This is a genomic window from Pseudomonas fluorescens (assembly GCF_001648775.1).
GTDB classification, from domain to species: Bacteria; Pseudomonadota; Gammaproteobacteria; order Pseudomonadales; family Pseudomonadaceae; genus Aquipseudomonas; species Aquipseudomonas fluorescens_M.
On sequence record NZ_LVEJ01000022.1, the window covers coordinates 1 to 57,671 of the forward strand.

The window sequence follows — 57,671 nt, forward strand, 5'->3', positions numbered from 1 at the left end:
AAACCGGAGGCGATGCCCCCGGATCGATCCCGGAGCGAAGGAACCCCGAGCCCCAGCGAGCGGGCCGCACGTAGGAGCAAGCGTTTTTTTGCTTACTTTTTTTAGGCGTTTGTAAAAAAAGTGAGTCGCCGTCAGGGCGAAACCCTAAGCAGCCGTTACCGCAGCAACGGATATGTACCCAAAAAAGCCCCTACATATACCGAGATAGACACTCCCACAGGAAAAACGATATTTCCGAAACTCCCCAAATCCCCGCTACCCTCAAAAAACCACCACCTCCAATTTCCCCGGGGACTCCATGCCAAGACCCACCCTGAAACCGCTCTTGATCTCCCTCGCCCTAACAGCCATAGCCCCGTTAGCAAACGCCGCCACCACCCTGGTCTACTGCTCCGAAGCCAGCCCCGCCGGCTTCGACCCCAGCCAATACACCAGCGGCACCGACTTCGACGCCTCCGCCGAAACCGTCTTCAACCGCCTCACCCAATTCCAGCGCGGCGGCACCGACATCGAACCCGGCCTGGCAACAAAATGGGACATCTCCCCGGATGGCCTGCAATACACCTTCCACCTGCGCCAAGGCGTAAAATTCCACACCACGGAATATTTCACCCCGACGCGAGACTTCAACGCCGACGACGTCCTCTTCACCTTCCAGCGTCTACTCGACCCGGACAACGCCTTCCGCAAGGCCTACCCCGCCGAATCCCCGTACTTCACCGACATGGGCCTCAACACCACGATCAAATCGGTAGAAAAACTCGACGAGCAAACCGTGCGCTTCAACCTCAACAACGTCGACGCCGCGTTCGTGCAAAACCTCGCCATGAGCTTTGCCTCGGTGCAATCGGCCGAATACGCTGCGCAACTGTTGAAGGAAGGCAAAGCCGCCGACCTCAACCAGAAACCCGTCGGCACCGGCCCGTTCGTGTTCAAGCGCTACCAGAAGGATTCACAAATCCGCTACGCCGCCAACACGGCCTACTGGAAACCCGAAGACGTCAAAATCGATAACCTGATTTTTTCGATCACCCCGGACGCCGCCGTGCGCCTGCAAAAGCTCAAGGCCGGTGAATGTCAGGTCAGCGGCTACCCGCGCCCGGCCGACATCGAAGTGATGGAAAAAGACCCGAACCTGCGCGTGCTCAAGCAGGCCGGTTTCAACCTCGGTTTCCTCGCCTACAACACCACCCACGCCCCTCTCGACCAGCTCAAGGTTCGACAGGCGCTGGACATGGCCATCGACAAACCGGCGATCATCAAAGCCGTCTACCAAAGCGCCGGCCAGTTGGCGCAAAACGCTTTGCCGCCGGCGCAATGGTCGTATGACCCGAATATCAAGGACGCTCCCTACGACCCGGTCAAAGCTCGGGTGCTACTGAAAGAAGCAGGGGTTGCGCCGGGTACAACCATCAACCTTTGGGCGATGACAGTGCAACGCGCTTCAAACCCGAATGCGCGAATGTCGGCGCAGATGATCCAGCAGGATTGGGACAAGATCGGCATCAAGGCCAACATCGTCAGCTACGAATGGGGCGAGTACATCAAACGCGCCAAAAATGGCGAACACGACGCCATGATCTATGGTTGGACAGGTGACAACGGTGACCCGGATAACTGGCTTGGCGTGCTCTACAGCTGCGCGGCGGTAAAAGGCAGCAATTACGCCAAATGGTGCGATCCGGCTTACGACAAACTGGTGCAACAGGCCAAGTTATCCACGGATAAAGAGCAACGGGTAAAACTGTATCAACAGGCGCAACTGATCCTTAAACAGCAGGTGCCGATCACACCGATCGCCAACTCCACGGTGTTCCAGCCGCTGCGCAAGGAAGTCACTGACTTCCGGATCAGCCCGTTCGGTCTAACCCCCTTCTATGGTGTGGGTATAAATAAGTAACACCGAGCCCCAAGGCGGCGCGCACAACGTGACCAATGCACCGTTTTGGGGCTCCATTTGCACCGTAAAAACCACCCGCAAACGGTCAAATGCGTCAGAAGTTATACAGATGCGACATTAAGGTACGTTCGTGCCACGCTTTGAGGCCGGCAGTCACTCTGGATCTTGCAATGGGTATGGCCCCTGCATAAGTATCCGCAGGCACGACTCACGAGGTCGTACCTCACAACTAAAAAATGACAACAAATCATGAGGCCAACATGCTTAAACACGCGGTCATTCCGTTTTTAGTCGGCGCAGGCTTGTTAGCCTCCGCACCTTTCGCATCCGCTGCGACTAACCTGGTGTTCTGCTCCGAAGGCAGCCCGGCCGGTTTCGATCCAGGCCAGTACACCACCGGAACCGACTTCGACGCCTCAGCCGAAACCATGTTCAACCGTCTGACCCAGTTCGAGCGCGGCGGTACCGCCGTGATTCCTGGTCTGGCGACCAAGTGGGACATTTCCGATGATGGCCTGACTTACACCTTCCACCTGCGTGAAGGCGTCAAGTTCCATACCACCCCGTATTTCAAGCCGACTCGTGAGTTCAACGCCGACGACGTGCTGTTCACCTTCAATCGCATGATTAACAAGGATGACCCGTTCCGTAAGGCGTACCCGACCGAATTCCCGTACTTCACCGACATGGGGATGGACACCAACATCACCAAGATCGATAAAGTCGACGACCACACCGTCAAGTTCACTCTGAAAGAAGTCGACGCTGCGTTCATCCAGAACATGGCCATGAGCTTCGCCTCGGTACAGTCCGCCGAGTACGCTGCCCAACTGCTCAAGGAAGGCAAAGCTGCCGACATCAACCAGAAGCCGATCGGCACTGGTCCGTTCGTGTTCAAGAGCTACCAGAAAGACTCCAACATCCGCTACACCGGGAACAAGGACTACTGGAAGCCTGAAGACGTGAAGATCGACAACCTGATCTTCGCCATCACCACCGACCCGTCGGTACGTATTCAGAAGCTGAAAAAGAACGAGTGCCAGGTCACCCTGTTCCCGCGTCCGGCCGACCTGAAAGCGCTGAAAGAAGACAAATCCCTCAAGATGCCTGACCAGGCTGGTTTCAACCTGGGTTACATCGCCTACAACGTGATGGACAAGGTCAAGGGCAGCAACGAGGCCAACCCACTGGCAGACCTGCGCGTACGTCAGGCGCTGGACATGGCCGTGAACAAGCCACAGATCATCGACTCGGTTTACCAGGGCGCAGGCCAACTGGCCGTCAATGCCATGCCGCCGACCCAGTGGTCTTACGACACCACCATCAAGGACGCCAAGTACGATCCTGAGAAAGCCAAACAGCTGCTCAAGGAAGCCGGCGTCAAGGAAGGTACCGAGATCGTGCTGTGGGCGATGCCGGTGCAGCGTCCTTACAACCCGAACGCCAAACTGATGGCTGAAATGCTCCAGTCCGACTGGGCCAAAATCGGCTTGAAAGTGAAGATCACCAGCTACGAGTGGGGCGAGTACATCAAGCGCTCCAAAGGTGGCGAGAACCAGGCCATGATCATTGGCTGGAGCGGTGACAATGGTGATCCGGACAACTGGCTGAACGTGCTGTTCGGCTGCGACTCGCTCAGCGGCAACAACTTCTCCAAGTGGTGCGACAAGAAGTTCGACGGCCTCGTTAAAGAAGCCAAGCGCACAACCGACCAAGGTAAGCGCACCGAACTGTACAAAGAGGCACAACACGTCCTCAAAGATGCAGTCCCGATGACACCTATCGCTCACTCGACGGTGTATCAACCCATGCGCGCCAACGTGCAGGATTTCAAGATCAGCCCATTCGGCTTGAACTCCTTCTACGGCGTCAGCGTCAGCAAATAAGGCACTGCAACGGCGACGTTTTTAACGTCGCCGTTGTTTTACCTGCCGGGAAGTTAGGAAATTGCCTACAGCCAATTCCACTGCGGATTACCGCGGGGGTATAGGACGTGTCGCCTTTTCCTACGAGCTTTAAGGCATTTACGCATTTACTGCCAGGACCGCGGCCCCTACCGTCGGGTACTGACCAGTTTCTGCGTGGGCCACCGGTTTGCCGTACGTACTGGATTGAGCTCGATGCGCTCAAAACGTCCCAGGATGGGACGACGGCGCATCGAACAACACTAAAAAAGAGGGAGCGTCATGCGCCATACCTTGATTTTTTCCGCATTGCTGGGCGCCGGCCTGTTGGCCGCTTCGTCCGCGAGTTTCGCCGCCAGCAAAAGTCTGGTGTTCTGCTCTGAAGGCAGCCCGGCGGGCTTTGACACCGCGCAGTACACGACAGCGACCGATAACGACGCCGCCGAGCCGATCTACAACCGTCTGGTCGAGTTCGAAAAAGGCGCGACCAATGTCGTACCCGGTCTGGCCACCAAGTGGGACATTTCCGAGGATGGTCTCAAGTACACCTTTCACCTGCGTGAAGGCGTGAAATTTCATACAACGCCGTACTTCAAGCCAACTCGCGATTTCAACGCCGACGACGTGCTGTTCACGTTTAATCGCATGCTCGATGCACAGCAACCTTTCCGTAAGGCTTATCCAACCGAGTTCCCGTATTTCAACGGGATGAGCCTGAACAAGAACATCGCCAAGGTCGAGAAAACCGGGCCGCTGACCGTGGAATTCACGCTCAACAGCGTCGACGCCGCGTTCATTCAGAACATCGCCATGAGCTTCGCCTCCATTCTCTCCGCCGAATACGCCGACAAATTGCTGGCCGAAGGCAAACCGAGCGACATCAACCAGAAACCGATCGGCACCGGGCCGTTCGTGTTCAAGAGTTATCAGAAAGACTCGAATATTCGTTACACCGGTAATAAACATTACTGGGACCCGAGCCGGGTCAAACTCGACAACCTGATCTTCGCGATCAACACCGACGCCTCGGTACGCGTGCAGAAGCTCAAGGCTGGCGAATGCCAGATCACCCTGCACCCGCGTCCGGCCGATGTTGAAGCGTTGAAGGCCGACCCGAAACTGCAACTGATTTCCAAGCCGGGTTTCAACCTCGGCTATATCGCCTACAACGTGCGCCACAAGCCCTTCGACCAGCTCGAAGTGCGTCAGGCGCTGGACATGGCGGTGAATAAACAAGGGATTCTCAACGCTGTTTATCAAGGCGCCGGCCAACTGGCCGTCAACGCCATGCCGCCGACCCAGTGGTCCTACGATGACAGCATCAAGGACGCCGCCTATAACCCGGAAAAAGCCAAAGAGTTGCTCAAGGCTGCCGGCGTCAAAGAGGGCACCGAGATCACCCTGTGGGCGATGCCGGTGCAGCGTCCGTACAACCCCAACGCCAAACTGATGGCCGAAATGCTCCAGGCTGACTGGGCCAAGATCGGTCTGAAAGTGAAGATCGTCAGCTACGAATGGGGCGAGTACATCAAGCGCACCAAGAATGGCGAGCACGACATCAGCCTGATCGGCTGGACCGGTGACAACGGGGATCCGGACAACTGGCTCGGCACGCTGTACAGCTGCGATGCCATCGGCGGCAACAACTACTCGATGTGGTGCGACCCGGCTTACGACAAGCTGATCAAAGAGGCCAAGGTCGTCACCGACCGTGACCAGCGCACCGTGCTCTACAAACAGGCTCAGCAATTACTTAAACAGCAGGTGCCGATCACGCCTGTCGCCCACTCGACGGTCAACCAGCCGTTAAGCGCGAGGATCGAAGGGTTCAAAGTCAGCCCGTTCGGTCGCAACGTGTTCTCGGGTGTCGGTATCGATTAAACCAGACGATTAGCCGCAACGCTGGGGGGCGCTGTCTAGCCCCTCACGCAAGCGCTTTGCCGAAATTCGCCAATCCGGCATTTTGCAAACGTTTGCGATGTGTGAATGAGTTCTAAACCAATAACCGGCATACCAAAAAAAGCCGGCATAAAAAGAAAGTAAAGGAGCTTCACCCATGAAACTGAGCAGCACCGCGATACTGGCCCTGGCCATCAGCAGCATCACCGCCACGGCGTACGCAGAACCTGCAAGTCAGGAGTTCGTCCCTACCACGTTGGCCGGCAGTAGCGCCCAAAGCGAGGCCAAAGGCTTTATCGATGGACAAAGCCTGGGCGGCACAACCCGTAACTGGTACGCCAATGAACTGAAGCGTCGTGACGACACTTTCAGCTACGTGAAAAACAGCGACAAGAACACCTCGCCAGTGGTCAAGACCGCGACCCCGCGTCGGATCAACTGGGTGCAAGGCACCATCGTCAACTACACCTCGGGCTTCACCCAAGGCACCGTTGGCGTCAGCACTGAAGTCGCCGCTTACAACGCCATCGTTCTGGACCGTGACCGCAAGGACATCGCCGGCGGTTCCAACCGTACCCTGGCGCACTCCGATGGCGACGCTGTCGACCAGTGGAGCAAACTGGGTCTGGCCAACGTCAAGCTGCGTGTTTCCAACACCACGTTGACTGCCGGTCGTCAGAACTTCAGCACGCCGATCGTCGACGTCATCGGCAACCGTCCGCTGCCTTCGAGCTTTGAGGGTATTACCCTGCACAGCGAAGAGCTCAACAACATTTCGTTTGACCTGGGTGGCTTCGACCGCGTTTCGCCACGTACCGAGCAGAGCCTGTCGAAATTCCGCACCGAGTACTCGGCCACTGGCGTTGAGACCGACAAGGTTTACATCGCTGGCGTCAACTACCAGCCGTTCAAAAGTCTGAAAACCAGCCTGTACGGCTCCAACGTCGAAGACTTCTGGAACCAGTACTACTTCGGCGCCACTCACGAACTGGGTGACAGCCAGGTCCTGAGCCTGACCACCGGTCTGAACTACTACAAGACCGTCGACGAAGGCAAAAAGCTGATGGGCGAGATCGACAACGATACTTACTCGTTGTCGCTGGGTCTGGCGCACCAGGCTCACAGCCTGACCTTCTCGTACCAGGAAGTGAATGGCGACACTTACTTCGACTACCTGCATGAAACCAACGGCATCTACCTGGCCAACTCCCTGCTGTCGGACTTCAACGGCCCGAACGAGAAGTCCTTTCAGATCGCCTACGGCATCAACATGGCCGAATACGGCGTACCCGGTCTGAAGTTCAACATCTACCAGGCGCGCGGCTGGGGCATCGACGGTACTCACTACCGTGGCACCGCCTACACCGATCCGGGCGCCAAGCGTGGCGACCTGAGCCTGATGGACGGCGAAACCCACTACGAATACGGCATCGGTGCGTCGTACGCCGTGCAGAGCGGCCCGCTCAAGGCCACCGCGATTCGCGCGACGTACACCACCCACCGCGCCAGCGAGCACCAGGCTGACGGCAACATCAACGAGTTCCGTCTCGTGACCACGATTCCATTCAACATTCTGTAAAAACGCCAACCGACGGCTGACTCATGATGAGTCGGCCGTTCGGTTTTTTGTCTTCAACCGATTGCAGAGGGTTATCGATGAAAATGCTTCCCCTACGTGCGGCCGTTGCGGCTGCGTTGTTGAGCGCCGCTCTCGGCGTCTCGGCCAAACCCTTGGTGGTCTGCACCGAAGCCAGTCCGGAAGGCTTCGATATGGTTCAGTACACAACTGCAGTCACGGCGGATGCTGTGGCCGAAACCATCTTCAACCGCCTGGTGGACTTCAAGCCTGGCACCACGGAAATCGTTCCGGCCCTGGCAGACACCTGGGAAATCAGCGAAGACGGCCTGACCTACACGTTCCACCTGCGTAAAGGCGTCAAGTTTCACACCACCGAATACTTCAAGCCGACCCGCGACATGAACGCCGACGACGTGGTCTGGAGCTTCCAGCGTCAGCTGGACCCGAATCACCCGTGGCACAAACTGTCGAGCGTGGGCTTCCCGTACTTTGAAAGCATGGGCTTCAAAGAACTGCTCAAAAGCGTCGAAAAAGTCGACGACCAAACGGTCAAGTTCACCCTGACCCGCCGCGAAGCGCCATTCCTGGCCGACGTCGCGATGCCGTTCACCGCCATCTACTCCGCCGAGTACGCTGATCAGTTGCTCAAGGCCAACAAGACCGGCGACCTGAACAACAAGCCGGTCGGCACCGGCCCGTTCATCTTCCAGCGCTATGCCAAAGACGCCCAGGTACGCTTCAAGGCCAACCCGGAATATTTCCGTGGCAAGCCGCCGGCCGACGCACTGATTCTGGCGATCGCCACCGACAACAACGTGCGCCTGCAGAAGCTCAAGGCCAACGAGTGCCAGATCGCGCTGTATCCGAAACCGGATGACATCCCGAGCATCAAGAAAGACGACAAGCTCAAGGTCGAAGAGCTGAACGCGATGACCGTTTCGTACATCGCCATGAACACCCAGCACAAATACATGAGCGACGTGCGCGTGCGTAAAGCGATCGACATCGCTTTCGACAAAGCGGCTTACGTCAACGCACTGTTTGGCCCGGGCAATGCGACCGTCGCGGTCAACCCGTACCCGGACACGCTGCTGGGCTACAACCACGAGCTGAAAAACCCGCCACGCGACCTCGACAAGGCCCGCGCCCTGCTCAAGGAAGCCGGGGTTCCGGAAGGCACCGTGTTTACCCTGTTTACCCGTAACGGCGGCGGCCCGACCAACCCGAACCCGATGCTCGGCGCACAGATGATGCAGGCTGACCTGGCGAAAGTCGGGATCAAGATCGACATCCGCGTGATGGAATGGGGCGAAATGCTCAAGCGCGCCAAGGCTGGCGAGCACGACATGGTTTCGGCCGGATGGGCGGGCGACAACGGCGACCCGGATAATTTCCTGACGCCTATGCTCAGTTGCGAGGCAGCAAAAAATGGCGAGAACTACGCTCGCTGGTGCAACGAGAAATTCCAGACGCTACTGGATGAAGCACGGGCTAAAGTAGATCCGGCCGAACGCGCAAAGCTCTACGAACAGGCGCAAGTGCTGTTTAATCAGGACCAGCCATGGATCAGCATGGCCCACACCAGGATGTTTACCGCAATGCGCAACAACGTAGAGGGCTATCACATCAGCCCTCTCACCACTAATAACTTCGCCACCACCCAGGTGAAGTAGATAAGAAACTCCCGGCGTCCCTGACCCCAGGGACGCCGGGCACGCCTAACCGGCTGATGAGGTACCACACAAGATGTTTAGTTTTATTGCCCGCCGACTGGGGTTGTTGATCCCCACGTTTTTCGGCATCACCTTGCTGACTTTCGCGTTGATTCGCATGATTCCGGGCGACCCCGTGGAAGTGATGATGGGCGAACGTCGGGTCGACCCCGAAATGCACGCTCAGGCAATGGAACGCCTAGGTCTGAACAAGCCGCTGTACGCCCAGTATCTGGACTACATCGGCAAACTGGCCCACGGCGATCTCGGCGAATCCCTGCGTACGCGTGAAAGCGTATGGACCGAGTTCACCTCTCTCTTCCCGGCGACCCTGGAACTGTCCATGGCCGCCCTGTTGTTCGCCGGCATTCTCGGGCTTCTGGCCGGGGTAATTGCGGCACTCAAGCGAGGATCCCTGTTCGACCACGGGGTGATGGGCATCTCCCTGGCGGGGTATTCGATGCCGATCTTCTGGTGGGGCCTGATCCTCATCATGTTCTTCTCGGTGAGCCTGGGCTGGACCCCTGTTTCCGGACGCATCGACCTGCTTTACGACATCGAGCCGCGCACCGGTTTCATGCTGATCGACACGCTGCTGGCCGATGACGTCGGTGCGTTCTTCGATGCCCTGCATCACCTGATCCTGCCGGCCATCGTGCTCGGCACCATTCCGCTGGCGGTGATCGCGCGGATGACCCGCTCGTCGATGCTCGAAGTGCTGCGCGAAGACTACATCCGCACCGCCAAGGCCAAAGGCCTGTCGCCGTCGCGCGTGGTATTCGTCCACGGCCTGCGTAACGCACTGATTCCGGTACTCACCGTGGTCGGTCTGCAAGTCGGCACCCTGCTGGCCGGTGCGGTCCTGACCGAAACCATTTTCTCCTGGCCCGGCATCGGTAAATGGCTGATCGAAGCCATCGGCGCCCGGGACTACCCGGTTGTGCAAAACGGCATCCTGTTAATCGCCTGCCTGGTGATTCTGGTCAACTTCGTAGTGGACATCCTCTACGGCTTTGCCAACCCACGCATCCGTCATCAGCGCTGAGGTCAATAACCATGAGCACTCCAACATCCTCAGTAGCCACCGCCGCCAACGCGGATCAAAGCCTGCTGTACCCGTCACCGTACAAAGAATTCTGGCAAGCCTTCTCCAAGAACAAAGGTGCGGTTGCCGGCCTGCTGTTCATGTTGCTGGTGATCTTCTGCGCACTGTTCGCGCCGTGGGTCGCGCCGCACAACCCGAGCGAGCAATACCGCGACTTCCTGCTGACGCCACCGGCGTGGCTCGAAGGCGGGCAGATGCAGTTCCTGCTCGGTACCGATGAACTGGGTCGTGACCTGTTGTCGCGTCTGATCCAGGGCTCGCGCCTGTCGCTGCTGATCGGCTTGTCGTCGGTGGTGATGTCGCTGATTCCGGGGATCCTGCTGGGTCTGTTCGCCGGTTTCTTCCCGAAGATGATCGGCCCGACCATCATGCGTCTGATGGACATCATGCTGGCCCTGCCGTCGCTGCTGCTGGCAGTGGCGATCGTCGCCATCCTCGGCCCTGGCCTGATCAACACCGTGATCGCCATTGCTGTGGTGTCCCTGCCGTCCTATGTGCGTCTGACCCGTGCCGCGGTGATGGGCGAACTGAACCGCGACTACGTGACCGCCGCGCGCCTGGCCGGTGCCGGCCTGCCACGTCTGATGTTCATCACCGTGCTGCCGAACTGCATGGCGCCGCTGATCGTTCAAGCGACCTTGAGCTTCTCCTCGGCGATTCTCGATGCCGCTGCGTTGGGCTTCCTCGGTCTTGGCGTACAACCGCCAACCCCTGAGTGGGGCACCATGCTGGCCTCGGCCCGCGACTACATCGAACGCGCCTGGTGGGTGGTGAGCCTGCCTGGTTTGACCATTTTGCTCAGCGTGCTGGCAATCAACTTGATGGGCGACGGCCTGCGCGATGCGCTCGACCCGAAACTCAAGAACGCCGCCTGAGGAGATTCCCATGTCACTGCTAGAAATCAAGAATCTCAACGTTCGCTTCGGCGACAAGACCGCGACCCCGGTGGTCGACGGCCTCGACCTGAAAGTCGACAAAGGCGAAGTACTGGCCATCGTCGGCGAGTCGGGTTCGGGTAAATCCGTGACCATGATGGCGTTGATGGGCCTGATCGAGCACCCCGGCATTGTCACCGCCGACTCGCTCAGCTTTGACGGCAAAGACATGCTCAAGCTGAGCAACCGTCAGCGTCGGCAGATCGTCGGCAAAGACTTGTCGATGGTGTTCCAGGACCCGATGACCGCGCTGAACCCGAGTTACACCGTCGGTTTCCAGATCGAAGAAGTGCTGCGCCTGCACCTGAAAATGTCCGGCAAGCAAGCGCGCAAACGTGCGATCGAACTGCTGGAAAAAGTTGAAATCCCCGGCGCTGCCAGCCGTATGGACGCCTACCCGCACCAACTCTCCGGCGGTATGAGCCAGCGTGTTGCGATCGCCATGGCGATTGCCGGCGAGCCGAAACTGCTGATCGCCGACGAACCGACCACTGCTCTGGACGTAACGATTCAGGCACAGATCATGGATCTACTGCTGGCGTTGCAGAAAGAACAGAACATGGGCCTGGTGCTGATCACCCATGACCTCGCGGTCGTGGCAGAAACCGCTCAGCGCGTCTGCGTGATGTACGCCGGCCAAGCCGTTGAAGTCGGTCAGGTGCCGCAACTGTTCGACATCCCGGCGCACCCGTACAGCGAAGCGCTGCTCAAGGCGATTCCCGAGCACAGCCTCGGCGCCGCACGTCTGTCGACCCTGCCGGGCATCGTCCCGGGCCGTTACGACCGTCCGCAGGGCTGCCTGCTGTCGCCGCGCTGCCCGTACGTGCAGGACAGCTGCCGCGCGCAGCGTCCAGGCCTTGATCCGAAAGCCCACAGCCTCGCCCGCTGCTTCTTCCCGCTGAACCAGGAGGTGGCGTAATGGCCGTCGTACTTACCGCCCGCGACCTGACCCGTCACTATGAAGTCTCCCGTGGCCTGTTCAAGGGCCACGCGACCGTGCGCGCACTCAATGGCGTGTCGTTCGAACTGGAAGCCGGCAAGACCCTCGCCGTTGTAGGCGAGTCGGGCTGCGGCAAATCCACCCTCGCCCGCGCTTTGACGCTGATTGAAGATCCGTCGTCCGGATCCTTGAAAATCGCCGGCCAGGAAGTCGCCGGTGCCGACAAGGCCCAGCGCAAGCAACTGCGCAAAGACGTGCAGATGGTGTTTCAGAGCCCGTACGCGTCGTTGAACCCACGGCAGAAAGTCGGTGACCAGCTCGGCGAGCCGCTGCTGATCAACACCAACCTCTCCGCCGCCGAGCGTCGCGAGAAGGTCCAGGCGATGATGAAGCAGGTCGGTTTGCGCCCTGAGCACTACCAGCGCTATCCGCACATGTTCTCCGGCGGTCAGCGTCAGCGTATCGCCCTGGCCCGGGCCATGATGCTGCAACCGAAAGTGCTGGTGGCGGATGAACCGACTTCGGCGCTCGACGTGTCGATTCAGGCGCAGGTGCTCAACCTGTTCATGGATCTGCAGCAGGAGTTCAACACCGCGTACGTGTTCATCTCGCACAACCTCGCGGTGGTGCAACACGTGGCCGATGACGTGATGGTGATGTACCTCGGTCGCCCGGTGGAACTGGGCCCGAAAAACGACATCTACGAACGCCCGCTGCACCCCTACACCCAGGCGCTGCTGTCGGCGACCCCGACCATTCACCCGGACCCGAACAAACCGAAAATCAAGATCGTCGGCGAACTGCCGAACCCGCTGAACCCGCCGTCTGGCTGTGCTTTCCACAAGCGCTGCCCGTACGCGACAGAGCGCTGCAGCACCGAAGAGCCGCTGTTGCGCCAGCTCGACAGTCGGCAGGTGGCTTGCCACTACGCCGAGCAGTTCCTCGACGGCGCGGCGTAAGCAAATCTGGAGAGCGATACAAAAAACTGTGGGAGCGAGCTTGCTCGCGAAGGCGCCGGATCATTCAACATAGATGTCGCCTGATACACCGCTTTCGCGAGCAAGCTCGCTCCCACAGGGATCGCATTTCAAACAGAGTGACGTGTTAACCAAACCCCTTCCGCCTCGATTGCGCATCAGTCGAGGCAGAAGGGGTTTTCTTTTGCCGGTGATTTACGTTTGGCTGTCGCCGTCGTCATCGTCGGTATCCGGCTCGTCAGTGGTCGAGTCATCATCGTCCTTGCTGCCGCCCTGGTCCTGATCGCCCGGCTCGGACTCGGACTTGGCCAGCATCAAGCCGCTGTGCCCGACCTGTCCGTTGAACGCTTGAGAATCGTGATCCTCGCACTCGGCCCAGGCCGTCGCGGTACCGAGGGACAGCATGACCATCACTTTCAACAGCAATAAAACCCGTAGCAACCTGCTTTTCATAGCCGACTCCATCCATTTTCAGGTGAGACATTCGTGCCTGACTGGCGCTGTGTGAAATCTAGTTCCGATCAGCCGGGCTCACCAGTTAGGACGCTAACGAGCACGTAGAAATGCCCTTCACAGACAGACCGGTTTCGAATAACAGCTATCGCTGGATCAGCTAAGCGGGCGGGTCGCTTGCCACGTCAAGGGAATCGACATCAGCACCAGGACAGTGCTGGCCAGCCACACGCTGTGGCCACCGAAGTTGCCATACAACTGACCGCTGAGGACCGGCGACAACAGCGCACTGGCACTCCAGCTCATGAAAAACAGCCCAAAGTACTGACCGCTTTTGCCGCCCTGAGCAAAACGCATGGCCAGCACATTCAGCGGCGGCATGAAAAAGGCCTCGCCCAAGGTCCAGATCAGCGTCGACAGGCAGACGTAAAACAGCCCGGAACCGAACGGCAGCATGCCCAACCCGCAAGCCAGCAATACACTGCCGAGCAGCATTTGCCGACGCATTCCCCAGCGCTCGCCCCAATGCGACAGCGGAATCTGCAGCGCGATCACCAACAACGCATTAAGCCCGAACTGCCAACCAATGGCCTCGGTGCTCAACTGATAGTAATCACGCAGATAGTTGCCCAGCGTGCTGTAGACCGTGTCGAAGGCGATGCCGAGCACGGCCGTCGCCGCCAGCAACCAGAGGAACGGTTTGTCGCGATACGGCACCCCGGAACCCGCGTCATCCGTGGACTGTTCTTCATTGATCAGCACCGGTCGACGCCACGTAGTGCGGACAAACCACAGCAAGGCCAGCAAGGTCATTGCCGCACTGCCGAAAAATACCCAGCGAAAATCAGCCTGCGCCAACACCCCGCCCGCCACACCGGCGGCGGCCATGCCAAGGTTGCGCGCCACCCGGCTCAAGGCCTGCGCACGCGAACGTTGAGCGACTTCGCAATATTCCATGATCAGCCGCTGATGCAGGGTGCGAATGGCGCCATCGACGGTTCCGCTGAGCAATAGCAATGCCGCCAGCAACGGCACCTGCGTGACCAGCCCCAGCAGCAACAGCACCCACACCGAAACAAAGAACAACGCCGCCGTCAGCCGCGCCGTGCGCACATGATCACTGAGCCAGCCACCGAGCATCGAACCTATCAGCAAACCCGCGCCATACGCCGACAGCAACCAGCCAACGGTCTCGATCGCCAGGCCCAGCTCCTGACGCAGATACAGCGCCATGAACAGCTTGACCATGCTGCTCAGACGATTGATGAACAACAGTGCTGCGAGCACCCAGGCCATCACGCCGAAATAACTGCCGAGGCGCAGCAGGTGAGTCAGTCGACTCGTCATTCCATTGACCTCTCAAAGCGACGTGCGGGGAGCTGGAACACTAACGGTCAGCAGGCAGGTTGTCGCGTTCAAGAACATCAAAACCACAAAAAACCGAGTCGTCCTACAGCCATTGCGCGGACGAAACCAGAAACCGACTTGAGATCAAAAGCCCCTCACCCTAGCCCTCTCCCAGAGGGAGAGGGGACTGACCGAGGTGTTTGGGAGAGCTACGCCGACGTGCGATACCGAGCCGAACTCAGATTCTGAAACAGATCAAAAGCCCCTCACCCTAGCCCTCTCCCGGAGGGAGAGGGGACTGACCGAGGTGTTTGGGAGAGCTACGCCGACGTGAAATACCAAGTCGAACTCAGACTCTGAAACAGATCAAAAGCCCCTCACCCTAGCCCTCTCCCGGAGGGAGAGGGGACTGATCGCGGTGTTTGGGAGAGCTACGCCGACGTGAAATACCAAGTCGAACTCAGACTCTGAAACAGATCAAAAGCCCCTCCCTAGCCCTCTCCCGGAGGGAGAGGGGACTGATCGCGGTGTTTGGGAGAGCTACGCCGACGTGCGATACCGCGGTGAACTCAGGTTTTGAAAAGCACACAAATCGGCTCCCTCTCCCTCGGGAGAGGGCTGGGCGGGCGGCGTTCCAATGAGGGGCAAATCCACTACAAAACTAAAGTCCAACACACGCTCTTCACCACTCAATAGGCCGAGTGTCAGCTCGCCTGCTTTTGATCTTGGAGCCCGTCGGCAGGCTGAGTGGAGGGATTGATCCGGGGGGTGGGAGCGCAGCGACCGTTCGACGAAGTCGAACACATCGAGAGGAGGTGCAGCGAAGCAAACCGGAGACGATGCCCCCGGATCGATCCCGGAGCGAAGGAACCCCGAGCCCCAGCGAGTGGGCCGAACGTCAGGGCGCAGACCTTTGGTTCCTTTGGGGCGTTTGCCAAAGGGACTCGCTGTAAGAGCGAAACCGCCAGCGGCAACACCCGAAGCAACGGATAGTCACCCAAAACCCAAGAACCTGGTCGGCTCACAGGCCGCCAAGACCAAAGCAAAAAGCCCCCGATGCTTTCACATCGAGGGCTTCGGACAAACCAGTTCAGAACTTAATGATGCTCACGCGTCGCACGGAATTTCACATCCGGCCAACGCTCTTCCATCAACGCCAGGTTGACCCGCGTCGGCGCAAGGTAAGTCAGGTGACCACCGCCATCGACCGCCAGGTTCTCCACAGCCTTGTTAGAGAATTCCTCAAGCTTCTTCTTGTCGCCGCATTCAATCCAGCGCGCGGAATACACAGTAATCGGCTCATACGAGCACTCAACCTTGTATTCCTCTTTCAAACGGCTGGCGACCACATCGAACTGCAGCACACCGACGGCGCCGAGAATGATGTCGTTGCTGCGCTCCGGAAAGAACACCTGCGTTGCACCCTCTTCGGCCAACTGCTGCAGCCCCTGACGCAATTGCTTGGACTTCAGCGGATCACGCAGACGCACACGACGGAACAGCTCCGGGGCGAAGTGCGGGATACCGGTAAAGCCCAGGGTTTCACCTTCACTGAAGGTGTCGCCGATCTGGATGGTGCCGTGGTTGTGCAGACCGATGATGTCGCCGGCAAACGCTTCTTCCAGTTGCTCACGTTCGGAGGAGAAGAACGTCAGGGCGTCGCCGATGCGCACGTCCTTACCGGTGCGCACGTGGCGCATCTTCATACCTTTCTCGTACTTGCCCGAGCAGATACGCATGAAGGCGATACGGTCGCGGTGCTTCGGGTCCATGTTCGCCTGGATCTTGAAGATGAAGCCCGAGAACTTCTCTTCCACCGGCTCAACGGTGCGCTCGTTGGCCACACGGGCCAGCGGACGTGGTGCCCAATCAACGACAGCGTCGAGCACGTGGTCGACACCGAAGTTACCCAGTGCCGTACCGAAGAACACCGGGGTCAGCTGACCGTCGAGGAATTCCTGCTGGTTGAATTCGTGGCAGGCGCCCTGCACCAGCTCCAGCTGCTCGATGAAACGCTCGTACTCGTCGCCCAGATGCGCGCGCGCCTCGTCGGAGTCGAGCTTCTCGATGATCTTGGTTTCGGTGCGTTCGTGACCGTGACCGGCGGTGTAGACAATGATGTAGTCGTCAGCCAGGTGGTACACGCCCTTGAAGTCGCGGTAGCAACCGATCGGCCAGGTGATCGGCGCGGCTTTGATCTTCAGGACGGCTTCGATTTCGTCGAGCAGTTCGATCGGGTCGCGGATGTCACGGTCAAGTTTGTTGATGAAACTGACGATCGGCGTGTCACGCAGACGGCAGACGTCCATCAGCGCAATGGTCCGTGGCTCGACACCTTTACCGCCGTCGAGAACCATCAATGCCGAGTCCACCGCCGTCAGGGTGCGGTAGGTATCTTCGGAGAAGTCTTCGTGGCCCGGGGTGTCGAGCAGGTTGATCATGTGTTCGCGATAGGGGAACTGCATGACCGACGTGGTAATGGAAATACCCCGTTGTTTCTCCATCTCCATCCAGTCGGATGTCGCATGGCGATCGGATTTACGGGATTTCACCGTACCGGCCACTGCAATCGCCTTGCCCATCAACAGGAGCTTTTCGGTGATCGTGGTTTTACCGGCATCGGGGTGAGAAATAATGGCGAAAGTGCGGCGTTTCGCGACTTCGGCGGCCTGGTTGGTCATGGGAAATCGCCTGGCGGTGATTCAAAAAAGGGCCGCGATTATAGCCCAACTCGCTGCAATAACCGAACCGTTGAGCACATTAAGGGTGGCCAAATGCTGCCGCAGATGGGAACCTTTTAAAGCACGGAGACGTCCATCCCCTGTTACGAATTTTCGTCAGGGGCTGAAAAATCAGCAAGTTAGCCTGACGAGGCTGCGCTCATGGCTCGCTTTCAGACCGCTTTTTGCCGGTGCTGAGGGAGCTGCTTCTCGCGAACGTTTATTCCCGGCAGCCATGTATGGCATGCCACACGGGAGGGCGTTCGCCGACTACAAAAAAAGGAGTCCGCCTGTGGCTATCCGCTATGGCAAAGGGCTGATGGGAGGTGCGGTGGTGATCGCGCTCCTGGCCCTGCTGGTCCACTGGATCGGCATCAACACGATCGAACACTACCGCGACGATTTGTTGTTTTACCTGCAAGCTCATCTGATTCTCGTCCTCGCTTCAATGCTGGCCGCCCTTGTCGTGGGCATCCCCGCCGGCATCTTCCTCAGTCGCCCGACCATGGTCGGCCGTGCTGAACGCTTCATGCAGATTTTCAATATCGGTAACACCGTGCCGCCGCTGGCCGTGCTCGCGATTGCCTTGGGCGTCCTCGGCATCGGCAGTGGCCCGGCAATCTTCGCTTTGTTCCTCGCCTCCCTGTTGCCGATTGTGCGCAACACCTACGAAGGCCTGAAAAACGTGCAGGGCTCGCTGAAAGAGGCGGCCGTCGGCATCGGCATGACCCCGCGCCAAGTGCTGTGGAAAGTCGAATTGCCCAACGCCGTGCCGATCATTGTCGGCGGTGTGCGCGTAGCTTTGGCGATCAACGTCGGCACCGCGCCGCTGGCCTTCCTGATCGGCGCCAACAGCCTCGGCAGCCTGATCTTCCCTGGCATCGCCCTGAACAATCAGCCGCAACTGCTGCTCGGCGCCGCGTGCACTGCGCTGCTGGCCTTGCTGCTCGATGGCGTGGTCACCCTCGCCAGCCGTCTCTGGCTGGAACGCGGTTTGCGCCCGTCTTAAGGCTTTGTGAAGGAATACCTATGAAACGATTGAGCTTGATTCTAAGCCTTATGCTGAGCAGCGCCCTGCTGTTCGCCGGCATCGCGCAAGCCGCCGAAAAACCGGTCATCCGCCTCGGCGCCCGGGTCTTCACCGAGCAGACCCTGCTTGCAGAAATCACCGCGCAGTACCTGCGCAGCAAAGGCTACGACGCACAGATCACCGGTGGTCTGGGCAGCAACCTCGCCCGTAGCGCCCACGAAAGCGGACAACTGGACATGCTCTGGGAATACACCGGCGTGTCGCTGGTGGCCTACAACCATGTCACTGAAAAACTCGACAGCGCCCAGTCCTACGCCCGGGTGAAAGAACTCGACGCGAAAAAAGGCCTGATCTGGCTGACGCCGTCGAAATTCAGCAACACCTACGCCCTCGCCCTCCCTAAAAAGGTTGCCGAGGAATATCCGCAGATCAACAACATCAGCCAGTTGAACGAAGTGCTGCGCGCCGAGGCCAAGACCAATCATCTGGTGGCGCTGGATACGGAGTTTGCCAACCGCTCCGACGGTCTGATCGGCATGGTCGATCTCTACGGCATGAACCTGACCCGCAAGAACATCCGCCAGATGGATGCCGGGCTGGTTTACACAGCGCTGCGCAACGGCCAGGTGTTCGCCGGTCTGGTCTACACCACCGACGGTCGCCTCAACGCGTTCGGTCTGAAGTTGCTGGAAGACGACAAGCATTACTTCCCCGACTACACCGCCGCACCGGTGGTGCGTCAGGCTTATCTCGATAAGCACCCGCAACTGGCCGAACAGCTCAAGCCACTGGCCGAACTGTTCGATGACGAAACCATGCGCCAGCTCAACGCGCGGGTCGACGTCGATCACGAAAGCCCATCGAAAGTGGCCGCCGATTTCCTGCGCCAGCACCCACTCAACTAAGGAGGAAAAGTCATGGAATTTCTGAACGCCTTTTCCCACCTCGACTGGCAGCAGGTGATGCACCTGACCTGGCAGCACATCACCCTCGTCGGCATCGCCGTGACCCTGGCGATTGTCGTTGGCGTGCCGCTGGGCATTCTGATGACGCGGTTTCCAACCCTCGCCGGCCCCTTGCAAGCCAGCGCCACGGTGCTGCTGACCGTGCCGTCGATTGCCCTGTTCGGTCTGCTGCTGCCGTTCTACTCCAAGTTCGGCCAGGGCCTCGGCCCGATGCCGGCGATCACCGCCGTGTTCCTTTATTCACTGCTGCCGATCATGCGCAACACCTACCTCGCCCTCACCGGCGTGGAACCGGGTATCCGTGAAGCCGCGCGCGGTATCGGCATGACCTTCAGCCAGCGCCTGCGCATGGTCGAATTGCCGATTGCCGTGCCGGTGATCCTCGCCGGCGTGCGCACCGCCGTGGTGATGAACATCGGCGTGATGACCATCGCCGCGACCATCGGCGCCGGCGGCCTCGGTGTGTTGATCCTCGCCTCCATCAGCCGCAGTGACATGTCGATGCTGATCGTCGGCGCGCTGCTGGTCAGTCTTCTGGCGATCTTCGCCGACCTGTTTTTGCAGTGGCTGCAACGCTCTTTGACTCCAAAAGGATTACTCAAATGATCGAACTTCAAAACCTCAGCAAAACTTTCCAAAGCAACGGCAAAGATGTCAAAGCCGTGGATTCGGTGAGCCTGACCGTCAACGAAGGCGAAATCTGTGTATTCCTCGGGCCATCGGGTTGCGGCAAAAGCACCACGCTGAAGATGATCAATCGCCTGATCAAACCGACCTCGGGCAAGATCCTCATCAACGGTGAAGACACCACTGATCTCGACGAAGTGACCCTGCGCCGCAACATCGGCTACGTGATCCAGCAGATTGGCCTGTTCCCGAACATGACCATCGAAGAGAACATCGTCGTCGTGCCGAAACTGCTCGGCTGGGACAAACAGAAATGCCACGACCGCGCCCGCGAGTTGATGAGCATGATCAAGCTTGAGCCCAAGCAGTATCTGCATCGTTATCCGCGTGAGTTGTCCGGTGGTCAGCAACAGCGCATCGGCGTGATCCGTGCACTGGCAGCGGATGCGCCACTGCTGTTGATGGACGAACCATTCGGCGCGGTCGATCCGATCAACCGCGAGATGATCCAGAACGAGTTCTTCGAAATGCAGCGCGCGCTGAACAAGACCGTGATCATGGTCAGCCACGACATCGACGAAGCGATCAAACTCGGCGACAAGATCGCAATCTTCCGCGCCGGCAAACTGCTGCAGATCGATCATCCGGACACGCTGCTCGCGCATCCGGCAGACGATTTTGTCAGCAGCTTTGTGGGCCAGGACAGCACGCTCAAACGCCTGCTGCTAGTGAAAGCGGAAGATGCGGCGGACAACGCGCCGTCGGTGAGCCCGGAAACCCCGGTGGCCGATGCGCTGGAGTTGATGGACGAGCATGACCGTCGCTATGTCGTGGTCACCTGTGCCGAGAACAAGGCGTTGGGTTATGTGCGTCGTCGTGATCTGCATCGCCAGACCGGTACTTGCGCGCAGTTCCTGCGTGAGTTCAACGCCACGGCGGCGTACGACGAACATTTGCGCATCCTGCTGTCGCGCATGTACGAGTTCAATCGGGCGTGGTTGCCGGTGATGGATGCCGAGCGGGTGTTCCTCGGGGAAGTGACGCAGGAGTCGATTGCCGAGTATCTGAGCTCCGGCAAATCTCGCGGCGGCAAGACCAGCATCGTCTCGCCAGCTGAGGCCGTAGTCGCATAAAACACGAAACCTGTGGGAGCGAGCCTGCTCGCGAAAGCGCAATATCAGTCAACAATGATGTTGGCTGTGAAAATGCCTTCGCGAGCAGGCTCGCTCCCACAGGATCTGCGTGATTTTTTCTTCATTCGCCTAGCGGAAAAGAATCTCAACACCTGCGGATCGGACAGCATGTATGAGACAGACCGCGAAACTGCCAAAATCCCCCTCACCCCCACCTCTCGCCGCCAACGTCGCCGATGTTGCAGCCATCACACTTACCCACGACTTCGCCGACATAATCCGCGAACGTGCATGTATTTTTAACACTTAAAAATCCCCGGGGAACATCTGCCCGTCATCTCGGTCGGCTACAAAGAGTGATGAACGCGACGCACGTCAGAAGCGTGCAAAAACGCGACATTTTTAGTTGATCTCACGCCCCTCACGCCCTAAAGTTCGCGCCGAACGTCCATGCTGGAAACGATCCATCCGGCTCAAGTACTGACGACGAGACAGCAAGGCCAAGGGCAAATCCGCCCATGGCCTTTTTGCTTTCGGCGACATGCCTTGGGAAGTAGGCGAACCAAAGTGGGGATACGGAGGACGTTCATTTGCACCCATTGTTAATTTCAGTTTGCCAGTAGGAGTTCCCAGCATGTCGATCAATGTCGAAGACTATTTCGCGCGCGCCACTTTTGACAAAATGAAGGCGTTCGCCGACAAACAGGAAACCCCGTTCGTGGTGATCGACACCGCGATGATCAGCCAGGCCTACGATGACCTGCGCGCCGGTTTCGAATTCGCCAAGGTCTACTACGCGGTCAAGGCCAACCCGGCCGTCGAGATCATCGACCTGCTCAAAGAGAAAGGTTCGAGTTTCGACATCGCCTCGATCTACGAGCTGGATAAAGTGATGGATCGCGGCGTCAGCGCCGACCGCATCAGCTACGGCAACACCATCAAGAAATCCAAGGACATCCGCTACTTCTACGAGAAGGGCGTGCGTCTGTTCTCCACCGACTCCGAAGCCGACCTGCGCAACATCGCCAAGGCTGCACCGGGTTCGAAAGTCTATGTGCGCATCCTCACCGAAGGCTCGACCACGGCTGACTGGCCTCTGTCGCGCAAATTCGGCTGCCAGACCGACATGGCCATGGACCTGCTGATCCTCGCCCGCGACCTCGGCCTGGTGCCTTACGGCATTTCGTTCCACGTTGGCTCGCAGCAACGCGACATCAGCGTCTGGGACGCAGCGATCGCCAAGGTCAAAGTGATCTTCGAACGTCTGAAAGAAGAAGACGGCATCCACCTGAAGCTGATCAACATGGGCGGTGGCTTCCCGGCCAACTACATTACCCGCACCAACAGCCTGGAAACCTACGCCGAAGAAATCATCCGCTTCCTCAAAGAAGACTTCGGTGATGACCTGCCGGAAATCATTCTTGAGCCGGGCCGTTCGTTGATTGCCAACGCCGGTATTCTGGTCAGCGAAGTGGTGTTGGTTGCACGCAAGTCGCGCACTGCCGTTGAACGTTGGGTGTATACCGATGTGGGCAAGTTCTCCGGCCTGATCGAAACCATGGACGAAGCGATCAAGTTCCCGATCTGGACCGAGAAGAAAGGCGAGATGGAAGAAGTCGTGATCGCCGGCCCGACCTGCGACAGCGCCGACATCATGTACGAGAACTACAAGTACGGTCTGCCGCTGAACCTGGCGATTGGTGATCGCTTGTACTGGTTGTCGACCGGTGCGTACACCACCAGCTACAGCGCGGTTGAGTTCAATGGCTTTCCGCCGTTGAAGTCGTATTACGTTTAAGGCTGAACCGGTAATGCGAAAAGCCCACGACGTGTCGTGGGCTTTTTTGTGTCTGTGTGTTCGGCGTGGTTTCTGTGGTGGGGCCGATATCGATCCCCCTCACCCCAGCCCTCTCCCCCAAGGGGGCGAGGGGGAAAGGGAGCAGATCGGGGGGCTTTCAAAAACCGAGTTCGACCGGATATCTCAGGTCGGTGTATCTGGAACATCCAACTCGGTCAGTCCCCTCTCCCTCTGGGAGAGGGTTAGGGTGAGGGCTCTTGGCACCGAAGCGCATACCGCCCTGCCAACGCCTGAATTCTCGGATCCGTCGCACTCGCCAACGCCTGACTCGCCACCCGCAGAAAATTCAAATTACCGCCAACAAGCGCCTTTTCAAGCCAAACCACAGCCTCATCAATCTGCCCTTCCCCCGCCAACACCGCGGCAAAACTGAACTGCCCACGAAAATCCCCACCCTCGGCCGAACGCCGATACCAATCGCGCGCCGCAACCGGATCCGCCGGGCACTCCTGCCCGTCTTCCAGATACCGCCCCAGTAGATTCATCGACTTCGCATGGCCCAATTCAGCCGCGCGCCGATACAGCGCCAACGCCTGCAGATGATCCACCGCCACTCCCCGCCCGGTCGCGAGCAGATTGGCGAGGTTGTACATCGCCCAATCCAGCCCGGCATCCGCTGCGATCCGATAATGCTGCGCCGCAACCGATGCATCCGCCGCCACGCCCCAACCATGCTCATGACAACGCCCGAGCATGTTGCGCGCCATCAGATGACCTTGCCCGGCGGCAATACCGAACCAACGCAGTGCCAGCGCTTGATCCTGCGCGATCCCTTGGCCGTCGAGAAGAATCTGCCCAAGCAACGCCTGCGCTTCGTCTTCGCCCTCACCCGCCGCCAGCAAAATCGCCTGCGCGGCACGGGCCGGGCTTTCGGCGAGCATGGCGCTGAGTTGTTCGCCGCTGAGGATTTCCTCGCGACGTATTTGAAAACTCATACCTCGACCCAGCGCCGCAGCAAGTTGTGATACGTGCCGGTCAGGCGAATCAGTGAGGGGTGATCGGGCATGTCCTGGGTCAGTTGCTGAATCGCGCCGTCCATCTCGAACAGCAACGCGCGCTGGCCGTCTTCGCGCACCAGGCTTTGCGTCCAGAAGAACGACGCATAACGCGCACCCCGCGTGACCGCGTTGACCTTGTGCAGGCTGGTGCCGGGGTACAAGACCATGTCGCCGGCCGGCAACTTCACCCGCTGCGTGCCATAGGTATCCTGAATTTCCAGCTCGCCGCCGTCGTAATCCCCGGGCTCGCTGAAGAACAGCGTCGCCGACAGGTCGGTGCGCACCCGCTCGATACTGCCCTTGGGTTGGCGCACGGCGTTGTCGATGTGGAAATCGAAGCTGCCACCGGCCGTGTAACAGTTGACTAATGGCGGGAAGACTTTGTGCGGCAGTGCGGCGGACATGAACAATGGATTTTTCCACAGCCGTTCAAGCATCGCCGCACCGATTTCCTTGGCCAGCGGATGGCCTTCGGGCAGTTGCAGGTTGTGCTTGGCCTTGGCTGATTGAAAGCCAGCGGTAATCTTGCCATCGGCCCAGTCAGCCTGTTCCAGAGCCTCGCGGATGCGCTGCACCTCGTCTTTCGCGAACAGTGCGGGGATATGCAGCAGCATGGCGATGTCACCTGATGGCAAAGAGGCGGCAATGGTATTGATTCTTATTGGCCGTGTAAAACCCGGGAGACGAATGAACTGGCAAAAACCGTAAGGTTAAATTGTAAAGAATGTAAATTCAGTGCGAATAACAATGTTTCGCAATTGATACGAATACCTGTTTACCCTATATTCCGCCGCCTCAAATCCTTGGGGAGGGGAATAAAAATGGCACGTCAACACGCACAATTACCGGTCAGTTCACCACGTCTGCTCGCCTCTGCAATTGGTGTAGCGATTACCGCCGGCTCCGCTGGCCACATGGTGTTTGCTGCCGAAAAGACCGACAGCAAAGCCTCCGGCAATGCCATCGCACTGGACGCTACCGCCATCACCGGTGAAGCACAGGACCCGACGTCCTACCAGGTCGAAAAAGCCTCCTCGCCCAAGTACACCGCGCCGCTGGTCGATACGCCGCGCTCGGTTACCGTGATTCCGCAACAAGTGCTCAAAGACACCGGCGCCCTGAACATGCAGGACGCACTGCGCACCGTGCCGGGCATCACCTTCGGCGCCGGTGAAGGCGGCAACCCACAGGGTGACCGTCCGTTCATCCGCGGTTTCGACGCCCAGGGCGACACCTACCTCGACGGCGTGCGCGACACCGGTTCGCAGAGCCGCGAAATCTTCGCCGTGGAAAACATTGAAGTCAGCAAGGGCCCGAACTCCGCCATCGGTGGTCGTGGCGCAGCGGGCGGCAGCATCAACCTGGTGAGCAAGAAAGCCCACCTGGGTAACTCGTTCGACGGTGGTTTCACTTGGGGCTCCGACCAGACCCAGCGCTACACCCTCGACGGCAACTACCAGTTCAGCGACACCGCCGCTGGCCGTCTCAACCTGATGAGCCACGAGAGCAATGTCGCCGGTCGCGACAAGGTCGATTACGACCGTTGGGGTATCGCGCCGTCCCTGGCGTTTGGCCTGGGCACCGACACCCGCGTCAACCTTGATTACTACCATCTCGAAAGCAACGACACCCCGGATTCGGGCATCCCTTACACCATCCCGACCGGTGGCTCCGCTGCACGCACCAAGTCCAACCCGGACAAGCCCTACGCCGGCGGTGACCACAGCAATTTCTACGGCCTGGATCGCGACTTCCGCAAGGGCCGCACCGACACCGCGACCTTCGCCATCGAGCATGACCTGAGCGACTCGCTGACGATCAAGAACACCTTGCGTCACGGCACCAGCATGCAGGATTACATCCTCACCCAGCCGGACGACAGCAAGGGCAACGTCAACAACGGCACGGTCTGGCGTCGTGCCAATACTCGCGTGAGCAACACCGAGACCACCACCAACCAGACTGACCTGTTCGGCAACTTCTACGTCGCCGGTTTCAAGAACAGCTTCTCCACTGGCGTTGAATACACCCGTGAGGAAAGCCAGAAGTCTTCGTACAACGTCAACGTCGACACCACGCCAGGTTCGCCGGGCAACTCCAGCACCAACTGCACACCGTCGATGATCGGCGCGTCGAGCGGCTACAACTGCACCTCGCTGTCGAACCCGAACCCGAACGATCCGTGGAACGGCGCGATCTCGCGTAACTACGCCGGCACCGACACCAAGGCCAACACTTACGCGCTGTATGTGTTCGACACCCTGGAGCTGAACGAGCAGTGGCTGGTGAACATGGGTCTGCGTTACGACCACTTCGACACCGACTACAAAACCTACACCGCCGCCGGCGCCACCACCGCCAAGGGCGATGACACCAGCGAGTTCGTCACCGGCCAGTTCGGTATCGTTTACAAGCCCGCGGAAAACGGCAGCATCTATGCGTCCTACGCCACCTCGGCGACACCACCGGGCAACACCCTCGGCGAAGGCATGGACGGCAACCCGCTGGGCGGCACCAAGGACCGCAGCGGCAACCTGCTGAGCAGCGACATGGAGCCGGAAACCACCAAGAACTACGAAATCGGCACCAAGTGGGACCTGCTCAACGATCGTCTGTCGCTGACCGCTGACGTCTTCCGCACCGAAAAAGAAAACGCTCGTGTGCAAGTCGACACCACCTCGTACGAAAACGCCGGCAAGACCCGCGTGCAAGGTGTCGAGCTGTCGGCCAGCGGCAAGATCACCGACAAGTGGCAAGTGTTCGCCGGTTACGCGTTCATGGACAGCGAGCAGGTTGATGGCGGCCCGCTGAACCGCGCCACCGACGGTAACCAACTGCCTAACACGCCGAAAAACAGCGCCAGCCTGTGGACCACTTACCAGGTCACGCCGAAGCTGACGATCGGTGGCGGTGCGTTCTACGTCGACGACGTGTACGGCAGCGTGGCCAACACCACCATGGTTGACTCGTATGTTCGCTACGACGCGATGGCGGCTTACAAGCTGACCAAGAACGTCGACCTGCAACTCAACGTGCAGAACCTGACCAACGAAACCTATTACGACAAAGCCTTCTCGACCCACTTCGCCAACCAGGCGGCGGGCCGTACGGCACTGTTGAGCACCAACTTCCACTTCTAAACACGGTGGAACCTGTGAAACCTGTGGGAGCGAGCTTGCTCGCGAAAGCGGTGGGTCAGTCAGCCTTCATGTCACTGACAGATTGCATTCGCGAGCAAGCTCGCTCCCACAGGTGATGTGATCAACAGGATTGGCCCCGTTCATTCAATTGAACGGGGCTTTTGTGCGTAATAAAGAACGCTTCTCGATAACCCACGGCATAATGCACGCCGTGAAGACAATTTTCGAACGGACGGCGAGTGACGTGTTGAAGAAAACCCTGTTCCAGTTGCACTGGTTTTTTGGCATCACCGCAGGCCTGGTGCTGGCCCTGATGGGCATCACCGGTGCGGCCTATTCGTTTCAGGACGAAATCCTGCGGGCGCTGAACCCGTCCGTCCTGCAAGTGGAAAAACAGGTCGCCGGTGTCTTGCCGCCGGTCGAACTGGTCGAGCGCATCGAAGCCACGTCCGGCAAAAAGGTTGCGATGCTCTGGGTCGAAACCGACAGTGGCAACGCGGCACGCGTCTACTTCACGCCGCCCAAAGGCGAACGCCGTGGCGAGATGCGCTACTTCGATCCGTACACCGGGGAATTCATGGGCGATGCCGTCGGCCAGGACTTCTTCGGCCTGATGCTGCAACTGCACCGCTTCCTCGCCATGGGCGATACCGGCCGCAACATCACCGGCGCCTGCACGCTGATCCTGCTGTTTTTCTGCCTCTCCGGTCTGTACCTGCGCTGGCCACGTCAGTGGAACAGCTGGCGCGTGTGGCTGACGCTGGACTGGAAGAAAAAGGGCCGCGCCTTCAATTGGGATCTGCACTCGGTGGCCGGCACCTGGTGCCTGCTGGTGTATCTGCTGCTGGCGTTGACCGGGTTGTCGTGGTCCTACGAGTGGTACAACAAAGGCCTGACCAGGCTGCTTTCCGACGCACCGCAAAACGAGCGCGTGCGCGGCGGTCGTGGTCCGGCGCCAGAAGGCCCGGCACCGACCGCCGATTACGCGGCGATGTGGAGCAGCATTTACAGCGCTGCCGGCCCGGGTCTGTCTGCCTACAACATCCGCATGCCGGCGGTGGCTGGCCAACCGGCGACCGTGTTCTACCTGCTCGAGAGCTCGCCGCATGATCGCGCGCTGAACCAGATCACCCTCGACCCGGCCACGGGCGTGGTCAAACGTGTCGACCGCTACGCCGACAAGAGCTTCAAGGCGCAACTGCTGACCAGCATTTACGCGCTGCACGTCGGCAGTTATTTCGGCCTGGTCGGGCGGATCATCATTACCCTCGCGGCGGTGTGCATGCCGCTGTTCTTCATCACCGGATGGCTGTTGTACCTCGACCGCCGGCGCAAGAAAAAGCAGATCAAGGACGCGCGCAAAGGTCTCGATCAACCGGCCGGCGATGCCTCGGCATGGCTGATCGGCTTCGCCAGCCAGAGCGGTTTTGCCGAGCAGCTGGCGTGGCAGACCGCCGGCCAATTGCAGGCTGCCGGGTTGCCGGTGAAGGTGCAGCCACTGGCGAATGTCAGCGAGCAGGATTTGCGTGAATCGAACAACGCACTGTTTGTCGTCAGCACCTTCGGCGACGGCGAAGCCCCGGACAGCGCCCGTGGGTTTGAACGCAAAGTGCTGTCCAAAGCGGCAACCCTCGACAGTCTGAATTACTCGGTGCTCGGCCTCGGTGATCGTCAGTATCAGCACTTCTGCGGTTTCGCCAAACGGCTGCATCAGTGGTTGGCCGAGCACGGCGGCAAGACGCTGTTCGCGCCGGTGGAAGTCGACAGCGCTGATCCGTATGCCTTGCGTCACTGGCAGACCCAACTCGGCCTGCTCACCGGGCAGGCCCCGGTCGATACCTGGCAAGCGCCGAACTACGACAACTGGACGCTGACCCGCCGTGAACTGATGAACCCGGACAGCAGCGGTGCGCCGGTTTACCTGTTGGGTTTGAGTGCGCCGAATACCAGCAGTTGGCTGGCCGGCGACCTGGTCGAAGTGTTGCCACGTAACTGCCCGTGGGCCATTGAACACTTCCTCGACGGCCTGGGTATTCGCGGCGAGACCACGGTAAAAATCAACGGCCTTGATGAGCCGCTGGAAGTGGCATTGGCGTCGCGGCAGTTGCCGGAACACCGTGCGCATCTGGTCGGTTTGCATGCGCAATCACTGGTCGATGCGATGGTGCCGTTGGCCATGCGCGAATACTCGATCGCCTCGATTGCCGCCGACGGCGTGCTGGAGTTGATCGTGCGTCAGGAGCAGCACGCCGACGGCACCCTCGGCATCGGTTCCGGCTGGCTGACCGAGCATGCGCCAGTGGGCGGCAGCATCAGTTTGCGGGTGCGCCGCAACAGTGGTTTCCATCTGCCCAACGAACCGCTGCCGATGATTCTGCTGGGCAACGGCACCGGGCTGGCCGGGCTGCGCAGTTTGCTCAAAGCGCGGATTGCCGATGGTCAACAGCGCCAGTGGTTGTTGTTTGGCGAGCGCAATCGTCAACATGATTTCCTCTGCCGCGCGGAGCTTGAAGAGTGGTTGATCAATGGTGATCTGGAGCGGCTGGATCTGGCTTTTTCGCGGGATCAGGCCGAGAAGGTTTATGTGCAGGATCGCTTGCGTGAATCGGCGGGCGAGTTGAAGAAATGGCTGGCGGACGGTGCCGTCATCTATGTCTGTGGCAGTTTGCAGGGGATGGCTTCGGGGGTTGATCTGGCGCTCAACGACATTCTCGGCAGCGCTGAAGTCGAACGTCTGATCGAGCAGGGCCGCTATCGGCGTGATGTCTATTAAGAGCCCCTCACCCTAGCCCTCTCCCGGAGGGAGAGGGGACTGATTGGGGGATGCTTGAGAAGTACGCCGACCTGCGACTGCTTTACCGAATCCATAATCGAGAAAGGCTTTGTACTGATCTCATAATCGACTCGATGTTTCAGGTCGACGTACCTCTCCAGACACCTCGATCGGCTCCCTCTCCCTCCGGGAGAGGGCTGGGGTGAGGGTAGTTTTTGATCTTTAGACGGGCTGCAACTTCTGTTCGAAAACCGCCACCCCATTCAAATCCCGCAACACCACACTCATCTCCCCGCTCTGCCCCTCAATATTCACCTCGCCAAAAAACTGAAACCCGGCAAACGGCGACGCGTTCTGCACCGGCGGCGCCTTCTCGAACACCACCTCCGGGCCAAAGGTTTTATCCAGCGGATTAGGCCCGAAACTCCCGGCGTTCAACGGCCCGGCGACAAACTCCCAGAACGGTTCGAAACCCTGAAACGCCGCACGATCCGGGTGATAGTGATGCGCCGCGCAGTAATGCACATCCGCCGTCAGGAAGACGAAATTGCGCACCTGTTGCGCGCGCAGATAGCCGAGCAGTTCGGCAACTTCCAGCTCGCGCCCCTGCGCCGGTCCGGGATCACCGTTCGCCACCGCTTCCCAACGCGCGACACCCGGGCTGACCTCGCCATCCGGCACGCCAAGGCCGATCGGCATGTCGGCGGCGATGACCTTCCACTGGGCTTTGGAATGCTTCAAGCCGCGCTTGAGCCAGTCCAGTTGCTCACGCCCCAGAAAGGGTTTCGCTGCGCCGAGGTTGTCGTCATTGGCGCCGCGATAACTGCGCATGTCGAGCACGAAGACATCGAGCATCGGCCCGTAACTGATCTTGCGATAAATCCGCCCGCCTCCGTCGGCAGCCTGCAAACGCATCGGTGAATATTCCAGCCACGCCTTGCGTGCGCGACCGACCAGGGTGTGGATATCTTTCTCCTGATAACGCTCGTCGAGCTGTTTGCCCGGCGACCAGTTGTTGACCACTTCATGGTCGTCCCACTGCCAGATCTGCGGCACTTCGGCGTTGAAGCGACGGATGTTTTCGTCCATCAGGTTGTAGCGGTAGTTGCCGCGATAGTCGTCGAGGGTCTGCGCGACTTTGCTCTTGGCTTCGGTGGTGAGGTTGCGCCAGATGCGCCCGCCTTCGGTGGTGAGCTGCGCGGGCACCGGGCCGTCGGCGTAGATGGTGTCGCCGCTGTGGATAAAGAAGTCCGGCAGGCGCAGACGCATGGCTTCGTAGATACGCATGCCGCCGATGTCCGGGTTGATGCCGAAGCCTTGGCCGACGGTGTCACCGCTCCAGACGAAACGAATATTGCGCCGCGCCGTCGGTGCGCTGCGCAGATGGCCGAGCCACGGTTCGCTGGCGACACCGGTGCGGGCGTCCTTGAAATACACGCGATAGAAAATTGCCTGATCGGCGGGCAGTCCGGTGAGTTCGACCCGGGCGGTGAAATCAGTACGCGCATCGGCCAGCGTCGATACCACTCGACGCGGATGGCGAAACTGGCTGCGGGTGTCCCACTCGACCACCATATGCGCGGGGCGATCGCTGCGGCTCCAGATCATCGCGCGGTCGCCTTGCAGGTCGCCGGACTGCACGCCATCGGTCAGTTGCGGCCGATCCTTGACCGAGGCAATCACCGCCGGCGCCAGGCTTGGCATCAGCAATCCGGCGCCGACAACTTGCATGACACGCCGGCGACCGGGGTTGAAATCGCTCATGGTGTTCTCCCTGAAAAAAGGAAAACTTAAGCACGCTCACATGACCCGGAAATGACACTAGACACACCACACAACCCATGTGGGAGCGAGCTTGCTCGCGAATGCGTGCTATCAGTCGAAATCTTATTCGCTGACACACCGCTTTCGCGAGCAAGCTCGCTCCCACAGGGGCTTTGTGGAGGCAGTTAAGCCTTCGCCGGCTCTAGCGCCAGCTCTACGGCTTCAGGCCGCTTGACCGTCGCGTAGACCACAGCGGTCAACAAACTCCCCGCGACAATCGCCAGCAAATACAGCAACGCATGATTGATCGCATTCGGAATCGCCAGCACAAACAAGCCACCGTGCGGCGCCATCAGCTTGCAGCCGAAGTACATCGACAACGCACCGGTCAACGCGCCACCGGCAATGCTCGCCGGGATCACCCGCAACGGGTCTTTCGCGGCAAACGGAATCGCCCCTTCGGAGATAAAGCACAGACCCAGCACCAGCGCCGCTTTCCCCGCTTCGCGCTCAGTCTGGGCGAATTTGCGCCGCGCAATGAACGTAGCGATGCCCAGGCCAATCGGCGGCACCATGCCCGCCGCCATCGTCGCCGCCATCGGTGCATAACTCTGCGACGCCAACAGCCCCACCGAGAATGCATACGCGGCTTTGTTGATCGGCCCGCCGAGGTCGACGCACATCATGCCGCCAAGCACCACTCCGAGCAGGATCGCGTTGGTGGTGCCCATGCTGTCGAGAAAATTGGTCAGCGCCAACAGCATCCCGGCGACGGGTTTGCCAACTATGTAAATCATCACCAGACCGGTAAACAGACTGGCGAACAACGGGATGATCAAAATCGGTTTCAGCGCTTCCAGACTTTGCGGCAAGGCGACATAGCGACTGATCGCCTTGGCCGCATAACCGGCGATAAAACCGGCGACGATGCCGCCGATAAACCCGGCGCCCAGCGTGCTCGCGAGCAAGCCACCAATCATCCCCGGCGCCAGGCCCGGACGGTCGGCGATCGAATAAGCGATGTAACCCGCCAGCAGCGGCACCATCAATTTGAACGCGGTCTCGCCGCCGATCTGCATCAATGCCGCCGCCAGCGTGCCCTCTTCCTTGAACGCGGTGATGCCGAACACGAATGACAGCGCGATCATCAAACCGCCGGCCACGACCATCGGCAGCATGAACGACACGCCGGTCAGCAGGTGTTTGTAGACGCCGGTTTTCTCCTGCTTGGCCGGGGCTTTGCCGTCGCTCGCAGCGCTTTCCACTGCGCCTTCGGCCAAAGCTTTTTTCAGCGTCGCCTCGGACTGCTTCAAGGCAATCCCGGTGCCGCAGCGATAGATTTTCTTGCCGGCAAAACGCTCAGTGGCGACTTCGATATCCGCCGCCAGCAGCACCACGTCTGCCTCGGCGATGGCCGCTGTGCTCAGCGGGGTTTTCGCGCCCACCGAGCCTTGGGTTTCGACCTGCAGTTCATAGCCCAGACGCTTGGCAGTTTGCTGCAAGGCTTCGGCGGCCATGAAGGTGTGGGCGACACCGGTCGGGCACGCGGTGATGGCGACAATGCGTGGTGCGCGCGGCGCATCAGCAACCGGTTCAGCCGCGCTGGCAACGTAGACCTCAGCCTCCTCAGCACCACGACGCAACACCGCTTCGACATCCTGCAGCGCCTGCGCCGGGGCAATCTGGAACACCCGTTTGCCGACAAAGCGGCTCATGTCCACCTCGCCGGTGGCGACCAACAAAACCCACTCGGCCGCCGCAATCGTCGCTGCCGACAATTCGCGTTCCGGGTGCGCGGCATCGACCACTTCAACACTGGTGCTCCAGCCCTGACGCTGCGCCGCCGCATCAAGCAGACGCGCACACAGCACACTGGTGACCATGCCGTTCGGGCAAGCCGTAACAATGGCTAATTTCATGACAAACCCTCTTATTGTTCTGTCAGGGGACGCACGCGCACGCCCTGTTCGAGCGGCGTCAGTTGCGCCGCGTCGTCGATGCCGAATCCGATCTGCGTGACGGCCAGCGCGGCAATCGCCGTGGCCGTGCGCAGGGTTTGCTCCGGTGTATCAGCACTGAGCAAACCGTGAAGCATGCCGGCCAGCAACGAATCACCGGCACCGACCGTGCTGGCGACGCTGACCTTCGGTGGCGTTGCGTGCAGTGCCGAACCGACGCTGAACCAGTTCACTCCGTCGGCGCCGTGGGAAATCACCACGTGCTCGATGCCTTGCGCATGCAAACGTGCCGCTGCCTGTGCCTCAGCCGCGTGCGAAACCACCTCGCAACCGAGTGCATCGGCGAGTTCTTCGGTGTTCGGTTTGATCAGCCACGGACTGGCTTGCAACCCTGCGCGCAAAGCTTCGCCGCTGGAATCGAGGGCGACTTTCAGGCCCAACTGATTGAGCCGTTCGATCAGCTCACGCAACCACTGCGCGGTGACGCCGCGCGGCAAACTGCCGGCGACCACCACCGCGTCGTGACCCGGTGCAATCTGCACCAGACGATCGAGCAACGCCTGCTGCGCGGCGGCATCAACCACCGGCCCCGGGCCATTGATGTCGGTGATGCGCCCATCCTGTTCAGCGACTTTGATGTTGCTGCGCGTCTCGCCCGGCACACGGATAAATGCGTCGACAAAACCGCGTTTGGCGAACAGGGTTTCGAACGCTTGCAGGTTGTCTTCACCGAGAAACCCGCTGACCGTCAGTTGATGGCCGAGGTCGGCCAGCACTTGCGCGACGTTCACGCCTTTGCCGGCGGCGTGGGTGTGCATCTCGTCGCTGCGATTGACCTGACCGGCCTCCAGACGTGGCAACTCGACGGTGAGGTCGAGCGCCGGGTTGAGGGTCAGGGTAAGAATCTTGGCCATTACAGGGCCTCCACTAATGCGCGCACTTCGTTGGCGCTGCCCACGGCCAGGGCGTGTTGAGCAAGGGTTTGTGCCTGAGTCAGGCTGAGTTCGCGGATGCGTGCTTTCACTTCGGCAATGCTGCGCCCGGACACGCTGAGTTCATCGACACCGAGGCCGACCAGCACCGGCACCGCCAACGGATCTGCCGCCAGTTCACCGCAAACGCCGACCCATTTGCCATGGGCATGTGCGGCGCGCACGGTGATGTCGATCAGTTGCAGTACCGCCGGGTGCAAGCCGTCGGCCTGCGCCGACAGGGTCGGGTGGCCACGGTCGATGGCCAGGGTGTATTGCGTGAGATCGTTAGTGCCGACGCTGAAGAAGTCGACTTCCTTGGCCAGCACCGGCGCAAGCAAAGCGGCGGACGGCACTTCGATCATGATCCCCAGTTGCAGATCGGCGACCGGAATTTCCAGACGCAGACGTTCGGTCATGTCGCGGGCCTGACGCCATTCTTCGACGCTGCCAACCATGGGGAACATGATCCGCAACGGACGGTTGTCCGCCGCACGCAACAAGGCGCGCAATTGCGCTTCCATGATCTGCGGACGCTGCAAGGTCAGGCGAATGCCGCGCACGCCGAGGAACGGGTTTTCTTCTTTGGCGATCGGCCAATACGGCAGCGGTTTGTCGCCGCCGACGTCTAGCGTGCGCACCACCAGCGGACGCCCGGCGAGGCCATCGAGGACGCGGCGGTATTCGGCTTCTTGCGTGGCTTCGTCCGGCGCTTGCGGATGGGCCATGAAAATCAGTTCGGTGCGCAGCAGACCGATACCCTCGGCGCCCTGCTCCACTGCACTGATCACGCCGGCGCTTTCGCCGATGTTGGCAAAGACTTCGACGGCGTGACCGTCGGTGGTGTGTGCCGGTTGATGACGTTGTTCGGCGGCAATCTTCAGCCGTTGTTCGCGGGTATCGCGTTCTTCAGCGGCGCGCCGCAGCGTCGCAGCATCGGCATCGACGTGCAGGCGACCACGTTGACCGTCGAGCAGCAACGGTGTGCCCGGTTGCAACAGCAACACTGCCGCGCCAGCACCGACCAGCGCCGGAATGCCGAGAGCTCGGGCGACGATGGCGCTGTGCGCCGTGGCGCCGCCGCGGGCGGTGAGAATCCCTGCCACACGCGCCGGATCCAGACGCGCGACGTCGGACGGGCCGACTTCGTCCATCACCAGGATGTACGGCTGCTCAGGCTCGCTCGGCGTTTGAATTCCGCAAAGTTGCGCCAGCACGCGGCGGCCAATATCACGCAAGTCAGCTGCGCGTTCGGCGAGCAAAGCGTCCTGCAGCGATTCCTGTTGTTTGGCCGCGGCTTCTATCACCGCCATCCACGCCGCTTCTGCGCTTTCGCCTTGTTTGAGGCGGGTGTCGACTTCGTCGGTGAGTTCCGGGTCGTCGAGCATCTCCTGATGGGTGATGAAGATCTCGCGGATGGCTTTGGCTTTGCTGCGTTCAATCAAGCCCTGAATGTCGCTGCGCACATCGCTGAGCGCTTGCTTGAGACGTTCGCGCTCAACGGCGGCAGACTCACCGCGCAGCGGATAATCGATGGCCTGTTGCACTTGAATATGTGCCGGGCCGATGGCAATGCCAGGGGCCGCCGGGATCGCTTGCAACTGGCTGCCGGACGCCGGGGCGACAACGACTTCGGCGATGTCGGCGATGACTTCGTGCTGCTGACTCACCGCTGGCAGCGGTTCGACTTCCTCACCAAGGCCTTCTTCGATGGCGGCGAGCAAGGCCGGCAAGGCATCAGCGGCGATACTTGGTTCGGCGATCAGCTCCAGCACCTGACCACGACGGGCGCCGAGGCTGAGCAGTTTGCTCAGACTCTTCACCGACACTGCGCTGTCCTGACCGTCAACGATGCGCACACGAATTTCGCCGTCAAAACTTTTCGCCAGTTGCGCGAGGATCTTCGCCGGGCGCGCGTGCAAGCCGTGAGCGTTGGCCAGCGCAATGCGTGCGCTTGGCCAGTCGGCGGGCAATTCACCGCCGAGCACTTCGAGGACTTTACGGCTGCTGGTAGCGCGGCCCAGTTCATGGCCACGACCTTCAATCAGCAACGCACAAAGACGCTCGAGCAACGCCTGATGCGCTTCGCCAAGGCTGGCCAGACAGAACAGACCACTGAGCGGCTGACCGAGGTAGCGCATCGGTTTGTCCGGCGTCACGAAAGCCAAACCCGGACGCTTCACGGTTTGCTCACTGTGCAACCACCACAAGCCGTCGCCCAACGGCAGCGCTTCGACCTGTTGCAGCACCGCCGAGAAACCATTGCTCACGCAATCGGCCTGACGCAGCAGACGCGCACCGCGCCAGACCAATTCTTCGAAATCATCGGCCGACACGCCGAGGCCGATCATCTGTGCATCCAGCGCCAGTTCTTGCGGCGCGCCTTGCAGCAGTTTCAGCAGCGCTTGCGGAGAACTGGCGCGACGCAGCGCCTGGCCCAGATCGGTCTCGCCGAGGGCACGGGTCAGCAGTTGCAGCAGACGCAGGTGTTCATCGGATTTGGCGGCGATGCCAATCGCCAGATAAACGATCTGACCATCGCCCCAATCCACGCCTTCCGGGAACTGCATCAGGCGCACACCAGTGGCGAACACCTGATCGCGGGTTTCCGGCGTTCCGTGGGGAATGGCAATACCTTGACCGAGAAAGGTCGAGCCCTGGGCTTCCCGGGCCTGCAATCCGGCGAGGTAGCCGTCGGCGACCAGACCATCGGCCACCAGATGATTGGCCAGCAATTGCAAGGCAGCGGGTTTATCCACAGCCGATTGGCCCATGGATATCTGCTCTATAGTGAGCTCGAGCATGCGATCTCCTTTTTGGCGCTGTATGAGTGCCAGGTATTGTTTTGGATGGTTGCAGCTTAGGCGCTCTGCCGCTTTGCTTTTCGGCGGCAGTTTTGGCGGTTTCACGGCAGCACCGGCCAAAGGCGTCTAAAACGTAGAAAATACGCTTGCTGAAACGTTTAATCTAGATTGATCGGCACGTTACTCGATAATGTCCCATCCTTGAAGTCCAACTTGTCGGATGCGCTGCGACAATAGTCGCCTGCCCTAATCGGGTAGGATTGGCGAAAATGTCGCGGCAAGCTCGAAAAAACAAGGAAATACCGGGTTGAAACTCAGTGATATCGCGCGGTTGGCCGGAGTGTCCGTGACCACCGCCAGCTACGTCATCAACGGCAAGGCCGAACAGCAACGCATCAGCACCGCGACCGTCGAGCGGGTGCGGGCGGTGGTCGATCTGCACGGCTTCACGCCAAACCCTCAAGCGGCCGGGCTGCGCAGTCGGCACACGCGCACGCTGGGCTTTATTCTGCCGGATCTGGAAAACCCCAGTTACGCGCGGATCGCCAAACTGCTCGAGCAAGGTGCGCGGGCGCGCGGCTATCAATTGCTGATCGCCAGCTCCGACGATGCACCGGACAGCGAGCGGCAACTGCTGCAACTGTTCCGCGCACGGCGTTGCGATGCGCTGATCGTCGCCAGTTGCCTGCCGGCCGGCGATGACAGCTATCGCCAGTTACAAGCCAAAGGCCTGCCGATCATTGCCATCGACCGGGTCATGGAGCCGGAGCATTTCTGCTCGGTGATCAGTGACGACCGCGAGGCCAGTCTGCACCTGACCCAGAGCCTGCTCGATCCACAACCCAAGCAGATCGTACTGCTCGGCGCGCGCCCGGAACTGAGCATCAGCCAGGAACGTGCCGCCGGTTTCAAGCAAGCCTTGATCGACTTCAAAGGCGAAGTGCTGGTCGAACACGCCGAGTCCTTCAGCCGCGAATGCGGCAAGCAATTGATGGAAGAACTCCTGCAACGCCTGGGGCATTTGCCCGACGCGCTGGTGACAACTTCCTACGTGCTGTTGCAGGGCGTGTTCGATGCGCTGCATGACTTCCCGCTGAAATCGCGGCCGCTGCGCCTCGGCACCTTCGGCGATACGCAGTTGCTGGATTTCCTGCCGCTGCCGGTCAACGCCATGGCCCAACAACACCAGTTGATCGCCGACAAGGCGCTGGAACTGGCGTTGGCCGCTGTCGAGCAGTCGGAGTACAAGCCTGGCGTGCAGGCCATCGCGCGGACCTTCAAGCAGCGTATTCATCAGGACTGAACCGTGGAGCTGATCGACAGCCACACTCACCTCGATTTCCCCGACTTCGACGCCGATCGCCCGGCGTTGCTCGCCGAATGCCGCGCCCTCGGGGTGCGGCGAATGGTGGTGCTGGGCGTCTATGAAGGTAACTGGCAGCGGGTCTGGGATCTGGTGCAGAGCGATGCGGATCTGTACGCGGCATTCGGTTTGCACCCGGTGTATCTCGATCAGCATCGTCCCGAAGATCTGACGGCTCTGGGTGATTGGCTGACCCGGCTGCACGGTCATCGGCAGTTGTGCGCGGTGGGCGAAATCGGTCTGGATTACTTCGTCGAAACGCTGGACCGCGAACGGCAACAGGCACTGTTCGAAGCGCAACTGCAATTGGCGGCGGATTTTGAATTGCCGGCGCTGATCCATGTGCGGCGCAGCCACGCAGCAGTTATTGCGACGCTTAAGCGCTTCAAACTGAAACGCGCAGGGATCACCCACGCTTTCGCCGGCAGCCGCGAAGAAGCACGGGAATACATCAAACTCGGTTTCAAACTGGGCCTGGGCGGCGCACCGACCTGGCCGCAAGCCTTGCGCATGCATCGCGTGCTGGCGGAACTGCCGCTGGAGTCGATCGTGCTGGAAACCGACTCACCGGACATGCCGCCCGCGATGTTTCCCGGCCAGCGCAACAGCCCGGCGCACTTGCCGGCAATCTGCGCGGCGTTGGCGGCATTGATGAATATCACCCCACAACAACTGGCCGCCGCCAGCACCGCCAACAGTTGCGAAGTGTTCGGCTGGTAATCAGTCGGCGTGTGCCTTGGCGGCATCCAGTGTCAGCGTCAGGTGCTGACGATGGCGCGCATAACGCACCACCACGAAATACACGAAGATCGTGATCAGTGACGCGTTCAGTTGCTCAGTGACGCTGAGCAGCCCCACCCATTCCATCACCAACGCCACCAACAGCGCAGTGCACACCGTGACCGACGCGCTGAAGCGCAGCAACGCCAGTGAATCGAGCGACTTGAAGCGTTTGATCTGTTGCGGGCAGCGCAACTCCAGGGTTTTCTGGCAATGCTCGCAGGTGAATGGCTCATTGATCGAGATGGCATTGAGCTGCCAGGGCTTGAGTACCAGCGTGGTCTGGCAATGAGCACAACGGCCCTGGATTCCCAGGGTTGCAACAGACATGAGCGGCCTCCGGTACGCGATCAGATGAATATGGATACTGGTTCATTGATAGGGAAAAGCCAGAGCACGGAGAAAAACAGGATTGGGCTTACGAGTTGAAGTGAAAAAGTACTACAAAAAATTCTGATAAAACGCGAAACCCTGTGGGAGCGAGCCTGCTCGCGAATGCGGACTGTCAGGTGACAGCGATGTCACTGACAGATTGCATTCGCGAGCAGGCTCGCTCCCACAACGACTCAGACGCGGAACGCGCTGATCAGTTGTTTGAGTTCCACGACTTGGGCAGACAGCGCGCGGCTGGCATCTTCGGTCTGGTGTGCGCCGTGCGCCGTGCGCTCGCCGGCGCGGTTGATCTCGACGATGTTCTGATCGATGTCATGCGCCACCGCCGTTTGCTGTTCCACCGCCGCAGCAATCTGCTGGTTCTGATCGACGATCATGCCGACTGCGCCGAGGATGTTTTCCAGCGCCTGCTGGACCTTTTCCGACTGCCCGACCGTGCCGTTGGCCATTTGATGGCTGACGCCCATGGCTTTCACCGCTGCGCCGACGCCGCCGTGCAACTTGGCGATCATCTGTTCGATTTCTTCGGTCGATTGCTGGGTGCGCTTGGCCAGCGTGCGCACCTCGTCTGCGACCACCGCAAAACCACGCCCTTGCTCGCCGGCCCGCGCCGCTTCGATCGCAGCATTGAGTGCCAGCAGGTTGGTTTGTTCGGCGATGCTTTTGATCACTTCCAGCACGCGACTGATCGACTGACTATCACTGGCCAAGTGATTAATCACCAGCACCGACTGATCGATTTCGCTGGCCAGCGCAGCAATGCTGCCCTGCTGCGACTTGACCAGGCCACGACCACTGATGGTCTCGTCATTCACGCTGTGGGCGCTGCTCACCGCTGCCGCCGCACTGCGCGCCACCTCCAGTGAGGTGGCCGACATCTGGTTCATTGCCGTCGCCACTTGTTCGATCTGTGTGCGCTGCCCGGCGACCGCCTGGTTGCTTTGCGCCGAGACATTTTCAACCTGCCCGGCCTGACGTTCGACCTCGCCGACGGTCTGCCCCACGCGCTCGATCAAGTCGTGAATCTTGCGCACCGTGCCGTTGAACACTTCGCCCAACTCGCCCAGTTCATCGCGGCTGTTGGCTTTGAAATTGACCGTCATGTCGCCAGCCGCGACCTTGTCCATCATCGCTCCCAGGCGTTTCAGCGTGGTGCGGGTCGAGGCATAAAAACCGCCGTAGAGATAGAAAATCAGCACAAACACCACCGACAGCGCCACGGCCTGCAAGACCATGTGCGTACGGTTTTGCGCCAGACGTTGCTGCAATTGAGTGTCGAGAAATTTCAGAGTGGCTTCGTTGAGCTGGTAAGTCTTGTCCATCAGCGCGGTGACCTGGTCGTAAAACGCCAGCCATGGTGCATCGAGCGTGTCAGCCATTACCACTTGCTCTTCGAACAGTTCGCTGGCCTGTTTGAGTGAGGCCTTGCTGCTCTCGGCCGCCGCGTTGAGGTGTTCCTGCGCAGCTTTGCTGGAGCCGAGTGCATCGTGCAGTTTCAAGCCGTATTCGGCCTGCAGTTTTTCGATCTGCACCAGCAATTCATCGAAACGCGTGCTCGACGAACTGTTGAGAAAGCCCTGCCCCAGCGAATACGAGCCCATCGCCCGGCCTTCGCCGAGGGTTTGCGTGACGCTTGGGGTGATCAATGTCACCAGTTCGCTGAGTTGGCGAATGTCACTCTGGTTATCGCGGCTCAAGCCGGCCTGACTGGTGATGATCTGGCTGAAGATCTGCGCACTGGCGAGTAATTTGCCAATCAGCGCGCTTTTGCTCTGCAGTGAGCTTTCCACATGCTGGGCCTTGAATGCAGCGATCATCTCATCGCGCTTGCCGTCGAATACCTTGATCTGTTCGGGATCGTCGGTCATCGCCGTCAGCCCTTGCAGGCGCGCCAGAACCGCTTGTTCGAGGGCGGTGATCTGCGACTCGACATTCCCGGCCTTGCCGGACTGGCCGAGGGTGACATTGATCTGCACCAGGTTGTTGAGGGTTTCCAGATCCCGACGCAACGTCAGGCTGCTGCCCAGCAGATCGAGGCTTTGCAGCTCGACGCGGGTGCCCTGGAACTCACGATAGGAATCGCGCACCAGATAGAAATTGGTCACCAGCATCGGCACCAGGAACAGCACGCTGATCAGGCTGAACTTCATGCCGAAGCTCAGACGGTTCATCAGCGAGACGGCGGGATAGAGCAAGCTCTTCACTGGAAGTCTCCCTTGGTTTTTCTTGTTTTTATTGGCAGGCGCGGGGCGACAGCAGATAGCCACTATCGAGCGCCATCTCTGTATAGCTCAAATCGACGGGAGGTTTTGTAACTTAAGGTTAACGACGAGTAGGGCCGAGGGATTTGCTCCCTCAGCCCGATTGATCAGTGAACCAGAACGGTCCACAAGGCAAACCCGGCATACCACAGCACCGCCGCACGCAGCAGCAGTTCCCACAGGCAATCGAGGGTGTTGATGCCTTCAGGTCCGACCACGGGAGGTGGAATCTCCCCCGCCGCCAAACCGACCCGGTTGATCAACTGGGCAGCGCTGATGTTCCAGTTGAGCAGCTCATGCAGCATCACCCGACTGACCGCAACGAAGTTGCCGACCAGCGCCAGACTCGCCGCCAGCAAACGCACTGGCACCCAGTCAAAGGCATGACGCAGTTGCCCCGCGCGTTCGACCAATGCTGGATTCTTGCCGTGTTCTTCGGCCAGCGCCAACAAACGATAAGCGAGCGCCGCGACCGGGCCGAGCAGGAAATACCAGAAAATCACCGCGAAGAAGCTTTGATAGGCTTCCCACAGCAAGTGGCCTTGTACGCGATCGAGCAATTGCTCACCGCTGTCGGCGCAGATATCCAGATCACGCTTGGCCACATGCGCCGCGGCTTGCAGATCCTCACGGCGCCAGGCATCGCGAAACGGCCCGAGACCGCCGAGCAAATCACCGCGTCCCAGGCTGTAAATCACCACCAGCAAATGCACCGGCAAGGCCAGCAGGCCATAAGCCACCGGCTCCAGCACCACCAGCAACAGCGCCAGCAACGCCAGCGGAAACAGCACCAGTATCGTCAGCACCAGCCAGGGCTTACTCGCCAGCCGCTCGCTGGCTTCGAGTTTGTGCAGTTCGCGGATCCATCCGCCATCGCGTTGAACCCGATGGCGCAGGGCCGAGAACTTCTCGATCCAGACCGCCAGCAGTAACACCAGAAAACTCATTGTCCTTCCTCTTGTGCCAGGGCTGCGCGGTAACGCGCCCAGTCGAATGCCGGGCCAGGATCGGTCTTACGCCCGGGTGCTATGTCGCTGTGCCCACAAATGCGGGCGCCGGTGATGGCCGGAAATGCTCTTTGCAACTGGCGGGTCAACGCCGTCAACGCTTGATACTGCGCATCGGTGAACGGCAGATCATCGGTGCCTTCAAGCTCAATGCCCACGGAAAAATCATTACAGGTTTCGCGGCCGTCGAAAATCGACACGCCGGCATGCCATGCCCGCTCAAGACAGGAGACAAACTGGGTGACCTTGCCGTCACGTTCGATCAGAAAGTGCGCTGAAACGCGCAGGTCGGCAATCCCTGCAAAGTAGGGATGTTCAGTGACATCCAGACGATTCTGGAAAAATTCCTGCACCTTGCCGGTGGCGAACTGCGCTGGCGGCAGGCTGATGTTATGGATCACCAACAGGGAAATTTCGCCCGCAGGGCGTTCATTGAAGTTGGGCGATGGGCAGACTTGCACCCCGTGACACCACCCGCTAGCGGGATCCAACTGCATACCGATTCCTTCAACGCCGACTGTGTGAGCGCCCAGTATGCCGTGATCGGCCCCCGGCGCGCGATCACTTGGCGCGATTGAGTCGCCGCAGATTGCCCAGCACCGACTCCAGCGCACGGTCGAACAACAACGTGTCATCCAGCGCACGCACTGCGCCACGCTGGAATTCCACGGCCAGCGCCATTCGGCTGCGCTCCAGCACTTTCATCCCGGTGCGATCGACAAAGACATACTTGCCGGTGGCATCGATAATGGCCGCCAGCTTGCAGCGTAGGCTGTTGTCATCGTCTTCCTGAAACGCCACCCAACTGCCCAGGCGCAGTTGCTCGACCTGGCGCAGACCGGCGGCGTCGTGGGGCAAGCGTACCGAGGTCAGCGCGAGACTGCTGTCATCGGCGGTGGGCAACACGATCTGTTGCGACACCTCGATCATTGGCGCAGCGTGATCGACCTCGACGGGACGCTCCAGCACGCGCACGTGAAGGGCTTCCAGCTCACTGAAAAATTCGCTGGTGGCGAACGGATCGAACGCCGAACTGGTCAGGCCATCACGCAGCGACTTGAGCAACCCCGGCACCAGCGCCAGCAAACGCAGGCTGGACTCAGAGTCCTCATGACGCTGCACGCTCCAGATCAGTTGCTCCATGGTTTGCACATCGGCCTGCCATTCAGCGGACTGATCGCCATGCTTGAGGCAGGTCAGCAGCAGTACTTTGCTCCAGGCGTCCTGTACGAAGGTGACCACCGACGGCGGCAGTGTTTTGCCCAACAGTGCCTGATTCAACGCCCGCTCGACCCGACGCCGGGCCAGTTCGGTTTTCGCTCGCCCCTCTTCGGCGTCACGCAAACGCTGTTCAAGCAGCTCGCTGCGGCGGCGCTCGTCACTGGTGAACGCGAGGAAGTCGGCGAGCAATTCGGAGAAAATCGCCGGATCATCGACAAAGTCCGTCAGCAGGCGCTGCACCACTTGTTCGATGCGCAGGTACAAGCTGTCACGCGCTTCGCCGTCGCAATCGCCCCAGCCCATGGCGGCCTCGGCAATTTCGTTGAGCAGGCGTCGCGCCGGGTGGCTGCCGCGGCTGAAGAAACTCTTGTCGAGCACCGCCACCTTGAGCATCGGGATCTGCAAACGGGCGATCAAGGCCTTGAGCGAATCGGGCACATTACGGTCTTCAAGGATGCAGTCAAAAACCATGGCGATCAGGTTGATCACGTCTTCGTCCGCATCGCCCACACTCCGCGATTTGCCACTTCTGACGCTGACCCGGGTCAGCAGTTGTTCGAGCTGATTGCGCAGATCGAAGTCGTCCTGCGCAGCCAGCGCCGGCACATATTGCTGCAGGTGCGAGAGCAGGCGCAGCAGGTCGCGGGTGGAAATCGGTTGCGCGGCGGCGCTGGGCTCCAGCGTCGGGGCAACACTGCCGCGCACATGCAACAGCAACTCCTGCAACGCGCTGAAGACTTCTTGCACGCCTTCGTCAGCGGGCTGCGGATCATCGCCCTCTTCACTGTGCACGCTGGCCACCGCGCGGTCGATGGCGCGGCGTGTCGGTGCCGGTTTCAACTGCGGCAAGACGCCAGTGGCCAGTAACAATTGATTGGCTTCACCATAGAGTTGTTCGGTGTCGGCCAACACATAGCGCTCGAACAGTTTGAGCAGGATCAGCTTGACCTTGATCTCTACGCCCAGATTGCGTCCGGCCTGCAAAAAATACTCACACAGCAGGGCCGGGCCGAGTGGGTTGTGTTGATCGGCGAGTGGCTGGCCGAGCAACGCGCTCAATCGTGCGCTCAACTGATCGAGGGCGAATCCATCGCGTTTGAGCACACGGCCCACCATGGTTTCCACCGCGACATTACGCTCCATGTCGTCGGTGCGTGGCGCGGTCTCTTCGAAGATCAGCGTGCGCGGCAGCGCGTTGTGCGTGGAATCGTATTGCGTGAGGGCGGCGAACGCCTCAAAGAATTGCTCGAGAAAACCACGCTCGATGTTTTTGCGCTTGAGGCGCAGGTCGCGCATCGCTTCGAAGAAGATGTTCTGTTCGACGTCGTTGCGCGCCCGATCAGCCATTTCAAACAAGGTGTCGTCGGCGTTATCGAACAGCTCCTGCAAAGCATGTCGCAGTTGCTGGGCAGCCTTGTCGCGAACCTGAAGCAGAATCACAGGCAGGCGGGCGAGCGGCGAATGATTCGCCTGATCGGTAGCGGCCTTGTGCAAAGGCACTACTTTCCCGTCGTTGTGCATCCAAGCCTCCTGAAACGGTGATTCGTTCGGTCAAGCAACCCCGATCCCCTGTGGGAGCGAGCCTGCTCGCGATGGCGGTGTGTCAGCCACATCAATGTCACTGAAAAGAATGCATTCGCGAGCAGGCTCGCTCCCACAAGTCCAATCTGGACGTCAAAGCCATGGCGTCAAATGCAAGGCGGATTATCTTCATAACTTGCTCCCGACGCTATACCCGTCAGGGTTTCCCCTATGCCCGATCCCCTCTCAGTGACCACGCGTGGGCGGGGTTTGCTCAAAGAAAATCGACCAGATGCAGGCAAGCACGCGAGTTCTCGCCTTGGGTTGGCTCGCGCCATGCCCCTATAATCGAGCCACTTTGTTTGTGGAGCCCGTTATGCCGAATCTACGTCTCGCCGATTTGACCGCCGAAATCGAAGCCAACGTGCGCCGTGCGTTGCTCGAAGACATCGGCAGCGGCGACATCACCGCGCAACTGATCCCGGCCGAACGCCTGGCCAAAGCCACCATCATCACTCGCGATGCCGCCGTTATCTGCGGTACTGCGTGGGTCGATACAGTGTTTCGTCAGCTAGATCCGCGCGTCGCGGTGCATTGGCAGGTGCGTGATGGCGAGCGGGTGCAACCCAATCAGCCGCTGTTTCACCTGGAAGGTCCGGCCCGTTCGCTGCTGACCGGTGAGCGCAGTGCGCTGAATTTCCTGCAACTGCTGTCCGGTGTGGCCACACGTGCGCAATATTTGGCCGACTTCGTTGCCGAGACTCAGGTCAAACTGCTCGACACCCGCAAAACCCTGCCAGGCCTGCGTCTGGCGCAGAAATACGCGGTGACCTGCGGTGGCTGCCACAACCATCGCATCGGACTGTACGACGCGTTCCTGATCAAGGAAAACCACATCGCTGCCAGCGGTGGCATTCCACAAGCCATTGCCGCCGCGCACAAGATCGCGCCGGGCAAACCGGTGGAAGTCGAAGTGGAAAGCCTGGATGAGCTGAAAGAAGCGCTGGAGGCAGGCGCTGACATCATCATGCTCGACGAGCTGAGCCTGGATGACATGCGCGAAGCCGTGCGCCTGAACGGCGGCAAGGCGAAGCTGGAAGCGAGCGGCGGTATCAACGAAAGCACGTTGCTGCCGATTGCCGAGACCGGGGTGGATTACATCTCGATCGGCGCGATGACCAAGGACGTCAAAGCGGTCGACCTGTCGATGCGCCTCAGCCTCTGAAGACTGCACGCAATAAAAAACGCCAGCCCGGTTGAGGCTGGCGTTTTTGTTTCAGACCACCAGATTATTCATCTCGCAGTACTCGTCCCACTCGACACCCAGCACTTCGGCCGCCTCTTTGTGCAGCACGAGGCGCTGCGCCTCGAACTCCTCCGGCGTGCTCGTGTACTTGAGCGTCAACTCCCACGGCTGCAGCCCCTGAGCTTCGGCTTCGTCTTCGAAGGCCCACTGGATCTGATCTTTCTGATCATCAGGACTGAGGTCCTTGATCTCTTCCAGCAGCTGCGGCGCGTCGAGTTTGTACTTTTCCAGCGCTTGTTCGTGACGTTGCTCTTGAGTTAATTCGGTCATGGCGTTCTCGCTGATCGTAAGAATGGAGGATGGATCTGGATCATCAAGGATCTCTCTGACGCGGATTGTCCGGCCTTCGGAACCATTCGGGATCATCTGAAAACTGCTAAGCGATGCTCATGCAGGCACCGAATATAGGACGTTTGCATGACGAATTACACGGCTCTTTACATCTCTCGCACAAAAAGTTGACCTGCGGAACATAAATGCGGATTTCGAGTCGTAGCGATGTGCCACTTCGGCACGTCTCCGCTGTTCACAAGGAAAACCAGTGATGCGCAGCTTTTCGAAAAATTTCTCTGTTGTGTCCGCTACCGCGCTGATGGCTGTTCTGGCGCTGCCTGCAAACGCAATGGCTGTCGAGTTGAGCAGTAGCAGCTCTTCCTACGGCGACAAGGTTGCCCTGATTCACAACGACTACGGCAAAGACGTCGTCATCAGAAGTGACATCAGCGTCGATGAACTGCAAAAAATGCGCGACACGATCAGTGACCAGTCGCGGCAGATCGAAGAACTCAAACGCAGCAGCGGTTCGAGCTCAAGCTCCAGTGGCAAGGAAATCGATGAGTTGAGAAACAAGGTCAAAGACCAGGACCGTGAACTGGACACGCTCGGTCGTCAGGTAGAAGACCTCAAGCGCAACAGTGGCTCCAGTTCCAACTCGAACAGCAGCGAGCTTTCGAATCTGAAGCAGAAAATCAACGATCAGGATCGGGCGATGGATCAGCTCAAACGTACCGTCGAGGATCTGAGCCGCAAGGTGAAATAAAAGAGGTGGTGCCCGAGACAGGAATCGAACCTGCGACCTTCGCGTTACGAGTGCGCTGCTCTACCGGCTGAGCTACACGGGCGGTGGGCTAAACCTAGCACCGGTTCTGAAGTCCGGCAACTTCGCAGAATGTCTCGATATTTCGCAGACAAAAAAATGCCCCGCCGTTTTCACGGCGGGGCATTTTTACTGCGCTAACGCTTTGGGGTGATTAAACGCCCGAAGCCTTGGCCGCTGCCACGTCTTTGATGGACAGCTTGATACGGCCGCGGTTGTCCACGTCCAGTACCAGCACTTCCACTTCCTGGCCTTCTTTCAGGATGTCGGTGACTTTCTCTACGCGAGCGTCGCTCAGCATCGAGATGTGCACCAGACCGTCCTTGCCCGGCAGGATGTTAACGAATGCGCCGAAGTCGACGATGCGCTCAACCTTGCCCACGTAGATCTTACCGATCTCGGCTTCCGCGGTGATACCCAGAACGCGCTGACGTGCAGCTTCTGCAGCTTCCTTGGTTTCGCCGAAGATCTTGATCGAACCGTCGTCTTCGATGTCGATCGAAGCCTTGGTTTCTTCGCAGATCGCACGGATGGTCGCGCCACCTTTACCGATAACGTCACGGATCTTGTCGGTGTCGATTTTCATCGCGATCATGGTCGGAGCGTTGGCCGACAGTTCGGTACGCGACTGGCCGATGATCTGGTTCATCTGACCGAGGATGTTCAGGCGCGCTTCCAGGGCTTGGCCCAGAGCGATTTCCATGATCTCTTCGGTGATGCCCTTGATCTTGATGTCCATCTGCAGCGCAGTAACGCCTTTGGCGGTACCGGCTACTTTGAAGTCCATGTCGCCCAGGTGGTCTTCGTCACCGAGGATGTCGGTCAGGACGGCGAATTTCTCGCCCTCTTTAACCAGACCCATGGCGATACCGGCAACTGGCGCCTTCATCGGCACACCAGCATCCATCAGGGCCAGGGAAGCGCCGCAAACGGAAGCCATCGAGCTCGAACCGTTGGATTCGGTGATTTCCGAAACCACACGGATGGTGTACGGGAACACGTCAGCGGCTGGCAACATGGCCGAAACCGAACGACGGGCCAGACGGCCGTGACCGATTTCACGACGACCAGCGCCACCCATGCGACCACACTCACCTACCGAGAACGGAGGGAAGTTGTAGTGCAGCATGAACGGGTCTTTTTTCTCGCCTTCCAGGGTGTCCAGCAGCTGTGCGTCACGGGCGGTGCCCAAAGTCGCGACTACCAGAGCCTGGGTTTCACCACGGGTGAACAGCGCCGAACCGTGAGTCTTCGGCAGAACGCCGACTTCGATGTTCAGCGGACGTACGGTTTTGGTGTCGCGACCGTCGATACGTGGCTTGCCGTTGACGATGTTTTCGCGAACGGTGCGGTATTCGATTTCGCCGAAAGCGGCTTTGACTTCGCTGGACGAAGGCTGGCCTTCTTCACCGGACAGCTTGGCAACGACTTGATCCTTCAGCTCACCCAGGCGAGCGTAACGGTCGGCCTTGATGGTGATGGTGTAAGCCTGGGAGATCGCGTCGCCGAACTCGGCACGGATAGCGCCCAGCAGTTCGGTGGCTTCTGGAGCCGGAGCCCAGTTCCAGGTTGGCTTGGCAGCTTCAGCGGCCAGTTCTTTCACAGCGTTGATGACAACCTGGAACTCGTCGTGAGCGAACAGTACAGCGCCCAGCATCTGGTCTTCGGTCAGCTCTTTGGCTTCCGATTCAACCATCAGTACGGCGTCGGAAGTACCGGCAACGACCATGTCCAGGCTCGAAGCAGCTTGCTGCTCGTAAGTCGGGTTCAGCAGGTAGCCGGTGCTTTCGTGGAACGCTACGCGAGCGGCGCCGATCGGGCCGTCGAACGGGATGCCCGAAATGGCCAGGGCAGCCGAGGTACCGATCATCGCAGCGATGTCCGGATCGGTCTTCTTGCTGGTGGAAACGACGGTGCAGACAACCTGCACTTCGTTCATGAAGCCTTCTGGGAACAGCGGACGGATCGGACGGTCGATCAGTCGGGAAGTCAGGGTTTCTTTCTCGGAAGGACGGCCTTCACGCTTGAAGAAACCGCCAGGGATCTTACCGGCAGCGTAAGTCTTTTCCTGGTAGTGAACGGACAGAGGGAAGAAGCCCTTGCCCGGATCGGCTTGTTTTGCACCGACGACAGTCACCAATACGCTGACGTCGTCGTCAACGGTGACCAATACTGCGCCGGAGGCCTGACGGGCGATACGGCCAGTCTCGAGGGTAACGGTCGATTGACCGAACTGGAATTTTTTGATTACCGGGTTCACGGTGTCCTACCTTCTTTGTGGCTCTTGGGGGAACTGGTTTCTTGCGAATTCTTGGGCAATGTCGGGAATCGGCCCAACCCTTGTCCGGGGTAAAACATGTATCCAGATAAAACTTGAGGCTGGGAGCCTGCAAGGCGCCCGCGGTAAACCGCGGACGTCTGGCAGACCACCAACCTCATAGCGCAATCGCTGATTAGCGACGCAGACCCAGGCGAGCGATCAGAGCGCTGTAACGGCTCACGTCCTTGCCTTTCAGGTAGTCCAGCAGCTTGCGACGCTGGTTTACCATGCGGATCAGACCACGACGGGAGTGGTGATCTTTACCGTTGGCCTTGAAGTGACCTTGCAGTTTGTTGATGTTGTGGGTCAGCAGTGCAACTTGCACTTCTGGCGAACCAGTGTCACCAACAGCTTGCTGGTAGTCAGCAACGATTTGAGCTTTTTCTTGAACGTCGAGAGCCATGAGGCAATCCTTTTATCAGGAAACTGTTTCAGGGAAACAGCTTCAACAGGCCAGGGACAAATCCCTGTATCTATAAATGAGTCGTGACCGTGCCTGTTAACAGCCACACTCGCCGACCTGCTGTTACACAGGCCGGTTCCGGTCATTCTGACCGAATCAAACGACGTGGCGCGATGCGCCCGTCTTCGCTCACTTCACCGATACCGATGAAGCGACCATTGTGATCCTGTACCCGTACCATGCCGAACTTCGGAGCATCCGGGGCACGTACTGGCTGGCCGTTGAGCCAGTAGAACGCGCTCGCTTCCGAGAAGTGCAGCAACGGCCAATCCAGCAGGCCGCTGTCCGATGGCATCAGGAAGCGGTCGACCGCTTCGTTGCCGCCTTCGGCATGTACCGCTTCAAGCTCTTCGAGGGTCACGGTCTGCGCCAGGGTGAAAGGCCCGGCCTGGGTACGGCGCAATTCTGCGACGTACGCACCACAACCGAGTTGCTCACCGATATCCTCCACCAGGGTGCGAATATAGGTGCCCTTGCTGCAATCCACCGCAAGACGCGCAGTATCGCCTTCGAAGGCCAGTAATTCCAAGCGCGCAATAGTAACAGAACGCGGTTCACGCTCCACTACTTCGCCTGCACGGGCCAGCTTGTACAGCGGCTGGCCATCACGCTTGAGCGCCGAGTACATCGGCGGTATCTGACTGATTTGCCCACGAAATTTCGGCAATGCCGCTTCGACATCGGCGCGACCAACGGTCACTGGGCGTTCCTGCAAAACCTCTCCCTCGGCATCGGCCGTGGTGGTGGTCTTGCCCAGTTGCGCCAGGGTTTCATAACCCTTGTCCGAATCGAGCAGGTATTGCGAGAACTTGGTGGCCTCACCGAAGCACAGCGGCAAGACGCCGGTGGCCAGCGGATCCAGACTGCCGGTGTGGCCGGCCTTCTCGGCGTTGAGCAACCAGCGAACCTTCTGCAACGCAGCGTTGGAGGTGAACCCCAACGGCTTGTCGAGCAGGATGATGCCGCTGACGTTACGACGGATACGTTTGACCTGAGCCACCGAATTACTCCTTGGTGTCTTCAGGTTCAGCAACGACCGGATGCTGATTGTCTTCAGCAACCGCACGCTCGATCAGCGCCGACAAGTGCGCGCCACGGACGACGGATTCGTCGTAGTGGAAGTGCAGTTGCGGCACGCTGCGCAGTTTCATTTCACGGGCCAATTGCATGCGCAGGAAGCCTGCAGCGGAATTGAGCACCTTGATGCTTTGCGCGATGTCTTCTGCGTTGTCCTGGCCCATCACGGTGATGAAAATCTTTGCGTGACCGACGTCACGGCTGACTTCCACAGCGGTAATGGTGACCAGACCCACGCGTGGATCCTTGACTTCACGACGGATCAGTTGGGCCAGCTCGCGCTGCATCTGATCGCCGATACGTTGGGTACGGCTGTATTCTTTTGCCATGATTTTGTTACCTGTTACTGCCCGGCGGTGAAACCCGTCAGGTCTGAAAGCGGCAAACGCCCGGCCTGACAAAAGCCAGACCGGGCGTTGCGTTTAGAGTCCGGGTGATGCGCCACACCCTTGAGTGCGGCAGCCCATCACGGCTCCTGAAGTGCGCGAGTTAGAGGCTGCGAGCAACCTGAACCTTCTCGAAGACTTCGATCTTGTCGCCGACTTTGACGTCGTTGTAGCTCTTCACGCCGATACCGCATTCCATGCCGGCACGTACTTCGGAAGCGTCATCCTTGAAGCGGCGCAGGGATTCCAGCTCGCCTTCGAAGATAACGATGTCTTCACGCAGTACACGGATCGGACGGTTACGGTGCACAACACCTTCGATCACCATGCAACCAGCGATCGCGCCAAACTTCGGCGAACGGAACACGTCACGCACTTCGGCCACACCCAGGATGTTCTCGCGAACATCGCTGCCGAGCATGCCGGTCAGGGCTTTCTTGACGTCTTCGATGATGTCGTAGATCACGTTGTAGTAACGCATATCCAGACCTTCCTGCTCGACGATCTTCCGTGCGCCAGCATCGGCACGCACGTTGAAGCCGAACAGTACAGCGTTGGAAGCCAGTGCCAGGTTAGCGTCGGACTCGGTGATACCACCGACACCGCCGCCGACTACGCGCACTTGTACTTCATCGTTGCCCAGGCCATTCAAGGCACCGTTCAACGCTTCCAGCGAACCACGGACGTCGGATTTGAGGACGATGTTGAGCGTCTTCTTCTCGGCCTGACCCATGTTTTCGAAGATGTTTTCCAGCTTGCCGGCGTGAGCGCGAGCCAGTTTGACTTCGCGGAACTTGCCTTGACGGAACAGAGCCACTTCACGGGCTTTCTTCTCGTCGGCAACCACACTCATCTCGTCGCCAGCGTCCGGAGTACCGTCCAGGCCGAGGATCTCGACAGGGATGGAAGGACCGGCTTCTTTGATTGGCTTGCCGTTCTCGTCGAGCATGGCGCGAACGCGACCATAGTTCGAACCGACCAGGACCATGTCGCCTTGGCGCAGGGTACCGTCTTGAACCAGAACGGTTGCCACCGGGCCACGACCTTTGTCGAGACGCGATTCAACCACAACACCACGGCCAGGAGCCGATGGGGTCGCTTTCAGTTCGAGAACTTCAGCTTGCAGCAGAACGGCTTCGAGCAGCTCGTCGACACCAGTACCGACTTTCGCCGAAACCGGAACGAACGGCGTATCACCGCCCCATTCTTCGGAAGTCACGCCGTGAACCGACAGTTCGCTACGGATGCGATCGAGATCGGCGCCCGGCTTGTCGATTTTGTTCACTGCTACAACCAGTGGAACGCCAGCCGCTACTGCGTGCTGAACCGCTTCAATGGTCTGCGGCATCACGCCGTCGTCCGCTGCAACCACCAGAATCACGATGTCGGTCGCCTTGGCACCACGAGCACGCATTGCGGTAAACGCGGCGTGACCCGGGGTATCGAGGAAGGTGACCATGCCGCGTTCGGTTTCAACGTGGTATGCACCGATGTGCTGGGTGATACCGCCGGCTTCGCCAGCAGCTACCTTGGCACGACGGATGTAGTCGAGCAGGGAAGTTTTACCGTGGTCAACGTGGCCCATGACGGTCACGACTGGCGCACGGGAGAACGACTCACCTTCAAACTTGAGGGACTCGGCCAGGGAATCTTCCAGGGCGGTGTCGCTGACCAGGGTCACTTTGTGGCCCAGTTCTTCGGCTACCAGTTGAGCAGTTTCCTGATCAAGCACCTGGTTGATGGTCGCTGGAGTACCCAGTTTGAACATGAACTTGATGATTTCAGCAGCCTTGACCGACATCTGATTGGCGAGATCGCCAACAGTGATGGTCTCGCCGATCTGCACATCACGCACGACAGGGCCGGTTGGGCTCTGGAAACCGTGGGCGTTGCGCTTCTTCAGTTTGGCCTTGCCGCGACCACCGCGACGGAAGCCATCGCTTTCTTCGTCGGTAGTGCGTGGCGCCACACGTGGAGCTGGCGCTTTTTCCTTGACCGAGGCGCGATGCGGAGCGTTTTTGCGCTCGCCATCACCGCCACCGCTGCGACGATTGTTATCGTCGGCACGTGGCTTGTCAGGACGGCGCTGTTCGTTCTGCTTGTTGCGAACGTCAGCAGACGGAGCTGGAGCAGCGGCAACCACCGGCGCGCTTTCGCGAACAGGTTCTGCAGCGGCAACCGGCGCCGCAACGGCAGCGCTGTTAGCGTTCTGCGCAGCAGCAGGCTGATTACGCGCTTCTACTTCGGCGCGTTGCTTGGCTTCTTCTTCAGCCTTCTGACGGGCAGCATTTTCTACTGCGCGACGCTCATCCAGTTCACGCTTGCGCTCGGCTTCGATTTCTTCCGGGCTGCGCTGTACGAAAACTTTCTTTTTGCGAACTTCTACGCTGATGCTTTTGCTACCAGCCACACGCAGGGTGCTGGTGGTTTTACGCTGCAGCGTGATCTTGCGTGGTTCTTCCACTTTCGCCTTGTGGCTGCTTTTCAAGTGAGTCAGCAGGGACTGCTTCTCACTGTCAGTCACATTTTCTTCGGCGGCGGTGTGCGGCAGACCTGCCTCACGCATCTGCTGCAACAGGCGCTCTACCGGTGTTTTGACCTCATCGGCCAGTTGTTTCACCGTGACTTGCGTCATGCACTTCTCTCCTCAGGCCGCGCCTAATTACTCGAACCAGTGGGCTCGGGCGGCCATGATCAACTTGCCGGCACGATCATCGTCAATGCCGTCGATGTCGAGCAGGTCGTCAATAGACTGCTCGGCCAGGTCTTCGCGGGTAATTACGCCGCGCACCGCCAGTTCCATCGCCAAATCCTTGTCCATACCCTCAAGCGAGAGCAGGTCTTCGGCCGGATGGGCGTCTGCCAGCTTTTCCTCAGTAGCGATGGCTTTGGTCAACAAACGATCCTTGGCACGAGCGCGAAGCTCGTTGACGGTATCTTCGTCAAAGCCGTCGATGTTGAGCATTTCTTCCAACGGTACGTAGGCAATCTCTTCCAGGCTGGTGAAGCCTTCATCTACCAGCACCTGTGCCAGGTCTTCGTCGACTTCCAGCTCGTCGATGAAGTTGCGCAGGATGTCGCCGGTTTCTGCTTGCTGCTTAGCCTGGATGTCCGATTCGGTCATCACGTTCAGGGTCCAGCCAGTCAACTGGCTGGCCAGACGCACGTTCTGACCACCGCGACCGATGGCCTGAGCCAGATTGTCTGCGCCAACGGCGATGTCCATTGCATGGGCATCTTCGTCAACGATAATTGCCGCAACCTCAGCCGGGGACATGGCGTTGATCACGAACTGAGCCGGGTTGTCGTCCCAAAGAACGATATCAACACGCTCACCGCCCAACTCACCCGACACTGCCTGGACGCGCGAACCGCGCATACCGATGCAAGCACCTTGTGGGTCAATGCGTTTGTCCTTGGAACGGACGGCGATCTTGGCGCGCGAACCCGGATCACGGGACGCTGCCATTACTTCGATCAGGCCTTCGGCAATTTCCGGCACTTCGATGCGGAACAGCTCGATCAGCATTTCCGGCGCGGTACGCGACAGGATCAGCTGCGGGCCGCGGTTCTCGGTGCGGATTTCCTTGAGCAGCGCACGCAGACGCACGCCGACACGGAAGGTTTCACGCGAAATGATGTCTTCACGGGCCAGCAACGCTTCAGCGTTGTTACCCAGATCGACGATCACGTTGTCGCGGGTGACTTTTTTCACGGTGCCGGAGATGATTTCTCCCAGGCGCTCGCGATAGGCGTCGACCACTTGAGCGCGCTCGGCTTCACGCACTTTCTGCACAATGACTTGCTTGGCAGTCTGCGCGGCGATGCGGCCGAACTCGATGGATTCGATTTTCTCTTCGACTACGTCGCCAACCTGGGCACCCGGATGCGTTTCGGCAACCTTGGTTGGCCAGGTTTCGATGGCCGGATCGTCGAGATCATTCTCTTCGACGACCGTCCAGCGACGGAAAGTTTCGTATGCCCCGGTGTGGCGGTTAATTTCCACACGCAGGTCAACTTCGTCTTCAAAACGCTTTTTGGTAGCAGTGGCCAGAGCCAGCTCCAGCGCTTCAAAAATTACGCTTGCCGGTACGCCCTTTTCATTGGATACCGACTCAACAACCAGCAGTACTTCTTTGCTCATCGTACGCCTCGCCTTTCGCAAGCCATTGGATCCGCGGGATCCGCGTCTCAGTCAAAACTGGGAATAATGTTGGCCTTGTCGATCATATCGATCGGCAACAGGAACTCATGGTCATCTACCTGCACCACGACATCCTGTTCTTCTACACCGCGCAGAAGGCCCTGAAAGTTGCGTCGACCTTCAAAAGGCGAGCGCAGCTTGATCTTCACTTGTTCACCGGCAAATTTTGCAAACTGCTCAAGAGTGAACAGTGGGCGCTCCATGCCAGGCGAGGAAACTTCGAGGGTGTATTCGACGGTGATTGGATCTTCAACATCCAGGACACCGCTGATCTGACGGCTGACAATGGCGCAATCGTCCACCAGCACGCCACCCTCTTTATCGATATAAACGCGCAACATCGAGTGACGACCCTGAGCCGAAAACTCGATACCCCAGCATTCATAGCCCAGGGCCACGACCACCGGGGCCAGCAAGGCCTGCAACTCTTCTAGCTTGCTCGACACCTGAACCCCCTAGTGCATGATATGTGCATGCTTTGCAAAATAAAAAAATGGGCTAAACGCCCATCCTTGAAACGCCGTCGAACAGCGGCGTTGAAAGTGTCCAGCTAACAAAAAGCCCCTTAAAAGGGGCTCCTTAAACTGGTTGCGGGGGCCGGATTTGAACCGACGACCTTCGGGTTATGAGCCCGACGAGCTACCAGACTGCTCCACCCCGCGACAAAGCTGGGGCGGAAGTATACGACCGATCCCTTATAGGGTCAATGTAACCTTCCACCTGCAAGAAAGCCCGCAACAGCGGGCTCTCCTGACTAATTGGTACCGAGAAGGGGACTCGA

The 57,671-nt window shown here is 59.4% G+C and carries 42 protein-coding genes and 3 tRNA genes (1 of these 45 running past the window's edge); 20 read left to right on the plus strand and 25 right to left on the minus strand.

Features of this window, described 5'->3' with window-relative positions; all coding sequences use genetic code 11:
- The first annotated feature begins 298 nt into the window (after positions 1-298).
- The 9 genes from A8O26_RS19530 to A8O26_RS19570 all read left to right on the plus strand — a co-directional run bounded on the left by A8O26_RS19530 (position 299) and on the right by A8O26_RS19570 (position 12,933).
- The gene (locus A8O26_RS19530; protein WP_064119434.1) at positions 299-1,900 is read left to right on the plus strand and encodes an ABC transporter substrate-binding protein; all 1,602 of its coding nucleotides are present in this window, start codon (positions 299-301) and stop codon (positions 1,898-1,900) included.
- Between the two features lie 260 nt (positions 1,901-2,160).
- Entirely contained in the window at positions 2,161-3,786 is a 1,626-nt protein-coding gene (locus A8O26_RS19535) for an ABC transporter substrate-binding protein (protein WP_038357509.1), read from the plus strand.
- Between the two features lie 300 nt (positions 3,787-4,086).
- Positions 4,087-5,685 (plus strand): ABC transporter substrate-binding protein, encoded by a 1,599-nt coding sequence (locus tag A8O26_RS19540; protein ID WP_064119435.1) that lies wholly within the window; start codon positions 4,087-4,089, stop codon positions 5,683-5,685.
- A gap of 175 nt (positions 5,686-5,860) precedes the next feature.
- On the plus strand, positions 5,861-7,282 hold the full coding sequence (locus A8O26_RS19545; protein ID WP_064119436.1) for an OprD family porin: 1,422 nt from the start codon (positions 5,861-5,863) through the stop codon (positions 7,280-7,282).
- A gap of 77 nt (positions 7,283-7,359) precedes the next feature.
- The gene (locus A8O26_RS19550; protein ID WP_064119437.1) at positions 7,360-8,955 is read left to right on the plus strand and encodes an ABC transporter substrate-binding protein; all 1,596 of its coding nucleotides are present in this window, start codon (positions 7,360-7,362) and stop codon (positions 8,953-8,955) included.
- Positions 8,956-9,028: 73 nt separating this feature from the next.
- The gene (locus tag A8O26_RS19555; RefSeq protein ID WP_008085273.1) at positions 9,029-10,039 is read left to right on the plus strand and encodes an ABC transporter permease subunit; all 1,011 of its coding nucleotides are present in this window, start codon (positions 9,029-9,031) and stop codon (positions 10,037-10,039) included.
- Positions 10,040-10,050: 11 nt separating this feature from the next.
- Complete coding sequence (locus A8O26_RS19560) at positions 10,051-10,974, plus strand: ABC transporter permease subunit (RefSeq protein WP_034154447.1); 924 nt, start codon at positions 10,051-10,053, stop codon at positions 10,972-10,974.
- Between the two features lie 10 nt (positions 10,975-10,984).
- The gene (locus tag A8O26_RS19565; protein ID WP_008085268.1) at positions 10,985-11,953 is read left to right on the plus strand and encodes an ABC transporter ATP-binding protein; all 969 of its coding nucleotides are present in this window, start codon (positions 10,985-10,987) and stop codon (positions 11,951-11,953) included.
- Positions 11,953-12,933, plus strand: coding sequence for a peptide ABC transporter ATP-binding protein (locus tag A8O26_RS19570; RefSeq protein WP_008085266.1), 981 nt, complete (start codon positions 11,953-11,955; stop codon positions 12,931-12,933). The genes A8O26_RS19565 and A8O26_RS19570 overlap by 1 nt, the downstream gene beginning before the upstream one ends.
- A 213-nt stretch (positions 12,934-13,146) precedes the next feature.
- On the opposite strand, the gene A8O26_RS19575 is transcribed toward A8O26_RS19570, so the two are convergent.
- The 3 genes from A8O26_RS19575 to A8O26_RS19585 all read right to left on the minus strand — a co-directional run bounded on the left by A8O26_RS19575 (position 13,147) and on the right by A8O26_RS19585 (position 17,432).
- The gene (locus tag A8O26_RS19575) at positions 13,147-13,404 is read right to left on the minus strand and encodes a hypothetical protein (protein WP_064119438.1); all 258 of its coding nucleotides are present in this window, start codon (positions 13,402-13,404) and stop codon (positions 13,147-13,149) included.
- Positions 13,405-13,560: 156 nt separating this feature from the next.
- A complete protein-coding gene (locus A8O26_RS19580; RefSeq protein WP_064119439.1) occupies positions 13,561-14,751 on the minus strand; it encodes an MFS transporter in 1,191 nt (396 codons plus the stop codon).
- A gap of 1,097 nt (positions 14,752-15,848) precedes the next feature.
- Positions 15,849-17,432, minus strand: coding sequence for a peptide chain release factor 3 (locus A8O26_RS19585; RefSeq protein WP_064119440.1), 1,584 nt, complete (start codon positions 17,430-17,432; stop codon positions 15,849-15,851).
- Positions 17,433-17,790: 358 nt separating this feature from the next.
- Between A8O26_RS19585 and A8O26_RS19590 the strand changes: the two genes are divergently transcribed.
- From A8O26_RS19590 to A8O26_RS19610, 5 genes are all read left to right on the plus strand, one after another.
- Positions 17,791-18,480, plus strand: a complete 690-nt coding sequence (locus A8O26_RS19590) for an ABC transporter permease (protein WP_169844036.1) — start codon at positions 17,791-17,793, stop codon at positions 18,478-18,480.
- Between the two features lie 20 nt (positions 18,481-18,500).
- Complete coding sequence (locus A8O26_RS19595; RefSeq protein WP_064119441.1) at positions 18,501-19,406, plus strand: glycine betaine ABC transporter substrate-binding protein; 906 nt, start codon at positions 18,501-18,503, stop codon at positions 19,404-19,406.
- A gap of 12 nt (positions 19,407-19,418) precedes the next feature.
- Positions 19,419-20,072, plus strand: coding sequence for an ABC transporter permease (locus tag A8O26_RS19600; protein ID WP_064119442.1), 654 nt, complete (start codon positions 19,419-19,421; stop codon positions 20,070-20,072).
- Positions 20,069-21,226 (plus strand): osmoprotectant ABC transporter ATP-binding protein OsmV, encoded by a 1,158-nt coding sequence (locus tag A8O26_RS19605; RefSeq protein ID WP_064119443.1) that lies wholly within the window; start codon positions 20,069-20,071, stop codon positions 21,224-21,226. The genes A8O26_RS19600 and A8O26_RS19605 overlap by 4 nt, the downstream gene beginning before the upstream one ends.
- Positions 21,227-21,860: 634 nt before the next feature.
- On the plus strand, positions 21,861-23,024 hold the full coding sequence (locus A8O26_RS19610) for a type III PLP-dependent enzyme (protein WP_053117055.1): 1,164 nt from the start codon (positions 21,861-21,863) through the stop codon (positions 23,022-23,024).
- Positions 23,025-23,266: 242 nt separating this feature from the next.
- Here the strand turns inward: A8O26_RS19610 and A8O26_RS19615 are convergent, their stop codons facing one another.
- Entirely contained in the window at positions 23,267-24,019 is a 753-nt protein-coding gene (locus A8O26_RS19615; RefSeq protein ID WP_064119444.1) for a tetratricopeptide repeat protein, read from the minus strand.
- Positions 24,016-24,696, minus strand: coding sequence for a Fe2+-dependent dioxygenase (locus tag A8O26_RS19620; protein WP_064119445.1), 681 nt, complete (start codon positions 24,694-24,696; stop codon positions 24,016-24,018). Before A8O26_RS19620 ends, A8O26_RS19615 begins: the two co-directional genes overlap by 4 nt.
- Before the next feature lie 207 nt (positions 24,697-24,903).
- On the opposite strand from A8O26_RS19620, the gene A8O26_RS19625 reads away from it, so the two are divergent.
- Complete coding sequence (locus A8O26_RS19625; RefSeq protein WP_064119446.1) at positions 24,904-27,222, plus strand: TonB-dependent receptor; 2,319 nt, start codon at positions 24,904-24,906, stop codon at positions 27,220-27,222.
- A gap of 244 nt (positions 27,223-27,466) precedes the next feature.
- Entirely contained in the window at positions 27,467-29,995 is a 2,529-nt protein-coding gene (locus tag A8O26_RS19630) for a PepSY domain-containing protein (protein ID WP_064119527.1), read from the plus strand.
- Between the two features lie 222 nt (positions 29,996-30,217).
- Here A8O26_RS19630 and A8O26_RS19635 read toward each other — a convergent pair whose 3' ends face one another.
- The 4 genes from A8O26_RS19635 to ptsP form a co-directional block, all read right to left on the minus strand.
- A complete protein-coding gene (locus tag A8O26_RS19635) occupies positions 30,218-31,759 on the minus strand; it encodes an alkaline phosphatase D family protein (protein ID WP_064119447.1) in 1,542 nt (513 codons plus the stop codon).
- A gap of 185 nt (positions 31,760-31,944) precedes the next feature.
- On the minus strand, positions 31,945-33,678 hold the full coding sequence (locus tag A8O26_RS19640) for a PTS fructose-like transporter subunit IIB (RefSeq protein WP_064119448.1): 1,734 nt from the start codon (positions 33,676-33,678) through the stop codon (positions 31,945-31,947).
- 11 nt (positions 33,679-33,689) lie between these two features.
- On the minus strand, positions 33,690-34,631 hold the full coding sequence (pfkB, locus tag A8O26_RS19645) for a 1-phosphofructokinase (RefSeq protein ID WP_064119449.1): 942 nt from the start codon (positions 34,629-34,631) through the stop codon (positions 33,690-33,692).
- A complete protein-coding gene (gene ptsP / locus A8O26_RS19650) occupies positions 34,631-37,492 on the minus strand; it encodes a phosphoenolpyruvate--protein phosphotransferase (protein WP_064119450.1) in 2,862 nt (953 codons plus the stop codon). The genes pfkB and ptsP overlap by 1 nt, the downstream gene beginning before the upstream one ends.
- A 307-nt stretch (positions 37,493-37,799) precedes the next feature.
- Between ptsP and cra the strand changes: the two genes are divergently transcribed.
- Both cra and A8O26_RS19660 read left to right on the plus strand, forming a co-directional pair.
- Positions 37,800-38,795 carry a catabolite repressor/activator gene (gene cra, locus A8O26_RS19655; protein ID WP_064119451.1) on the plus strand — a complete coding sequence of 332 codons (996 nt, stop codon included), beginning with the start codon at positions 37,800-37,802 and terminating at the stop codon, positions 38,793-38,795.
- A gap of 3 nt (positions 38,796-38,798) precedes the next feature.
- Entirely contained in the window at positions 38,799-39,575 is a 777-nt protein-coding gene (locus tag A8O26_RS19660) for a TatD family hydrolase (protein ID WP_064119452.1), read from the plus strand.
- Here the strand turns inward: A8O26_RS19660 and A8O26_RS19665 are convergent, their stop codons facing one another.
- The 5 genes from A8O26_RS19665 to A8O26_RS19685 form a co-directional block, all read right to left on the minus strand.
- Complete coding sequence (locus A8O26_RS19665; protein ID WP_064119453.1) at positions 39,576-39,965, minus strand: hypothetical protein; 390 nt, start codon at positions 39,963-39,965, stop codon at positions 39,576-39,578.
- Between the two features lie 236 nt (positions 39,966-40,201).
- Complete coding sequence (locus A8O26_RS19670) at positions 40,202-42,232, minus strand: methyl-accepting chemotaxis protein (RefSeq protein ID WP_064119454.1); 2,031 nt, start codon at positions 42,230-42,232, stop codon at positions 40,202-40,204.
- 164 nt (positions 42,233-42,396) lie between these two features.
- Positions 42,397-43,236 (minus strand): regulatory signaling modulator protein AmpE, encoded by an 840-nt coding sequence (ampE, locus tag A8O26_RS19675; RefSeq protein WP_064119455.1) that lies wholly within the window; start codon positions 43,234-43,236, stop codon positions 42,397-42,399.
- Positions 43,233-43,793 carry a 1,6-anhydro-N-acetylmuramyl-L-alanine amidase AmpD gene (ampD, locus tag A8O26_RS19680; RefSeq protein ID WP_064119456.1) on the minus strand — a complete coding sequence of 187 codons (561 nt, stop codon included), beginning with the start codon at positions 43,791-43,793 and terminating at the stop codon, positions 43,233-43,235. Before ampD ends, ampE begins: the two co-directional genes overlap by 4 nt.
- 64 nt (positions 43,794-43,857) lie before the next feature.
- Positions 43,858-46,038 (minus strand): DUF1631 domain-containing protein, encoded by a 2,181-nt coding sequence (locus tag A8O26_RS19685; RefSeq protein WP_064119457.1) that lies wholly within the window; start codon positions 46,036-46,038, stop codon positions 43,858-43,860.
- A gap of 376 nt (positions 46,039-46,414) precedes the next feature.
- Here A8O26_RS19685 and nadC point away from each other — a divergent pair, with 376 nt between their 5' ends.
- Entirely contained in the window at positions 46,415-47,263 is an 849-nt protein-coding gene (gene nadC, locus A8O26_RS19690) for a carboxylating nicotinate-nucleotide diphosphorylase (RefSeq protein ID WP_064119458.1), read from the plus strand.
- 51 nt (positions 47,264-47,314) lie between these two features.
- Here the strand turns inward: nadC and A8O26_RS19695 are convergent, their stop codons facing one another.
- On the minus strand, positions 47,315-47,614 hold the full coding sequence (locus A8O26_RS19695) for a DUF6388 family protein (protein WP_064119459.1): 300 nt from the start codon (positions 47,612-47,614) through the stop codon (positions 47,315-47,317).
- Positions 47,615-47,888: 274 nt separating this feature from the next.
- On the opposite strand from A8O26_RS19695, the gene A8O26_RS19700 reads away from it, so the two are divergent.
- Positions 47,889-48,383, plus strand: a complete 495-nt coding sequence (locus tag A8O26_RS19700; RefSeq protein ID WP_064119460.1) for a hypothetical protein — start codon at positions 47,889-47,891, stop codon at positions 48,381-48,383.
- A 6-nt stretch (positions 48,384-48,389) separates the two neighbouring features.
- Here A8O26_RS19700 and A8O26_RS19705 read toward each other — a convergent pair.
- The 10 genes from A8O26_RS19705 to A8O26_RS19750 form a co-directional block, all read right to left on the minus strand.
- Positions 48,390-48,465, minus strand: a tRNA-Thr gene (locus tag A8O26_RS19705).
- 129 nt (positions 48,466-48,594) lie between these two features.
- Complete coding sequence (gene pnp / locus A8O26_RS19710) at positions 48,595-50,700, minus strand: polyribonucleotide nucleotidyltransferase (protein ID WP_008088348.1); 2,106 nt, start codon at positions 50,698-50,700, stop codon at positions 48,595-48,597.
- 193 nt (positions 50,701-50,893) lie between these two features.
- Positions 50,894-51,163 carry a 30S ribosomal protein S15 gene (gene rpsO, locus A8O26_RS19715; protein WP_003197723.1) on the minus strand — a complete coding sequence of 90 codons (270 nt, stop codon included), beginning with the start codon at positions 51,161-51,163 and terminating at the stop codon, positions 50,894-50,896.
- 142 nt (positions 51,164-51,305) lie between these two features.
- On the minus strand, positions 51,306-52,223 hold the full coding sequence (gene truB / locus A8O26_RS19720; RefSeq protein WP_034154423.1) for a tRNA pseudouridine(55) synthase TruB: 918 nt from the start codon (positions 52,221-52,223) through the stop codon (positions 51,306-51,308).
- A 4-nt stretch (positions 52,224-52,227) separates the two neighbouring features.
- Positions 52,228-52,629 (minus strand): 30S ribosome-binding factor RbfA, encoded by a 402-nt coding sequence (gene rbfA / locus A8O26_RS19725; RefSeq protein ID WP_016986495.1) that lies wholly within the window; start codon positions 52,627-52,629, stop codon positions 52,228-52,230.
- Between the two features lie 160 nt (positions 52,630-52,789).
- Positions 52,790-55,321, minus strand: coding sequence for a translation initiation factor IF-2 (gene infB, locus A8O26_RS19730; protein ID WP_064119461.1), 2,532 nt, complete (start codon positions 55,319-55,321; stop codon positions 52,790-52,792).
- A 27-nt stretch (positions 55,322-55,348) separates the two neighbouring features.
- Complete coding sequence (gene nusA, locus A8O26_RS19735; protein ID WP_064119462.1) at positions 55,349-56,830, minus strand: transcription termination factor NusA; 1,482 nt, start codon at positions 56,828-56,830, stop codon at positions 55,349-55,351.
- Between the two features lie 47 nt (positions 56,831-56,877).
- Positions 56,878-57,336: a ribosome maturation factor RimP gene (rimP, locus tag A8O26_RS19740; RefSeq protein ID WP_064119463.1), complete on the minus strand. Its 459-nt coding sequence runs from the start codon at positions 57,334-57,336 to the stop codon at positions 56,878-56,880.
- 139 nt (positions 57,337-57,475) lie between these two features.
- Positions 57,476-57,552, minus strand: a tRNA-Met gene (locus A8O26_RS19745).
- 97 nt (positions 57,553-57,649) lie between these two features.
- Positions 57,650-57,671 (minus strand) — tRNA-Leu (locus tag A8O26_RS19750) (it continues 64 nt past the right edge of the window).

Coding starts and splice junctions, on each gene's coding strand:
- A8O26_RS19530 (WP_064119434.1), top strand. CDS start 299: ATGCCAAGACCCACCCTGAAACCGCTCTTGATCTCCCTCGCCCTAACA.
- A8O26_RS19535 (WP_038357509.1), top strand. CDS start 2,161: ATGCTTAAACACGCGGTCATTCCGTTTTTAGTCGGCGCAGGCTTGTTA.
- A8O26_RS19540 (WP_064119435.1), top strand. CDS start 4,087: ATGCGCCATACCTTGATTTTTTCCGCATTGCTGGGCGCCGGCCTGTTG.
- A8O26_RS19545 (WP_064119436.1), top strand. CDS start 5,861: ATGAAACTGAGCAGCACCGCGATACTGGCCCTGGCCATCAGCAGCATC.
- A8O26_RS19550 (WP_064119437.1), top strand. CDS start 7,360: ATGAAAATGCTTCCCCTACGTGCGGCCGTTGCGGCTGCGTTGTTGAGC.
- A8O26_RS19555 (WP_008085273.1), top strand. CDS start 9,029: ATGTTTAGTTTTATTGCCCGCCGACTGGGGTTGTTGATCCCCACGTTT.
- A8O26_RS19560 (WP_034154447.1), top strand. CDS start 10,051: ATGAGCACTCCAACATCCTCAGTAGCCACCGCCGCCAACGCGGATCAA.
- A8O26_RS19565 (WP_008085268.1), top strand. CDS start 10,985: ATGTCACTGCTAGAAATCAAGAATCTCAACGTTCGCTTCGGCGACAAG.
- A8O26_RS19570 (WP_008085266.1), top strand. CDS start 11,953: ATGGCCGTCGTACTTACCGCCCGCGACCTGACCCGTCACTATGAAGTC.
- A8O26_RS19575 (WP_064119438.1), bottom strand. CDS start 13,404: ATGAAAAGCAGGTTGCTACGGGTTTTATTGCTGTTGAAAGTGATGGTC.
- A8O26_RS19580 (WP_064119439.1), bottom strand. CDS start 14,751: ATGACGAGTCGACTGACTCACCTGCTGCGCCTCGGCAGTTATTTCGGC.
- A8O26_RS19585 (WP_064119440.1), bottom strand. CDS start 17,432: ATGACCAACCAGGCCGCCGAAGTCGCGAAACGCCGCACTTTCGCCATT.
- A8O26_RS19590 (WP_169844036.1), top strand. CDS start 17,791: ATGGGAGGTGCGGTGGTGATCGCGCTCCTGGCCCTGCTGGTCCACTGG.
- A8O26_RS19595 (WP_064119441.1), top strand. CDS start 18,501: ATGAAACGATTGAGCTTGATTCTAAGCCTTATGCTGAGCAGCGCCCTG.
- A8O26_RS19600 (WP_064119442.1), top strand. CDS start 19,419: ATGGAATTTCTGAACGCCTTTTCCCACCTCGACTGGCAGCAGGTGATG.
- A8O26_RS19605 (WP_064119443.1), top strand. CDS start 20,069: ATGATCGAACTTCAAAACCTCAGCAAAACTTTCCAAAGCAACGGCAAA.
- A8O26_RS19610 (WP_053117055.1), top strand. CDS start 21,861: ATGTCGATCAATGTCGAAGACTATTTCGCGCGCGCCACTTTTGACAAA.
- A8O26_RS19615 (WP_064119444.1), bottom strand. CDS start 24,019: ATGAGTTTTCAAATACGTCGCGAGGAAATCCTCAGCGGCGAACAACTC.
- A8O26_RS19620 (WP_064119445.1), bottom strand. CDS start 24,696: ATGCTGCTGCATATCCCCGCACTGTTCGCGAAAGACGAGGTGCAGCGC.
- A8O26_RS19625 (WP_064119446.1), top strand. CDS start 24,904: ATGGCACGTCAACACGCACAATTACCGGTCAGTTCACCACGTCTGCTC.
- A8O26_RS19635 (WP_064119447.1), bottom strand. CDS start 31,759: ATGAGCGATTTCAACCCCGGTCGCCGGCGTGTCATGCAAGTTGTCGGC.
- A8O26_RS19640 (WP_064119448.1), bottom strand. CDS start 33,678: ATGAAATTAGCCATTGTTACGGCTTGCCCGAACGGCATGGTCACCAGT.
- pfkB (WP_064119449.1), bottom strand. CDS start 34,631: ATGGCCAAGATTCTTACCCTGACCCTCAACCCGGCGCTCGACCTCACC.
- ptsP (WP_064119450.1), bottom strand. CDS start 37,492: ATGCTCGAGCTCACTATAGAGCAGATATCCATGGGCCAATCGGCTGTG.
- A8O26_RS19665 (WP_064119453.1), bottom strand. CDS start 39,965: ATGTCTGTTGCAACCCTGGGAATCCAGGGCCGTTGTGCTCATTGCCAG.
- ampE (WP_064119455.1), bottom strand. CDS start 43,236: ATGAGTTTTCTGGTGTTACTGCTGGCGGTCTGGATCGAGAAGTTCTCG.
- ampD (WP_064119456.1), bottom strand. CDS start 43,793: ATGCAGTTGGATCCCGCTAGCGGGTGGTGTCACGGGGTGCAAGTCTGC.
- A8O26_RS19685 (WP_064119457.1), bottom strand. CDS start 46,038: ATGCACAACGACGGGAAAGTAGTGCCTTTGCACAAGGCCGCTACCGAT.
- nadC (WP_064119458.1), top strand. CDS start 46,415: ATGCCGAATCTACGTCTCGCCGATTTGACCGCCGAAATCGAAGCCAAC.
- A8O26_RS19695 (WP_064119459.1), bottom strand. CDS start 47,614: ATGACCGAATTAACTCAAGAGCAACGTCACGAACAAGCGCTGGAAAAG.
- A8O26_RS19700 (WP_064119460.1), top strand. CDS start 47,889: ATGCGCAGCTTTTCGAAAAATTTCTCTGTTGTGTCCGCTACCGCGCTG.
- rpsO (WP_003197723.1), bottom strand. CDS start 51,163: ATGGCTCTCGACGTTCAAGAAAAAGCTCAAATCGTTGCTGACTACCAG.
- rbfA (WP_016986495.1), bottom strand. CDS start 52,629: ATGGCAAAAGAATACAGCCGTACCCAACGTATCGGCGATCAGATGCAG.
- infB (WP_064119461.1), bottom strand. CDS start 55,321: ATGACGCAAGTCACGGTGAAACAACTGGCCGATGAGGTCAAAACACCG.
- nusA (WP_064119462.1), bottom strand. CDS start 56,830: ATGAGCAAAGAAGTACTGCTGGTTGTTGAGTCGGTATCCAATGAAAAG.